The sequence below is a fragment of the Aminobacter sp. J44 genome (assembly GCF_007829415.1).
Taxonomy (GTDB): domain Bacteria; phylum Pseudomonadota; class Alphaproteobacteria; order Rhizobiales; family Rhizobiaceae; genus Aerobium.
This window is the reverse complement of the sequence record NZ_VLJG01000005.1, coordinates 56431-114101: the sequence shown is the minus strand read 5'-3', so window position 1 is coordinate 114101 and position 57671 is coordinate 56431. Positions and strand designations below refer to the sequence as shown.

Here is a 57671-nt window from a genome sequence, read left to right as displayed (position 1 = left end):
CGGCCGAGGCACTGGCCGCTGCGGCCGAGCTCAAGGCCGAGGGTGACCTTCAGGGCGCGATGCAGATCTATGCGGCAGTGCTGCAGCAGGATCCGGAAAATCTCGACGCGATTGCTGCGCTTGCCGAGACGCTGATCGACGCGCGCAACGTCGACGGTGCCCGCGAAGTGCTTGCGCGCGTTCCCGAAGGCAAGGACAATGCCCCGCAGTTTGCCGCGGTGAAGGCCAAGATCGCGCTTGCCGAACAGGTCGCCGCACTTGGCGACCCGGTCGAACTGCAGCGCAGGCTCGAACAGGATCCTAACGACCATCAGGCGCGCTTCGACCTTGCGCTGATTCAGAACGCGCTTGGCGACCGCATGCAGGCCGCCGAAAGCCTGCTCGCGATCATGAAAGCCGACCGCAGCTGGAAGGACGATGGCGCCAGGCTGCAGCTGCTGCAGTTCTTCGAGGCTTGGGGCATGACCGACCCGGCAACGGTGGCCGCGCGGAGAAAGCTTTCGTCGCTCCTGTTCGCGTAAGGGGCGGCACATTCGGTAGCTGGAGATGGGTGTGCAGGCAGGAAACGCTCGCTATCGCACGGCGGAGGATCTTCCGGAAACGGTGGCTGTCTTCCCGCTGGCGACTGCGCTGCTCCTGCCGGGCGGCCGCATGCCGCTCAACATCTTCGAGCCGCGCTATCTCGAAATGGTCGACCACGCGCTCAAGCACGACCGGCTAATCGGCATGATCCAGCCGCGCCTCGATGGCGCGCTGCGTGCAGACGGCGAGCCGGAGCTTTGCGACGTCGGCTGCCTTGGCCGTATTACCTCTTTCGCCGAGACCGGCGACGGGCGCTATCTCATCTCGCTGCAAGGTGTGTGCCGGTTCCGTGTTGCGTCGGAACTGACGGCGAAGACGCCGTTCCGCCAGTGCCGGATTTCCACCTTCATCACCGACCTCGATCCCGAGGCCGGCGCGTCGGAAGTGGACCGTCCGGCGTTGCTTCGCGCCTTCCGCGCTTACCTGAAGGCAAACGAACTCGATGCAGACTGGGACAGCGTCAGCCGCGCCGAGAATGCGACGCTGGTTAACGCGCTGTCGATGATGGCGCCCTACGGCCCCGCCGAGAAGCAGGCGCTGCTGGAAGCTCCGGATCTGAAAACGCGGGCGGAGACGCTGATCGCCATTACTGAAATCGCCCTTGCCCGCAGCGATGACGACGAATTCGGGTCGAGCCTGCAATGACGGCGAAGGAAGGGGCACGCGAGGTTCCGCAGGCCCGTTCCGGCGGGCGCGGCAGCGTCGACCCTAAGCTTCTTGAAATGCTCGCCTGCCCGCTCACCAAGGGCAGGCTGATCTGGAAGCCGGAGACCGGCGAGCTCATTTCGCCGGTGGCGAAGCTTGCCTATCCCGTCCGCGACGGCGTGCCGATCATGTTGCCGTCGGAGGCGCGGACGCTCAACGAAGACGAGCTTGGCAAGTGAACACGAGCGCCCAATCCGAACGGCAGGCCGAAGATGGCCGCGTCCGGAAGGGCAAGGCCAACCGGGAAGCAATCGTCGCGTCCGCCGCCGGCCTGTTCTGGCAGAACGGCTTTGCCTCGACTTCGCTGGCTGATGTCGCCGCGCATGCGCGCATCCCGTCCGGCAACCTGTTCTATTATTTCCGCAGCAAGGCTGACCTTGCCCATGCCGTGGCCGACGTCTTCGTCGTCGAGACGAAAGCCATGCTGGAAGAAATCGAGGCAGAGGAGAGCGAACCGCGCAGGCGGCTTGCCGCGCTGGTCGCGCGGCTTGCCCGCAGCCAGCGCAGCCGCGTCGCGCATGGCTGTCCAATTGCGCTCTGCGTTCGCGACTTTCGCGCCACCGCCCCGCAGGCGTCGGAACGCGCCGCCGAAAGCTTTGTCCTCCTCATCAGCTTCATGGCACGTGAGCTGGGCCGTGCCGGCCTGCGCCCGTCGCTGGCGCTTGCCCAGGCCCGCGCCGCACTTGCCGAATGGCAGGGCGGCATGATGCTCGCGCATGCGATGAGGGATGCGACGGTGCTCGCTGAAAGCTTTCGCAGGCTCGAGAGGCTGCTGGCGGGTTAAGGAAACTCAGCGCGTGAGGTCGGCGACCTTGCAGTTGAGGACCGATACCAGGTCTGCCGGCTTGATGCGGATCTGCAGGCCGCGCTGCCCGCCATTCAGAAAAATCTCTTCGTAGAGCATCGCCAGTTCGTCGAGGGCGGTAGGCACGCGCTTGCGCTGGCCGAGCGGGCTGATGCCGCCGACCTTGTAGCCGGTAAGCCGCTCGGCGTCGGCCGGCTTCATCATGTGCGCCGACTTGCCGCCGAGGGCCGCAGCCAGCTTCTTCATGTTTACTTCCTCGTCGGAAGGCACGATGGCGCAGACCGGCTTGCCGTCGAGTTCCAGCATCAGCGTCTTGAACACTTCTCCCGGCGGCACACCGATCGCTTCGGCCGCCTGCAGCCCCACGCGCTCGGCGTTGGGGTCATAGTCATAGGTGGCCAGCATGAAGGGGATGTTGGCCTTGCTGAGAACAAGCGTGGCGGGCGTGGTCTTTGACATGACGGTGTTTTAGCCGAAGGACGGCGGCAGGCAAGATCACGGGCAGGGCGGTCCGCGCGGGCCTCAGTGAAAATTCCGGCCTTTCGGCATGGCTGCGACGGACGGGTGGCGGCTGCGCCGGTCTTCGACCACCGGGCGCTTGGTTTCGTCGACCGGCGAGCGGAAGTCGACCTGCTGCCCGGCCTCGGAAAGCTTTTCCAAGCGCCAGCTGATGTCCTCGATCCGGTCGGCGACGACGTGGATCACACCCGAGGCCGACTGCAGCTTGCCGGTCACCCGCACCAGCCTTGCCCCGAGCACGATGGGGCGGAAGGTCTCGAACACTTTTGGCCAGACGATGATGTTGGCGGTGCCGGTCTCGTCCTCGATCGTCATGAAGATCACGCCCTTGGCCGAGCCGGGGCGCTGGCGGATCAGCACCACGCCGGCGACCGTGATGCGGCGGCCGTTGCGCACCTTGTCGAGTTCGCCGTTCGGCACGATGTCCTCGCGGGCAAGCTCTGCGCGCAGGAAGGCGAGCGGATGCGCCTTGAGGGAGAAGGACTGAGCCCGGTAGTCGCGGATCACATGCTCGCTGAGCGGCATGACGGGCAGCTTCGTCTTAGGCTCTCGGTCGGGCAGGCGGACCTCCGGCCGATCAAACAGCGGCAGGCCTTCCGCCGCCTGCTTGCGGTCGAGCGCGCGGGCGGCCCAAAGGGCAGCACGCCGGTCGAGCCCCATCGAGCGAAACGCGTCGGCCTCGGCCAGCCTTTCGATGACGGAAGGAGAAAGGTTGGTGCGCAGCCAGAGATCCCGCACCGAGGTATAGCCGCTGCCGCGCTGTTCGATCAGCCGCAGCATGTCGGCCTCGGCGAGGCCCTTCACCTGCCGCAAGCCGAGCCGCACCGCATGGCTGCTGCGTATGACATCCTTCATCTCCCGGTGTTTTGGGGCGATGCGCGCGGGATCGAACGGGCTTTCCTCCAGCGTCGCGTCCCACTGCGATAGATTCACGTCCACGGTCCGGACCTCGATGCCGTGCTCGCGCGCGTCGCGCACCAGCTGGCCGGGACCGTAAAAGCCCATCGGCTGCGAGTTGAGGATCGCGGCGCAGAAGACGTCCGGATAGAACGCCTTGAACCAGGCCGAGGCATAGACGAGCAGCGCGAAGGAGGCGGCGTGGCTTTCGGGAAAGCCATATTCGCCAAAGCCTTCGATCTGCTTGAAGCAGCGCAGCGCAAACTCCTCCGGATAGCCCTTTTTGACCATCGCCCGCACCATGCGTTCCTTGTACATGGCGACGCGCCCCGTGCGCCGGAAGGTGGCCATTGAGCGGCGCAGCTGGTCGGCCTCGCTCGCGCTGAAGCCGCCGATCTCGATCGCGATCTGCATCACCTGTTCCTGGAACAGCGGCACGCCCTTCGTACGCCCCAAAATCCGCCTCAGCTCTTCGCGGGGATACTCCTCGGGCTCTTTCCCCTCGCGCCGGCGCAGATAGGGATGCACCATGTCGCCCTGGATCGGGCCGGGCCGCACGATCGCCACCTCGATGACGAGGTCGTAGAATTCTTTCGGCTTCAGCCGCGGCAGCATCGACATCTGCGCCCGGCTTTCGACCTGGAATACGCCGATCGAGTCGGCGCGGCAGAGCATGTCGTAGACCGCCTTCTGCTGGTCGCGGTGAAGGTCAGTGAGTTCCAGCCGCCGCGGCCAGTGGTGGCCGTAGTGCTGCTCGAGCAGGTCGAAGCAGCGGCGCAGGCACGACAGCATGCCGAGCGCCAGAATGTCGACCTTGAGGAGACCGACGGCGTCGAGATCGTCCTTGTCCCATTCGACCATCCGCCGCTCCTCCATCGCAGTCCGGATGATCGGCACGAATTCGTCGAGCCGGTCCTGGGTGATGATGAAGCCGCCGACATGCTGGGTCAGGTGCCGCGGGAACTCGAGCAGCTCGTTGGCGTGGCGCACGATATGCGCCGTCACCTTATCGGCTGTGTCGAGCCCGCCGGCGCGCGCCTCGTCCTCGCCGACATCGTTCGACCAGCCCCAGATCGAGCCGGACAGCGCCGCCTGCGCGTCCTGCGACAGGCCGAAGGCTTTGGCGACCTCGCGCAGCGCCGAGCGCCCGCGATAGGAGGTGACGGCCGCCGCCAGCGCCGTGTGGCTGCCGCTGTATTTCTCGTAGATGTAGGCCATCACCTCGTCACGCCGCTCATGCTCGAAGTCGACGTCGATGTCGGGCGGCTCGTGCCGCTCGACCGACATGAAGCGCTCGAACAAAAGCTGGTGGATGGCGGGATCGACCTCGGTGATGTGCAGGCAAAAGCAGACGGTGGAGTTCGCCGCCGAGCCGCGTCCCTGGCAGAGGATACCGCGCTCCTCGCGCGCGTAGCGGACGATGTCATGGACGGTGAGAAAATAGGGCGCGTAGCCGAGCTGCGCGATCAGCTCGAGCTCGGTGACGATGCTTTGACGGACCTTCTCCGGCAGCCCGCCCGGATAGCGCTTCCGCGCGCCCTCCCAGGTCAGGCGCTCGAGCTCCGCCTGCGGGTCCTTCGTCGTCTCGTCGGGATAGAAGTGCGTGAGCTCGCCGAGCGAGAATTTCAGCGTCTGCGCAAAGCGGATGGTTTCGGCGATCGCCTGCGGATGGCGGCGAAACAGCCGCGCCATTTCCGCCACCGGCTTCATGTGCCGCTCGGCATTGACCGACAGCTCGTAGCCCACCTCGGCGATAGGCCGGTTGAGGCGGATCGCGGTGACGACGTCGAGTAGCGAGCGCCGCTCCGCATCGTGATAGAGCACGTCATTGACCGCCATCAGCGGCAGCTGGCTCGCGCGCGAAAGTGCCGCCGCCTGTTCCAGCCGCCAGCGGTCGTCGCCATGGTAGAGCGGCGCGTGCCCGAGCCAGACCGCATCGCCGAACCGCTGCCGCGCGCTTCGCAGGAAGGCAAGCAGCGCGTCTTCCGGCTGCGACAGGTCCGGCAGCACTGCGAGCGACATGCCGTCGGCCCATTCAAAGAAATCATCCTGCCTTAGGTCCGGCGCGCCCTTTTCGCCGCGCTCGTTGGCCACGGTCAGCATGCGGCAGAGCCGGCCCCAGCCAGCGCGGTCGCGCGGATAGGCGAGGACGTCCGGCCCGCTATTGGAAAAGACCAGCCGGCAGCCGGGGTGGAAGTCGAGTCCTTCCACCTTTGCCTTGCTCCATGCCCGCACCACGCCCGCCACCGTGTTGCGGTCTGCCAGCCCCATCGCCTTGTATTTGTAGAGCCTGGCCGTGATGACGAGCTCTTCCGGGCGCGAGGCCGCGCGCAGGAACGAAAAATTCGACTGCACGGCGAACTCGGCATAGGCGGGCGGGCCGGCGGTGCTCATGCGAACAGCCCGTGCAGGTACCAGCGCGGCAAATCCGGCGTTGTGCCGTAAAGACCCTGCCGGAACAGCCAGTAGCGGCGGGGGGGCCCCTGTACAGAGGTGGAGTGTCCTCGACGCGGAAATAGTCGCGCGTTGGCGCGTCCTTCCGGTCGCGCCACCATTCGGGCGCGATCCGCTCCGGTCCTTCCGCCCGCGCGACGCGATAGAGAACCCGGCGCCAGCGGAAACTGGCCGGCGGGCCTTCCGGGATCTCGGCCGCCGCGACCTCGACCAGCTCGGGTCGCGCCAGAAGCCGGATCGGCCGCTCGATGAGGGGCACCGGCGCCTCGCGCAGCCTGACCGCTGCATTGCCCGCCCGGAACGGCATGAAGGAAACCGCCCGCTCCGGCAGATGGCTTGCCACCAGCCGTGGCTGGACGAGGGCTCCCTGGCCGAGCCGGGCGCGGACGCGATCGGCAAATTGGGCGAGATCTTCCTCCACATTCTCGTTGCGGCCGGTAAGGGCGGTCTGCTCGTCCTCTAACGGAGCGGTGGCGAGGGCGGAAAGGCGGATCATCTCGAAGCCGAAATCGGCCTCGATCTGCGACACGGCCAGCTTTTCGCGGAACAGCCGCTGGATCGCAGGCGGATCGCGCAGCGGCCGCGACAGGCCAAGCTTCAGCCGGAACACGAAGCCGTCGACGCGAAACAGGGCCAGTTCGAGCGCGCGCACGCCTTCGCCGCGCCGCTCGAGATCCCCTTTCAGCGTCTCAGCGAGCGAAAGCACCAGCCGCTCGATGTCGTCGGTGGCCGAGACCGGCTCGATCAGGTGCCGCTCGACGCCGAGCGTCGGCACCGGCAGGCGTGGCGAGATCGCCTCCTCAACGTTGCCCAGCGCCTGGTCGAGGCGCAGGAGAAGCTGCGCGCCAAACCGGCGGGCAAGTGGAGCGCGCGGCGCCGCCATCACCATGCCGACGGTGCGCAGGCCGACACTTTCGAGCCGCGCGCAGGTCTCCGCATCGAGCCGAAGTGCAGCCAAGGGGAGAGCGATCAGCGCCTCGCGCTCGCCGCCAGCGGGAATGCGGGCGCCGTCGAGAAATCGCGCACCCGCCCAGGCCATGCCGGGCGTTGAGGCAAGCGCCGCCAGCGCGCGAAAGCCTTGTCCTGCAAGCCGCGCGACCACGTCCTTCAGCATTGCCTCCTCGCCGCCAAACAGGTGCGCGCAGCCGGTGATGTCGAGGAACAGCCCGTCCTCGCCGCAGATTGCCACCAGCGGCGTGTAGCGGTCGCACCAGTCGGCGAGGGCGGCGAGCAGCCGCCGATCCGCCTCGGGCTCGGCTTCGACGATCTCGATCTGCGGGTGCATGGCGCGCGCATCGGCAATGCCGAGGCCGCGCTTGAGGCCAAGCGCCTCGGCGCGCTCGTCGAGGCAGGCAATGACGCGCCGGTTGCCCTCGTGGCGGCTGACGACGAGCGGCGCCCGCTCAGGCACTTCGCCGGTGCGCCAGCCCCGGSCGAGCCGTGTCCGCAGGATGCGTTCGACCGGAAGATAGGGGAACCACAGCGCCAGCATCCTGCCCCCGGCCGGCGGCTGCCCCGGCCTGTCGTTCGCGAAAAGAGTGCTCATCCCGATTCCATTCGAGCGTAAGAGTTGCAGGGATCGATGTGCGGCTTCTGGAAACCGTGACGGTGAAGGCAGGCGGCCCGAGCGAACCCGCCAGCGCGCCGGAAACGGTCCGGCGCTCGCCGGCAGGGGCGGGGGCAACGATCAGCCGCACCGGTGCGGCGGTGGGTTCCGGCTCGCCTGACTGGCGCAGGAGATAGAGCGGCCGCCCGGCCGTTCGCGTTCGGTGGTGCAGCCGGCGCGTGGCGGTGAGGTCAAGACGCGTCGAGACACCGCGCACCTCGAGCAGCACCGCCGACAAAGCAGAAAGGCCTGCGGCTTCTTCCGCGATCCACAGCGCGTCCTCGGTCTTGCGGGCGCTGGCAAGAAGAAGGTCGGAGGGCTGCAGAGCAAAGCGATGCAGCAGGCCCGGCGCATAGGGTTGCCCGGCCTCGTGCAGTGCCTCGCCGGTGGCGATCCAGAGGATCGGACAGGGCTGTTCGTCTCCCTTGCGGCCAAGGGCGGCAAGCGCCAGTGCAAAGTCCGCCACCGCTCCGGCATCGCGGCTCTGGCGGCCATGGATTTCCGTCAGTGCCGCGCGCGGCAGCCCGCCGCCCAGAACCTCGTCGAGCCGGGCAGCACCCGTTGGCAGATACTCGCCGCCAGCATCCGCGCGCGCCTTGTCCGCAGGCATGTCCAGCCGTGCGGGCAGGGAGCCTTCGATGCGTGCGATTTCCTGGCGCAGAGCAAAAAAAGCCTCACGCGCCATGGCGACCTTCGCCATGATGCCGTTACCTTCAACGATTTTGTTCCTGTTATGTTCTTATAGATTCCCGAGGGCGAAGGAGGAGTCAAGGGAACTGAGAGAAGATTTTATTCCTATCCGAGGGATTGATGGGAGGGAAGCTGGCCGAAGGCGCCGGGTCTGGAAGAGCCCCTCGTTCGGGACGAGGGGGCCGCAGGTTCGTCAGCTGCGGGCTGCTTCGCGGACGGAGAGACGATTACACCCCTGCGGGCGTCGCTTTCGGCAGGTAGAGCTCGATCAGTTCTTCCATGTGTGCGTCGCGGGACTTGGCGGTTTCGCCGCCCATGACGACGGCGACAATGCGGCGGCCGCCGCGGCCAACCGAGGTGACGAGGTTGAAGCCCGAAGCGCGGATGTAGCCGGTCTTGAGGCCGTCGGCGCCGACGACCTTGCCTAGCAGGTTGTTGTGGCCGCGGATGACCTTGCCCGCGAAGGTGAACTCGCGGTTGCTGAAATAGTGGTAGTGGTGCGGGAAGTGGCGGCGCAGCGCCATGCCGAGGATCGCCATGTCATGCGCGGTGGTGCGCTGGCCCTCGTCGGGCAGGCCAGAGGCGTTGCGGAAGGTCGTCGACTGCATGCCGAGCGCGCGGGCCTTCGCCGTCATCATCGCCGCAAAGCGCTCCTCGCTGCCGCCGAGAAATTCGCCGACGGCCGCCGCGACGTCGTTGGCCGACCGCACCGCCAGCGCCAGGATCGCCGAGCGCACGTCGATGCTCTGGCCCGGCTTGAAGCCGATCTTCGATGGTGGGCGCTTTGCCGCATAAGCCGAAACGGGGATCTGCGTGTCGAGGCTGACGCGGCCGGCATCGAGTGCCTCGAACAGCAGGTAGAGCGTCATCATCTTGGTGAGCGAGGCCGGATAGCGCGCATCGCGCGAGTTCTTCTCGAACAGCACTCGGCCAGTATTCGCGTCAACGACGATCGCCGCGTATTTTTCCGACTGCAGCGGCCGCACGGATGTCTGCATCACCGACTGCGTGGTGCAGGCCGAGACGAGGATCACCAGGAACAGGGAAAGGATGCGAAGGAAGATGCTCCTTGCGGCGTGTGCTGCGGCGTCCAAAGTCCCACCCGTTGCTGCGATTCATCCAAGCCGGTGCGCATCATGCCCTGCATGGTCGCGGGCGGCAATGCAGAGCGGGCTCAAATGACCGCCTGCCGGCGAGCGAGGCAATAGCGGGCGTGCGCCGCAAAGTCGATGCCGCGAATGCAACGGTGGGGATTTTTCGGAGAGATCCGGCGGGGCGGACAGACGCACACTGTGGTGCGCAAGCGGCTACCTGGCGGCAGCGCGGTCCGGCGCCGACACGATGAGTCGGCGCCGGGCCAGAAGCTTGATTAAGCAGTCGGCTGCTTGGTCTTGCGCAGATAGGGCAGGATCGTCTCGAACGAGCCGAAGCGCTTGATGGCATCCTCGTTCGACACGGCAGCCGTGATGATGACGTCGTCGCCCTGCTTCCAGTTGGCCGGGGTGGCGACCTGGTGCTTTGCGGTCAGCTGGATCGAGTCGATCGCGCGCAGGATCTCGTCGAAGTTGCGGCCGGTGGTCATCGGGTAAGTGAGGATCAGCTTGATCTTCTTGTCCGGGCCGATGACGTAGACCGAACGAACGGTCGCGTTGTCGGCAGGNGGCTGCCGGCAGCATGTCGTACAGCTTGGCGACCTTGAGGTCCTTGTCGCCGATCAGCGGGTAGTCGACGGTGAAGCCGGTCGCGGTCTTGATGTCTTCCTTCCAGCGGGCGTGGTCGGAAACCGGATCGACCGAGATGCCGATCAGCTTGACGTTGCGCTTCTTGAACTCTTCCTCGAGGCCAGCCATCGTGCCGAGCTCGGTGGTGCAGACCGGCGTAAAGTTCTTCGGGTGCGAGACGAAGACGCCCCAGCTGTCGCCGAGCCACTCGTGGAAGTTGATCGTACCCTTGGTGGTTTCAGCCGTGAAATCCGGTGCCGTGTCGTTGATGCGAAGGCCCATGGCGGTTCTCCCTGAAAAGTGGCGCAGTGCGGTTACTGGCGCCGTCTAAAATATGTTGGCGCGATCATAGGGCAAGATGCACCAATGGCGAGCCAAGCCATGGCGATCTTACCCGATCGGAACAAATTTCCTCTAGCCGGAAAGTCTGTAGAGGAATATTTTTTCAAGGAATGGTGGTGTGCCCCAACGTCAGGCGTCGTGACGGTTGCGCTTGGGCTTCTTGCCGGCCCAGTCGGGCTTCTTGCCATGCGGCTTGCGCGCCTGGCCGTCGCCCGCCTCATGCGGCTTGCGCTCTTTCCAGTCACGGCGCGGACCGCGATCATCGCCATACGCCTTCTTCTGCTTCCAGTCGGGCTTCGGGCCGCGATCGCCATAGGGCTTGCGCTCGCCAGGCCCGGACTTTCCGCCGGAACGGCTGAGGTCCGGCGTGCCATGCATGCGCGTCATGGTGATGCCGTTCTGCAGTTCAGCCTTGCCCACGGCCTTCTCGAAGGCATCGGCGCGGTCCGCCGCGATCTGCACATAGGTCTCTTCCGGCTGCATCTTGATCGCGCCGATCTCGGCCTTGGTGATCTTGCCGACGCGGCAGAGCATCGGGATCAGCCAGCGCGGCTCGGCATTCTGGCGGCGGCCCGCCGACAGCGTGAACCAGACGCTTTCGCCAAATTCCTCGCGCGGGGCAGACGGCTCGCGCTTTTCGCCACGGCTAGCAGGTGCGCCGAAGGCGGAGAGTTCGATCAGCTCTTCGGGAGCCGAGCGGCCGGCGCGCCACTGGCGCACGAAGGCCGCGGCGACGCGTTCGGCGCCGTAGGTCTCGATCAGCGTTGCAACCGCCTCGGTCTCGTCTTCGCCCACCTCGTCCTGCAGGACCTGATCAGCCATCATCCGCTCGTCGTCGCGGCGCGAGACTTCCTCCGCTGAAGGCGGACGCGCCCACTCGGCGACGATCCTGGCATTTTGCAGCAGACGGTCGGCCTTACGCCGCAGGCTCGTCGGCACGATCAGGGCGCTGACGCCCTTGCGGCCGGCGCGGCCGGTGCGGCCCGAACGGTGCAGCAGCGTTTCCGGATTGGTCGGCAGGTCAGCGTGGACGACAAGGTCGAGATGCGGCAGGTCGATGCCGCGCGCGGCAACATCGGTGGCAATGCATACCTTGGCGCGGCCGTCGCGCATCGCCTGGAGCGCATGCATGCGCTCGTTCTGGCTGAGTTCGCCCGACAGCGCCACGACCTGGAAGCCGCGATTGTTGAAGCGCGCCATCAAATGGTTCACGGCAGCTCTCGTCGAGCAGAACACCAGCGCATTGCGCGCATCATAGTAGCGCAGCACGTTGATGATCGCGTTTTCGCGGTCGCTCGGCGCAACCGTCAGCGCGCGATATTCGATGTCGCCGTGCTGCTTGCGCTCGGAGGCAGTCGACACGCGCAGCGCATCGCGCTGGTAGTTCTTTGCGAGCTTCTCGATTGCCGGCGGCACGGTCGCCGAGAACAGCAGGGTGCGACGGTCTTCCGGAGCCGACTCCAGGATGAACTCAAGGTCCTCGCGAAAGCCGAGGTCGAGCATCTCGTCGGCCTCGTCGAGGACAATGGCGCGCAGCTGCGACATGTCGAGGCCGCCCCGGGTGATGTGGTCGCGCAGGCGTCCCGGCGTGCCGACGACGATATGGGCGCCGCGTTCCAGCGCGCGCCGCTCGGTGCGCATGTCCATGCCGCCGACGCAGGAGGCGATCACGGCACCGGTCTCGGCATAGAGCCATTCGAGCTCGCGGCGCACCTGCAGCGCGAGTTCGCGGGTGGGCGCGACAGCGAGCGCGTAAGGCAGGTCGGCGGGACCGAACCGCCCGTTCTCGCCCAGCACGGTCGGCGCGATCGCCAGGCCGAAGGCGACGGTCTTGCCCGAGCCCGTCTGGGCCGACACCAGCGCGTCGCGGTCTGCCAGCTCCGGCGCGATCACGGCCTTCTGGACGGGGGTGAGGTCGGCATAGCCGCGCGCAGCCAATGCGGCAGCAAGGGCCGGAACGATGCCTTCAATTTGAGTCATTGCGAATGTCTTTCGGATTTGTGCGCGGGCGGCATTCGGGTGCGGCCGATGCGATGCCCGTGAAAATCAAGCACGAGCCGTGCGGCCTTTTAGGTCGCACGGCGGCAAAAGTATATAGGTCCGGCGGCTAAAACGCCGAAACCGCTTGGTCAGTTGCGTATCTGGTAGTCCTTGACCGCGGCGAACCTGATCGCTTTCCACCGCTCCGCCTCGTAATTGAGGCCGAATTCGTGCGGCGCCAGGAACACCGGATCGTCGTCGAGGTCGCGGGCGATGTCGCCGCGATGCGCCTCGATGAAGCGGTCGAGCTCGACCCTCGACTCGGCGGAAATCCAGCGGCAGACCGAGAAGCGCGCCATCTCGAAGTCGACCGGCAGGCCGTATTCGATCTTGAGCCGCTCCTTTAGCACGTCGAGCTGCAGCGCGCCGACGACGCCGACAATCGCCGGCGAGCCGTCCTCCGGGTTGAACAGCTGCACGACGCCTTCCTCCGCCATCTGCTGCAGCGCTTCCTTCAGCTTCTTCGCCTTCATCGGATCGCCCAGGCGCACGCGGCGCAGGATCTCCGGCGCGAAGTTCGGCACGCCGCGGAACAGCAGGTCCTCGCCCTCGGTCAGCGTGTCGCCGATGCGCAGCGTGCCGTGGTTCGGAATGCCGACCACGTCACCCGGATAGGCCTCGTCGGCCGTAGTGCGCGAGCGGGCGAAGAAGAACTGCGGCGCCGTCAGCGGCAGCGCCTTGCCGGTGCGCACCAGCTTGGCCTTCATGCCGCGCTGGAGCATGCCCGAACAGACGCGCACGAAGGCGATGCGGTCGCGGTGGTTGGGATCCATGTTCGCCTGGATCTTGAAGACGAAGGCCGTCATCTTGTCTTCGGTCGCCTCGACCCGGCGGCTGTCGGAATCCTGCGCGGCCGGCGGCGGCGCCCATTCGCCGAGCGCCTCGATCAGGTCGCGTACGCCGAAATTGCGCAGCGCCGAGCCGAAGAAGACCGGCGTGAGATGTCCCTCGCGGAACGCCTGCAGGTCGAACGGACGGCAGGCCTCGCGCGCGAGCTCCAGCTCCTCGATGAAGTCGGCGCGCTCGTGATCGGGAAGCAGGCCTGCGACCTTGTTGGAGTCCGGGCCGTTGACCTTGGTGCGCTCCTCCTCGGCATCGCCGCGGCGCACCGCGTTTTCGGCGAGGTGATAGGTGCCGGCAAAGGTCTTGCCCTGGCCGACCGGCCAGGTGATCGGCGCCGTATCGAGCGCGAGTTTCTGTTCGATCTCGTCGAGGATGTCGAAGGTGTTGCGCGCCTCGCGGTCCATCTTGTTGACGAAGGTGATGATCGGAATGTCGCGCAGGCGGCAGACCTCGAACAGCTTCAGCGTCCGCGGCTCGATACCCTTGGCGGCGTCGATTACCATGACGGCGGAGTCGACCGCAGACAGCGTGCGGTAGGTGTCGTCGGCGAAGTCTTCGTGGCCGGGCGTGTCGAGCAGGTTGAAGACGTTGCCGCCATACTCGAAGGTCATCACCGAGGTCACGACCGAGATGCCGCGCTCGCGCTCGATCTTCATCCAGTCGGAACGGGTCTGGATTTTGTCCTTCTTCGCCTTCACTTCGCCGGCAAGCTGGATCGCACCGCCGAACAGGAGCAGCTTTTCGGTGAGAGTGGTCTTACCCGCGTCCGGGTGGGCGATGATCGCGAACGTACGGCGGCGCGACACCGCGTCGGTAATGCTTTCGGCCATGCGATGAAATCCTTGAAGTGGGCGGCTTATACAAAGGGAAGCCGTGCATGTCGAATAAAGTTTGCCTCGCGGCATCAGGATGAGTTCGGCCCGGGGACGAATTGACGAGAAACCAAACGGACGCCATAGCAGCGGGCATGAACACGTTCTCGCCCTCGACTCACCGCCCTGCCGTCGGCATCGTTCGCCTTCCGGACTCCGAAGGCCTCGAGCTGCCGTCCTACGAAACCGCAGGCGCCGCCGGCATGGACCTGCGCGCCGCCGTGCCCGCCGACCGGCCGTTGCTGCTGCTCCCCGGCCGGCGCGCCCTCGTGCCGACCGGCCTCGTCTTCGAAATTCCGGAAGGTTTTGAGGGTCAGGTTCGCCCCCGCTCGGGCCTCGCCTTCAAGCACGGCATCACCTGCCTCAACACGCCCGGTACGATCGACTCCGACTACCGCGGCGAGGTGAAGGTGCTGCTTATCAATCACGGCGACGAGGAGTTCCTGATCGAGCGCGGCATGCGCATCGCCCAGCTCGTCATCGCGCCGGTGACGCAGGCAGTACTCGAGGAACGCAGCCTTGCCGGCACGACCGAGCGCGGCGCCGGCGGCTTCGGCTCCACGGGCACGGCCTGACATGCGCCCGTCCCTCGTCATCTTCGACTGCGACGGCGTCATCGTCGACACCGAGCGCGCCGCCAACAATGTTCTCTGCCGCTGGCTGACCGAGGCTGGCTACCCGGTCACCTATGAGGACTGCCGCAAGCGTTTCGCCGGGCGCAGTATGACCAGCGTGCAGGCCGAGATCGAGGCCGAGGGGCATTCGCTCGGCTTCCACCTCATGGACCGCTGGTACTCCTCGCTGGATGAGATCTTTGGCGCTGGCGTCGAGCCGGTGCCGCATATCGAATTTGTGGTCGAAGAGCTGCGCGGCGCGGGCATCCCGTGGTGCGTCGCCTCGTCCGCCAAGCTCGACAAGATGCACCTGACGCTCGGCACCACCGGCCTGATCGAGCATTTCCGCGATGTGCTGTTCAGTGCCACCATGGTCCCGCGCGGAAAGCCTTTTCCGGACCTCTTCCTGCATGCCGCCCGCGAGATGGGCCATGCGCCGGAAAACTGCGTCGTGATCGAGGACAGCGTCTGGGGCACGCAGGCAGGCATCGCCGCCGGCATGCGCGTCTTCTCCTACCATGGCGATCCGCATTCGGATCGCGAGGGCCTCGCGGCGGCAGGAGGCATCCTGTTCGATGACATGCGCGAGCTGCCGCGCCTTCTCGGCCTTTCCTGAGCCGACAGACTCTTCCCGAAATTGATGAACCAAACTACCGGGCTGGCGTTTCCCGTCAGTCCGGTAGCTGCAACTGCTCGCGCCACCATCCTCCCGTGGTTCGGTCGCGAAGTAGCGGATCAGGCTCGCGGCCGGGCGAGGCGGCGCTGGCGCCATGATGGCTGCCGCGCCGCCCCTGCTGTGAGTCAGGGCAGATTTTTCCCATAAGAACTGGTGCTGAACCAAGAAGCTTCGGAGGTTTTCGTCGCCGACCGCCAAGACACGTCTCCAATCAACTCAAATAACGATTGGATTCTTGATTTGAGCCTCTAAAACTAGCGCATCGGCCGGTTGGCATTTCGCAAAGGAAATGTGGCGGCCAGCACTCGATTTGGGAGGAACTGCATGAAACATCTGACCAGGAACCTGCTTGCTGCCGGCGCCATGGCGCTTTCCGTTGGCCTCACCGCCGGAGCGGCCAAGGCTCAGGAATTCATCAACGTGCTGACTGGCGGAACCTCGGGCGTCTACTACCCGCTCGGCGTTGCGCTTTCCGAAATCTACGGCCAGGGCATCGAAGGCGCGCGCACGCAGGTGCAGGCGACCAAGGCTTCGGTCGAGAACCTCAACCTCCTGCAGGCCGGCCGCGGCGAGATCGCCTTCTCGCTTGGCGACTCCCTGCGCGATGGCTGGGAAGGCAACAAGGAGGCAGGCTTCCCGGGCAAGCTCGACAAGCTGCGCGGCATCGCCGCCATCTATCCGAACTACGTGCAGATCGTCGCCTCCAAGGAATCCGGCATCACCACGCTGGAAGAGCTGAAGGGCAAGAGCCTGTCGGTCGGCGCGCCGGCTTCCGGTACCGAGCTCAATGCGCGCGCGATCTTCGCTGCGGCCGGCCTCACCTATCAGGATCTCGGCAAGATCGAGTACCTGCCGTTCGCCGAATCCGTCGAGCTGATCAAGAACCGCCAGCTGGATTCAACCCTGCAGTCGGCGGGCCTCGGCGTTGCCTCGCTGCGCGATCTCGCGACTTCGGTTCCGATCAATGTCGTGGCGGTCCCCGCCGAGGTTGTCGAGAAGATCGGCGCGCCATTCATGGCAGTGACGATCCCCGCCGGCACCTATGAGGGTCAGGCCGAGGATGTTCCGACCGCCGCCGTCGGCAATTTCCTCGTCAGCCATGAGGGCGTGTCGGAAGAGACCGCCTACCAGATGACCAAGCTGCTGTTCGAGAACCTCGACAAGCTCGCCGCTGCGCACGCGGCCGCCAAGGCGATCGACGTGAAGAAGGCGGTAGATGGCATGCCGGTTCCGCTGCACCCGGGGGCCGAACGCTATTACCGCGAAGTCGGTGTGCTCAAGTAAGTCGCGCTGACGGAACATGACGCCCCTTCGGCCGCAGCGTTGCGGCGCGGCCGAGGGGGTTTTCGACTCAAGATCCTGGCGGGGAGGCAAGGGTAAAGCATGAGCGCGACGAAGACCGGAACCGGCGAACATCAACTCGAAATTCCGCATTCGGCGGAAGAGCGGATCGAGGGACTTCCTGCCGGCTTCGGCGACGGAATCCTGGGCAAGGCAGCATTCTGGATCGCCTTCGCCTTCTCGCTGTTTCAGCTCTGGTCGGCCGCCTACGGCACGCTGCCAAGCCAGGTCGTACGCGCGATGCATGTCGGCTTCCTGCTGCTGCTGGGCTTTGCGCTGTTCGGCAACCTCGTCGCGAAGACCAGGTGGGGCACTGCCTGGTTTTGGCTGCTCGGTATCCTCGGCTTCCTGACCGGCATCTACCAGTGGGTGAACTATAGCGCGATCATCATGCGCTCCGGCTTCCTGACGGTGCCTGACCTCATCGTCGGCACGGTGACGCTGGTTCTCGTCTTCGAGGGCGCGCGGCGGCTGATGGGCCTGCCGCTGACGATCATCGCCGGTCTGTTCCTCGCCTACTGCTTCTTCGGCCAGCACCTGCCGCCGCCCTTCATCCACCGCGGCTATCCGGTCGAGATGATCATCGAACACTTCTCGTTCGGTACCGAGGGCATTTTCGGCACGCCGATCTATGTCTCGGCCGCCTACATCTTCATCTTCGTCGTCTTCGCCGCGTTCCTTGAGCGCGCGGGCATGCTCGCCCTCTTCAACGACTTCGCGCTCGGCCTCGTCGGCAACTGGCGCGGCGGCCCGGCGCAGGTCTGCGTGCTCTCCTCGGCGCTGATGGGCACGATTTCGGGCTCCGGCGTCGCCAATGTCGTGGCGTCGGGTCAATTCACCATCCCGCTAATGAAGAAATTCGGCTTCCGCTCCGCCTTCGCCGGCGGCGTCGAGGCAACCTCGTCGATGGGTGGGCAGATCATGCCGCCGGTGATGGGGGCGGTTGCCTTCATCATGGCCGAGACGCTGAACGTGCCTTACGTCGAAGTGGTGAAGGCAGCGCTCATCCCCGCCATCCTCTATTTCGGCGCCTGCTTCTGGATGGTGCATCTCGAAGCCAGCAAGTCGGGCCTCGGCGGTATGGACAAGGCGAGCCTGCCCGACCCGTGGGCAGCGGTGCGCCAGCACTGGCCGCTCGTGCTGCCGCTTGCCGTGCTCGTCTACCTGCTGTTCGCGGGTTACACGCCGATCTTCGCCGGCACGATGGGCCTCGCCCTCATCGTGGTCCTCATCCTTGGCACGCCGATCGCCGCCCTGATCAGCCCGTTCGCCTTCCGCATGGTGTTCTGGATCGTGGTCGGTCTTTCTGCGGCTGCCTTCGTCAGGTTCGGCGTCAACATCCTCATGCTGGTGATCGGCGTTCTGATCGTCGCCACCGCGCTGTTCAAGGGCGGGCGCGAGACCCTGGCGATCTGCCGCGACTCGCTCGCAGAAGGCGCGAAGAACGCGCTGCCCGTCGGCATTGCCTGCGCCATCGTTGGTGTCGTCATTGGCACGCTGACGCTGACCGGCATCGCCTCCACCTTCATCGGTACCATCATCCGCATCGGCGAGAACAATCTGTTCCTGTCGCTGGTGCTGACGATGATCACCTGCCTCATCCTCGGCATGGGCATTCCGACGATCCCGAACTACATCATCACCTCGTCGCTGGCGGGCCCCGCGCTTCTCGAACTCGGCGTGCCGCTGCTCGTCAGCCACATGTTCGTGTTCTACTTCGGCATCATGGCGGACCTGACGCCGCCGGTGGCGCTCGCTTGCTTTGCCGCCGCGCCAATGGCCAAGACATCAGGCCTCAAGATATCGATCCAGGCGACGAAACTCGCGACGGCCGGCTTCCTCGTACCCTTCATGGCGGTCTACACGCCCGCGCTGATGCTGCAGGACGGCGGGCCGATGGCCGAGAACTGGGGCTACTGGGTCGAGGTGGTCTACATCCTCTTCAAGGCCTGCGCCGGCATCGCGCTTTGGGGCATGGCTGTGGTCGGCTTCCTGATCGGCTCGGCGACCTGGTGGGAACGGATTGGTGCCTGTGCCGCCGGCATCCTCATGATCCTCTACCTGCCTGTCACCGACGAAGCCGGCTTCGCGCTCGGCCTGATCGTCGTCGTTGCGCACTGGCTGCGCGTGCGACGCAGCCGGCAGGAAGCTGCGGCAGCCTGATGGGCATTTGCATCCTTGCCGGGGCCAAGACGGTCACGCTGGCCGTCTCCGCCTTCACGCTGGCCTGGACGCATTCGGTCGAGAAGGTCACCTGGCAGGAAGACTGGCAGGTGACGGACACGGGCCTTCGGATCGTCGAGGCGCGTGTAAAAGGTTCAGGTGCCGGCATGGAGCCGCCCGAAGGCGCGGTGCTCAGGGATGGCTGGTGGATCTACGAGCCGCAGGTGAAACCTGTCGAACGGCTTTCTCTCGCCTCATCGGGAGCAACGGTGTCAGGCTGGGAAATCTGCGGCGGTGGCGACTGCCTGACGGTGGGAACCGAACAGGGCGCGGCGATCGTCGTCGAGCCCTGCGGAGAAAGCAATCAGTGACAGTTCAGGCTGCGCATGCGCGCGCAGGCTGGGCCCGGTCCGCGCATGTAGTGCTGCTCCGGACGGTAGGTCGGCGCCACGAATTCGCGTACTGCAATGATCGCCTTGATGATTTGAGCCCAGATACGCATGACTCGTATTCCCGCACTCGGTTTGCCTATTTTCCGTTAGTTCCAACTTTAGCAATCACCGATGAATAAGCCGTGAACGCGATGTTAATAGGTAAGGGAATAAGGGCCGCGCCGCGTCGGAATTGCGGATGATTCGTGGCGGACGCCAAGGTACCGCTTCATCCGCCCAAGCTGTTGCTTTCCTGTAACATTCTTCGCCATCAACGGACCTCCACGCGGCAGCGAATTGGCGCTTGCCGACACGGCCCTGCCACATCGCTTAACCGAAGTGCGCGCGCTCCCAATCCGCCAAAGAAAAACCCCGCCGGATTGCTCCGGCGGGGTTCTTGTCCGTCAGGGACGGAAAGCGATTAATCGCGGCCCTGCTTCTTCAGCGCGGCGCCGAGAATGTCGCCGAGCGAAGCGCCGGAGTCGGTCGAGCCGTACTGAGCGACAGCTTCCTTCTCTTCGGCGATCTCGAGAGCCTTGATCGAGACCTGCAGCTTGCGGGTCTTCTTGTCGAAGGCGATGACGCGAGCGTCGACCTTCTGACCGACCGAGAAGCGCTCCGGACGCTGCTCGTCGCGGTCACGCGACAGGTCAGCGCGGCGGATGAAGGACTCGATGTCGTGGTCGACCAGACGAACGTCCAGACCGCCGTCCTTGACGTCGATCACTTCGCAGGTCACGACAGCGCCCTTGCGCAGTTCACCCGAAGCAGCAGCCTCGCCGAGCGAGTCACGGCCGAGCTGCTTGATGCCGAGCGAGATGCGCTCCTTCTCGATGTCGACGTCGAGAACCTGAGCCTGGACGACGTCACCGCGGTTGTACTCCTCGATCACCTGCTCGCCCGGACGGTTCCAGTCGAGATCCGACAGATGCACCATGCCGTCGACGTCGCCCTCGAGGCCAATGAACAGGCCGAACTCGGTCTTGTTCTTGACTTCGCCTTCGACGACCGAACCAGCCGGGTGGTTGCGAGCGAAAGCTTCCCACGGATTCTCGAGGGTCTGCTTGAGGCCCAGCGAGATGCGGCGCTTCTGAGGATCGACCTCGAGCACGACAACCTCGACTTCCTGAGTCGTCGAGAGGATCTTGCCCGGATGGACGTTCTTCTTCGTCCAGGACATCTCGGAAACGTGGATGAGGCCTTCGATGCCCGGCTCCAGCTCGACGAACGCACCGTAGTCGGTGATGTTCGTGACGGTGCCCTTGATCTTCTTGCCCAGCGGGAACTTGGTGCCGATATCCTGCCACGGATCCGACTCGAGCTGCTTCATGCCGAGCGAGATACGGTGGGTTTCCTGGTTGATGCGGATGATCTGCACCTTGACCGTCTGACCGATGTTGAGGATCTCGGTCGGATGGTTGACACGGCGCCATGCCATGTCGGTGACGTGCAGCAGACCGTCGATGCCACCGAGGTCAACGAACGCACCGTAGTCGGTGATGTTCTTGACGACGCCCTCGACAACCTGACCCTCTTCGAGGTTCTGGACGATCTCCGAGCGCTGCTCTGCACGGCTCTCTTCGAGAACGGTGCGGCGCGACACGACGATGTTGCCACGACGGCGATCCATCTTGAGGATCTCGAAGGGCTGCGGGTTGTGCATGAGCGGGGTGACGTCGCGGATCGGACGGATGTCGACCTGCGAACGCGGCAGGAACGCAACGGCGCCGTCGAGGTCGACGGTGAAGCCGCCCTTGACCTGGTTGAAGATAACGCCTTCGACGCGCTCGCCGGCGTTGAACTTCGCCTCGAGACGGACCCAGCTCTCTTCGCGGCGAGCCTTCTCGCGCGACAGCATGGCCTCGCCGAGGGCGTTCTCGATGCGCTCGACGTAAACCTCGACTTCGTCACCGGCCTTGAGTTCCTTGGCCTGAGCGCCGAACTCCTTGAGCGGGACGCGGCCCTCGACCTTCAGGCCGACGTCGATGATCGCCATGTCCTTTTCGATGGCGGTGATGAGGCCCTTGACGACAGAACCTTCGGCAGAATGCTCGGCCGAGAACGACTCGTCGAGAAGGCTGGCGAAATCGTCACGGGTAGGGTTGGATTGGGACATAAAAGCTCCTGAAATGCCCTGACCCATAGGGTCCTCCGGGCGGGCGCCGTGTGCTAGTGTTGCGTCAGGTCCGCCAGCATCGTGACCCGCCTCCTGACGGGTCATTGCCGCTCTCGCGGCGTTCCGGCGCAATGTGATGCGGGCGGGCCGGTTCCAGAAACAGGTTGTGCGGCATCACGTGTCTTCCCGAGGGAAGAACGTGCACCGCGCCCCGCTTCAGTCTTTGCCTCGGGCGGCCATGGCCTGTTCGACCAGACTTTTCGCCGCCTGAAACGCGCTTTCTATATCCATTTCGGACGTATCGAGCAAGTGTGCGTCTGCGGCCGGGCGCAGAGGCGAATCCTCGCGGCCCATGTCGCGCGCGTCGCGCTTCTCGATGTCGGCAAGGATCTGCGCGAATTCGGCGGTGCCGCCGCGCGATTCGATCTCGGCGAGGCGGCGCTTTGCACGCACGGCGGCGGTGGCGGTGACATAGAGCTTCACGTCGGCGTCGGGGCAGACCACCGTGCCGATGTCGCGGCCGTCGAGCACGGCGCCTGGCGCCGTCTTCGCAAACTCGCGCTGCTTTTCAACCAGCGCGCGCCGCACCGCGGGAATGACGGCAACCTGCGACGCAGCCTCGCCGACGGCATGCTGCGAAAGCACGTCACGGTCGAGATTGCCGAGGTCGAGCGAGCGCGCGGTTGCCTCGGCGGCCGTAGCGTCGGTGAGGTTCAGCCCCTCCTGCAGCATCTTGTGCGCGACAGCGCGGTAGGTAAGCCCCGTGTCAAGCATGTTCAGGTGAAAATGGTCGGCGAGGCGGCGCGCCATCGTGCCCTTGCCGGCCCCGGCCGGGCCATCGATGGCGATGATGAAATGTGACGACATGAACTCTCAGACCGAACGCATCAGGCCGCCATCGACGCGGATGTTCTGGCCGGTGATGTAGGAAGACTTTTCCGAGGCGAGGAACAGCACCGCCTCCGCGATTTCCTCGGCAGTGCCATAGCGCTGCATCGGCACCGATGCGCGGCGCTCGTCCTTCTCCGGCAGGCTGTCGATCCAGCCCGGCAGCACGTTGTTGATGCGCACGTTCTGCGCCGCATACTGGTTGGCGAACAGCTTGGTGTAGGCGGTCAGCCCCGAGCGGGCGACGGCAGAGGTCGGGAACATATCGCTCGGCTCGTCCACCCAGGCGGTGGAGATGTTGACGATCGAGCCCGACTTCTGCGCAATCATCTGCGGCGCGACGATGCGCACGGCGCGGGCGACGTTCATGAAGTAGACGTCAAAACCCTTGTGCCAGTCCTCGTCGGAGATTTCGAGCAGCGGACCCTTCGGTCCGTGGCCGGCGCTGTTGACCAGCACGTCGATGCGGCCGAAGCGCTCGAGGGTGAGGTCGGCAAAGCGCTTCAAATCGTCGTTCGACAGGTTGGAGCCGGTGAAGCCGAGGCCGCCGAGCTCGTTGCCCAGCGCCTCGCCCTTGCCGGACGAGGACATGACGGCCACGGTATAGCCGTTTTCGGCGAGCTTTCGGGCCGACGCGGCACCCATGCCGCTGCCGCCGCCGACGATCATTGCAACCTTGCTATCAGCCATGTCCTCTCCCTCAGCCGTTCCGTCAGTCGATCTTCGCGCCAAGGCCAGTCATCAGGCCCATGAACTCCGGAAAGCTGGTCGCGATCATCGAGCGATCGTCGACAGTAACCGGCTTCTCGGCCGCAAGGCCGAGGACAAGGAAGCTCATGGCGATGCGGTGATCAAGGTGCGTGGCAACAGTGCCGCCGCCGAGACCCTTGCCGTCCGGGCGGCCACGCACGGTGAGCGAGGCTTCGCCCTCCGTGCAGTCGACGCCGTTGACTTCAAGGCCACGGGCAACGGCCGCGAGGCGGTCGCTTTCCTTGACGCGCAGCTCTTCGAGACCGTCCATCACCGTCTCGCCCTCGGCAAGCGAGGCGGCGATGGCAAGGATCGGGTATTCATCGATCATGAACGGCGCGCGTGCCGGCGGCACGGAGACGCCCTTGAGCTCCGAATGGCGCACGCGCAGGTCGGCGACTTCCTCGCCGCCCGCATCGCGGCGGTTGAGGATCTCGATCGAGGCGCCCATTTCGAGCAGCGTGTCGATGAGGCCGGTACGCGTCGGGTTCATCAGCACGTTTTCGATGACGATGTCGGAGCCCGGTACGATCAGCGCCGCAACCAGCGGGAAGGCGGCCGAGGACGGATCGCCCGGCACGGCGATAACCTGGCCGGTGAGCTTGCCCTCGCCCTCGATGCGGATGTGGCGCACGCCGTCCTTGTCGGTCTCGACCTCGAGATTGGCGCCAAAGCCCTTCAGCATCTTCTCCGTGTGGTCGCGGGTCATGATCGGCTCGATGACCGTCGTGATGCCCGGCGTGTTGAGGCCGGCAAGCAGCACAGCCGACTTCACCTGAGCGGAGGCCATCGGCACGCGGTAGGTGATCGGGTTGGCGCGCTTCGGGCCACGGATGGTGAGCGGCATGCGGTCGCCGGGCGCGGCGTCCACGACCTGCACGCCCATTTCGCGCAGCGGGTTGAGCACGCGGCCCATCGGCCGGCTCTGCAGCGAGGCATCGCCGATGAAGGTGGTGGTCATATCGTAGGTGCCGACGAGGCCCATGGTGAGGCGCGAGCCGGTACCGGCATTGCCGAAGTCGAGCGGGCCCTGCGGCTCAAGCAGCGCGCCGTTGCCGGTGCCGTGGATGATCCACTCGTCGCCCTGCTTCTCGATCTTTGCGCCCATGGCTTTCATAGCCTCGCCGGTGCGCATTACGTCCTCGCCCTCGAGCAGCCCGGTGATGCGGGTGACGCCGGAAGCAAGCCCGCCGAACATGAAGGAGCGGTGCGAGATGGACTTGTCGCCAGGCACACGGACGGTGCCGGAAAGAGCTTCGGACTTTGAGGCGGTGGCGGGCTTCGGGGTGAGGTGTGCAGTCATAGAGATGTCCCAGCCGGCAAGCCGGCGAAAGGTGAAATCGGAAAGGCTGTAAGCCGCGCCGGTGTCGTATCACGACGCAATGCCGCGGTCATCCCCCGTGGCCGGATCCGTCCGCCAGATCAAAGGGCTGCACGATCAGCCCGCCCTCGTGCTCGCCGAGGAAGGATTTCACGCCGTAGGTCGAGCGCAGCAGCTCGTCCGTCAGCACATCGCGCGGCGCACCGTCAGCCACGATGCGGCCGTCCTGCAGCAGGATTAGCCGCGTGCAAAAGCGGGCGGCAAGGCCGAGGTCGTGCAGGCAGGCGACGACGCTGGAGCCTTCGTCGGCAAGGCCCGCAAAGATCTTCATAAGGGCAATTTGGTGGGCGGGGTCGAGCCCGGCCGCCGGTTCGTCGGCGAGCATCAGCGGCGCTTCCTGTGCGAGCGCCCGGGCGATCAGCACTCGCGCCTGTTCGCCGCCGGAAAGTTCGGTTGCGGGGCGCTGCGCGAAATCTTCCACTTCCATGCGCCGCATCGCCGAGCGGATCGTCGCAAGGTCAGCGTCCCCGGGAGCGGCAAAGCCCGGCAGGTGCGGCGCTCGGCCCAGCGCCACGACGCGCTCAACCGTCACCGGCCAGGCAATCTCCCGCTCCTGCGGCAGATAGGAGACGAGCCTGGCCTGGACGCGCGGCGCTGGCTTCACCTCATTGCCGATGATGACGGTGCCTTTCGAGGGCGTCAGGCCAAGGATCGCGCGCAGCAGCGTCGTCTTGCCGGCGCCGTTCGGGCCGATCAGGCCGACAAACTCGCCCTCGCTGACGGTGAAGGAGACGCCGTGCAGCACCTCGCGGCGGCCGAGATCGGCATGGAGATCGGAGACGGCAAGCAGCGTCACAGCATCGTCCTCCGCGAGCGCCAGATCAGCCACAGGAAGAACGGCGCGCCGACCATGGCGGTGAGGACACCGAGTTTCAGGTCGCGCTCGGGCGCGATCAGCCGCACGAGAATGTCGGCGGCAAGCAGCATCGCCGCGCCACCCAGAGCGCTGGCCGGCAGCAGGCGCGACGGCATGCTGCCGACGAGCGGGCGCAAGATGTGCGGCACGACCAGCCCGACGAAGCCGATTGCCCCCGCAACGGCCGTCGCCGCGCCGACCGAGGCGGCAGTGCCTCCGACGGCAAGAAGCTGCGTGCGGCGCAGGTCGAAACCAAGGCTGGCGGCGGCGCTCGCGCCGAGCGTTAACGCATCGAGCGCGCGGGCGGTCAGCGCCAGCATCACCCAGCCTGCCACCATGAACGGAGCAGCGAGCGACACATGGATCATGGAGCGGTCGGTGAGCGAGCCCAGCATCCAGAAGACGATTTCCATCGCCGCGAACGGATTGGGAGAAAGGTTCAGCGCGAGCGACGTCATGGCCCCGGCGAAGGCCGACAACGCGATGCCCGCAAGAATGATCGAGAGCGTTCCGCCCGAGCCGCCGGCCATCGCCCGCACCACCAGCACGGCAACGCCCGCGCCTGCGAGTGCCGCTAGCGGCAAGGCGAGCGGAAAGACGAGCGAGACGCCGGTATAGATCGTCAGCACCGCGCCAAGAGACGCGGTGGCACTGATGCCGAGCAGACCGGGTTCAGCCAGCGGATTGCGCAGGTAGCCCTGCAGCACGGCGCCGGAGAGGCCGAGCGTCGCGCCGACCATCAGGCCGAGGATCGCGCGCGGCAGGCGGATCTCGCGCATGATCAGCGTGATCTCATAGGCATCGCCGGAAAAGAGCGCGCGCATGGAATCGGCAAAGCCGATTGCCGCCGGTCCCGTGGCCAGCGAGATCAGGAACAGGAGCGCGACCGCGAACCCGAGCGCGGCGAGCACCAGCCGGTATCTCGATGTGTCGGTCAACGCGCGGCTCCGGTCGCCTCGGCGGCGGTGCGTAGGATGCGTACAGCCTCGAGCGAAAACGGCGCGCCGCACACCCAGTACTTGTCGGGTACCGAGACCTCCTTGCCGCCCGCCACGTAGGCACGGAAAGCGGGATGAATGAAATTATCCTGCGCCATCGCCGGACGCTGGTAGTTTTCGCTGCCGGTGACGATCAGGTTCGGCTTCGCGGCAAGTAACGTTTCGAGCGGAACCCGCGCCCCGCCCTGGATTCCTTCGCGCGCGGCAATGTTGGTGAGGCCAGCAACGTTCATGACCTCGTCGGTAAACGTTCCCGCGCCCGTGGCATAGCTGTTCGATGACCAGCCAAGGGCGGTGACACCGCTGCTGCTGGTCGCGAGTTCCTGCAACCCGCTGTCGAGTTCGGCGACGACTTCCGCCGCGCGCCCTTCGCGGCCAAGCAACTTGCCGACGCGTGCGATCTGCTCGCGCACGTCGGCAAAGGTGTTGACCGGGTCGAACAGCTCGACGCGGATGCCGAGGTTCTGGAGAAGGTTCACCGTCGCGGTCGCGGTATAGGTGCCGGCCAGCACCAGGTCAGGCTTCATCAGGAAGATTTCTTCGGCGAGGCCGTGATTAACGGGAAAGGCTTTCGCCTCATCCACCATCGCCGAGGTTTGCGTATCGGTGGCAAGGTGCGTCACCGAACGCAGCTGTCCATCCGCCGCGACCAGCATCGCCATCTGGTCAGTGCAGACGTTCATCGAGACGACGCGGGCAGGTGCTGCCGATGCAGCTCCTGCCGCGCATACCAGTGCAAGCAGGATCGCAGGCAGCACGGCGAGCGCGGGCCCGGAGGGCCACGCCAGCCAGATACCAATGCGATCCCTTACACGCATCAGAACTTCGCCTTCATGCCAACGAACGCGGAGGCGCCCGGCGTATTGTAGCCCAACACGGTCTGGTACTTCTCGTTCAGCAGGTTCTCGCCACGAAGGTAGAACTGCATGTTGTCGTTCAGCTGATAGGCGACCCTGGCGTTGAGCAGGACGTAGTCGTCGAGCGCCACATCTGTCGATGGCCAGGTCGAGAAGTCGGTGTCCAGCGTGTCGACGGCATATTTCAGGTCGGCGCTCACCGTCCACTTTTCAGCCGGACGCACCGTCGCAGTCAGCACGGTCGCATGGCGCGGGACGCGAATGGCGCGGATCCCTGCATCGTCCGCCGCGCTGGTGTAGGTGTAGGAGGCGCCAAGATCAAACCAGTCGGTCACCGCGTATTTCAGCGAGGCTTCGATGCCGCGCGAATGGGTGTTGCCGGGGATCTGCACGTAGGTCGTGCCAAATCCGATGCGGTCCTCGACCTTCACCGAGAAGTAGGTGATGTCGGCCGTCAGGCGGCCATCGAGAAAAGTCTGCTCGACGCCGACATCGTAGCTGAAGCTGGTTTCCGGCTGCAGATCCGTGTTGCCGTAGGTGGGCGCGTATAGCTCATAGAGGCTGGGCGCCCGAAAGCCAGTGCCGACCGAGGCGTGGAGGCGCGTTCCGGAATTCGGGAAGAGATAGGACGCCGTGCCACGATAGGTGGTGTGGCCGCCAAATTCAGAGTGCTCATCATGGCGAAGCCCGGCAGTCAGCACGAAATCATCAACCGGCTCGAAAATCCCTTGCGCCCAGACACCCGTGAGATGGTGGCTGTCGCTGATTGCGGTCCAGGTGGTCGCGACATCGGCCTTCTGACGCTCGTGGTCGGCGCCGTATTGCAGGGTGATGCGATCGGTCAGTTCGAACGAACCGAGATAGTCGAACTTCAGCCGGTCGCCGACGAAGGTGTCGTTGGCCGGCGAAATCTCGCGATCCATGCGCGATGCCTGCACCGAGAAGGTGTTCTTGGCACGGCCGTCGAGAAGATCGAGGTTGAACCCTGCGCGTCCGCCCAGGAACGTGGTGAAGTTCTCGTCGCCTGAGCTGTCAAAGCCGTTGAGGTCATACTCGGCCCTGGTGTCGATGTAGAGCGCCGAGCCAAAGACGGAAAAGGCTTCGCTGAAGCGGTGCTCAACGTTCAGGTCGGCGGTGACGTTCTGGTATCCGTCCTTTTCCGTGCCGCCGGCAGCGGCGGAGAAGCCATCGGCCCGGAAGCCTGAAATATTGCCGACGATGCGGGAGGCATCATCAGACGCGCTGATGCCATAGCGGCCGCGCACCGTGCCGTAGGAGCCGCCTTCGATCTCAACGGTGTGATGAACGCCCGGACCTTCGTCGGCAAAGCTCGACAGATCGACGAGACCGGCAATGGCGTTGGAGCCATGGAGCGTGCTCTGGGAGCCCTTCAGAACCTCGATGTTCGAGATGCCGGCAGACAGCAGGTGCTCGAAATGGGTCTGAACCTGCGTGTTCGAGACGTCCGAGACGTCGATGCCGTTGTAGAGCGTCTTGATGTAGCGCACGGGCAGGCCGCGCATGTAGACGCCCGTGGTCTGGCCAATCGGGCCTGCCGGGCTCACAGACATGCCGGGCACGAACGACAGATAATCCGCTACGGCCTGAACCGTCTTCTTATCGATGTCCTCGCTAGTCAGCAGCTCGACCTTGGAGCCAACCTTCTGCGCCTCGGTGGGCGTGCGATTGGCGGTAGTAACCGTGATCGTATCGAGAACGGTCACGTCGTCGGAAGAAGCATCATCCTGGGCGAAAGAGGGTCCGGACAGGATAAGCGTAAGTGCGCTCGCAGCGAGCAGCGGCGATTTCATTGCAGTCCCCACATCTGTCCGATCGGCAATGCCGACCGGCGGTTACACTGAGGCTGCAAACCGAATTCGCGGCGCCCATGCGCCAAAGGTCATCTCGCCGCTTCCGGCATGCAGCACATTCTTCGAATGTCACCGCGACGGACGACCGCGCCCCGATGCACCCCGCATCGAGACATGGGTGACTGGAACGGCAGGTCTCCTGGCTTCCGTGTCTTCGCCTCTCTTCCGCCTTCCCGGCCTGACCGCCAGTGGCATGTGGAAGTTGGCTCAACGGTTACAGTTGCGGGGGCAGCCACGGATTTGACCGATAGTCAGTCGCACCGTGTTCCCATTTTCACCCGCCTCGCGGCGGGACCAGTTCCAAGCGGATGGATAGCCGGAGTCCGGCGCTGCGTCAACGAGACGGGGTCAGCGGACCCCGTACCTGTTGACGAGCACGTCGAGAATGGCGCGGATCGCCTGCGCCTCGCCGCCGATCGGGCAGTGCGGGCGCTCGACCGGCGACCAGCCGAACACGTCGAAATGCGCCCATCTCCTGGCGTTTTCGACAAAGCGGCGCAGGAACAGTGCCGCCGTCACCGCGCCGGCCATGCCGTCGGTGGTGACGTTGTTGATGTCCGCGACCTTGGAGTTGAGCTTGCTGTCGTAGTTCGACCACAGCGGCAGGCGCCAGAGCGGATCGGCGGTCTTCTCGGCGGCGTGGGCGAGGTTTTCCGCAAGCGTATCGTCGTCGGTGAAGAAGGGCGGCAGGTCCGGGCCAAGCGCCACACGCGCCGCACCGGTCAGCGTTGCCATGTCGATCAGCACCTCGGGCGACTCTTCGTCTGCCAGCGCCAGCGCGTCAGCGAGAATCAGCCGGCCCTCGGCATCGGTGTTGCCGATCTCGACGGTCAGGCCCTTGCGGCTCGGCAAGATGTCGCCGGGGCGGAAGGCGTTGGCGGAGATGGAATTCTCGACCGCCGGTATCAGAACGCGCAGGCGGATGTTTGCCTTGGCCGCCATCAGCATCGAGGCAAGGCCGAGGACGTTGGCCGCGCCGCCCATGTCCTTCTTCATCAGCAGCATGCTCGACGGCGGCTTGATGTCGAGGCCGCCGGTGTCGAAGCAAACGCCCTTGCCGACGAGCGTGACCTTCGGTGCGTCTTCCGCACCCCACGAGAAGTCGATCAGGCGCGGGGCCTGCGCCGAGGCGCGGCCAACGGCGTGGATCATCGGAAAATTCTGCTCGATGAGCGCGTCGCCTGAAATGACGGAGACTTTTGCCCCATGCGCGTCTGCCAGCGAGCGCGCGGCCGCCTCGAGTTCCTTGGGGCCGAAATCGTTGGTCGGCGTGTTGATGAGGTCGCGGACGAGGAAGACCGCCTCGGCCTGCTGGCGCACCCTTGCTGCATCCGCGCCTTCCGGCACCACGAACTCGACGTCGCGGCCCTCATGCTTGCGGTAGCGTGTGTAGACGTAGCTGCCGAGAAGAAGGCCGAGCGCGGCAAGGTCGGGATCTTCCGGCGTGCTGGCAAAGTGCCATTCGCCGGCGGGCAGCTTCTTCGCGAGCGAGCCGGTGGCAAGCGGCGAGAAGCCGCCGCGCTTGTCGGCCACGCCAAACAGCGCGCCCGCGATCGCCCCATCGCTGCCCGGCAGGAGCAGAAGCTGGCCGGCCGCGCCGCTAAAATGGTTCGCTCCCGCCCATGCACGCGCGCCGGCGTCCAGCTCCAGCCTGGAGAAGCTTTCCTTGGTGACGAGATGAACCGGGCGGGAGCCGGGCGTTGCCTTGTCTTTCAGTGTCAGCGGCATGGCCGGAAAGATCCTTTTTAACGATCCGTTAGCGTTAACAGATTATTGCTGACCCTCGATCGTGACCGGAAAAGGGTCACTGTCGGGCAGGGGAGATTCAGTGCCGATGTTCACCAACCTCGCCGCGAAGGCAACGGGGAAACGCAGCTCCGCAGTGCTGAGTGCACTCATCATCGCCGTTTCCCTTTCGGGATGTGCATCCACCGACAAGATGACCACCGGCTCCATTTCTCGCGGTTCCTCGCCCGAGGTGGTGGAATCGATGTCAGCCCAACAGCTGGCCTCGGCAGTCGAGTCGCTCGGCAATGCGTACGCGAAGAACCCAAAGGACAGCACCGCCGCGATGCGCTACGCCTCGGTGCTGCAGATGAGCGGCCGCACCGACCAGTCGCTCGCGGTGATGCGCAAGCTTGCCATCGACTATCCGTCCGACCGCAAGGTGCTCGCCGCCTATGGCAAGGCGCTCGCCGCAGCGGGCGAGCTGGAGCCCGCGCTCGATGCGGTGCGCCGCGCCCAGACGCCGGAATATCCCGACTGGAAGCTGATGTCGGCGGAAGSCGCAATCCTCGACCAGCTCGGCGACCAGAAAGAGGCGCGCAGGCTCTACATGCGCGCTCTGGAGCTGAAGCCCGGTGAAGCCTCGATCCTGTCCAACCTCGGCATGTCCTACGTGCTGGAAGGGGATCTCAAGAGCGCCGAGAATTATCTGCGCCAGGCCGTGCAGGCGCCGGGCGCCGACAGCCGCGTGCGTCAGAACCTCGCCCTCGTCGTTGGCCTGCAGGGCCGGTTCAAGGAAGCGGAGGAGATCGCATCGCGCGAACTCTCGCCGCAGCAGGCGCAGGCAAACGTCGCCTATCTGCGCCAGATGCTCGCCCAGCAGAACGCCTGGAACGAACTGCGCGAGGAAGAGCGCAAGCGGAACTAGGCCTCAGCGGCCTAGAATCCGCTCACGCGCGGCAGCCAGGTCGACACCCCCGGCACGAAGGTAATCAGCAGCAGGACCAGCAGATGCGCCAGGAGAAATGGCGGCATCTCGCGCACGATCTCGCTCACCTTCAGCTTCACCGTGGATGAGACGACGAAGAGCAGCGCCCCGACCGGTGGCGTGATCAGGCCGATCGTTAGGTTCAGGATCACCACCATCGCGAAGTGGATTGGATCGATGCCGAGCGAATGCGCGATGGGCGCGAGGATCGGCACCAGCACCATCACGCCCGGCAGCGGGTCCATGAACAAGCCGAAGATCAGCAGGAAGACGTTGATCGCGAGCAGGAAGACAACCGGCGAGAGGTTCCATGAGACGATCGTCTCGGCAAGGCGCTGCGGCACGCCCTCGATGATCAGCACCCAGGCAAAGGCGCGGGCGGCCGCCAGGATCAGCAGGACGGCAACCGAGATCAGGGCCGCGCGCAGGATGATGGCCGGAATGTCCTTCACCTTCAGCGAGCGGTAGACGAACATGCCGCACGCCAGAGCGTAGAAGATTGCCACCACCGAAGCTTCGGTTGGCGTGAAGATGCCGGCGCGGATGCCGCCAATGATCAGGACGATCAGGAACAGGGCCGGCAGCGCATAAATGCTGGTCCGGACGATCTCGGCGGTGGGCGGCTTCGGGTCGCCACCGCGGTAGCCGCGGGCACGCGAGACGTAGAAGTTGGCCGCGGAGAGCGCGAGCGCGATGATGACGCCCGGGACGATGCCGGCGATGAACAGCGCACCCACCGACACCTGCTCAACCTGCAGCGCATAGACGATCATGATGATCGACGGCGGGATGATCGGCCCCATGACTGCCGATGAGGCCGTCAGGGCTCCGGCGTAGGAGCGGTCATAGCCGCTCTTTTCCATCATGCGGATCATCATAGCGCCGGGACCGGCCGCGTCCGCCAGCGCTGAGCCCGAAATTCCGGAGAACAGTGTCGAGGCAATCACGTTCGCGTAGCCGAGGCCGCCGCGCTTGTGCCCGACGAACTGCGAGGCGAAGCGCAGCAGCACGTATGTCATCGCGCCGCCCGTCATCAGCTCGGCCGCGAGGATGAAGAACGGGACGGCCATCAGCGGAAATGAGTCGAGGCCGGAGAACATCTCCTTCACGATGACGAGATAGGGATAGTTGCTTCCGAGCGCGACGGCGACGAAGGCCGAGATCGCCAGCACGAAGGCGATGGGAAAGCCCAGCGCGAGCAGCACGACGAAGGAACCGAAAAGTATCCAGGCCACGTGATCCTACTCCGTTGGCATCATGCGCTCAGGCTGCCAGCAATATCGCCGGCCTCGGTGGTTTCCTCGAAGCGGTTGTCGCGGACATAGCTGCGCACGACGAGGAGGAGATGGATGATGAGAAGGGCGAAACCTACCGGCATCGCCGCGTAGACATAGGCAAACGGGATGCGGGTCGCCGGTGTCATCTGGAAGCGCATGCGCATCGCATAGCCGTAGCCGACCCAGATCATCACCGCGAAGAAGGCGATCAGGCAGATGACGATGAAGCCGCGCAGCAGGCGCTGCTTCTGCGTCGGCATGATCTCCATCAGGTTGGTGATCGCGACGTGCCCGCCATAGCGAAGGGTCAGGCCCGCACCAAGGAACGTCAGCCAGATCATCATGTAGCGGGCGACTTCCTCGGCCCAGTAGATCGAGTAATTCGTCGTGTAGCGCAGCGTCACATTGGCGAAGACGATGCAAGACATGGCGCCCAGCAGCAGGATCAGCGCCCACTTGTTGGCCTCGACGAAGGCGTTCTCAAGCTTTTGCAAGGAAAGTGCCCTCCTCAGTCGGCAAGGCCGGCATGACGCCGGCCCGCCAGTTCAGGTGTTTTGGACGGCGCGGTCACTTGGCCGCGATGATGCCGTCGATCAGTTCCTTGCCGTAGGTCTTGTAGTATTCCTCATAGGCGGGAGCGAGCGCCTTCTGGAACTCGGCCTTCTGCTCGGCCGTAAGCTCGCCGACTGTCATGCCTTCCTTCTTCAGCTGCTCGACGCCGGACTTCTCGACGTCATCGACGAAGGCGCGCATGGCAACGACCGCCTCGGCAGCGCCCTTCTTGAACACTTCCTTGTCCTCATCGGACAGGCTGTTCCAGAGATCCGGCGAGACCAGCAGCATCGCCGGCGAATAGACGTGGCCGGAGACGGTGAGGTGCTTCTGCACTTCCGACAGCTTCGCCGAGGTAATCACCGACAGCGGGTTCTCCTGGCCGTCGATGGTGCCCTGCTGCAGCGCGCCGATCACCTCCGGCCAGGCCATCGGCGTCGGAGCAGCACCAAGCGTGTTGAAAGCGGTGATGTGGATCGGGTTTTCCATCGTCCGCAGCTTCAGGCCGGCGACGTCATCCGGCTTCTCGATCGCATTGCGGTTGTTGGTGATATGGCGGAAGCCCTGCTCGCCCCAGGCAAGTGCGATCAGGTTCGCGCTCTCGAACTTGCCGAGGATCTCCTGGCCAATCGGGCCATCGAGCACGCCGCGGGCATGGGCAAGGTCGCGGAACAGGAACGGAATGTCGAAGACGCCGGCTTCGGGGACGAAGTTGGAGAGCGTGCCGGAGGAAACGATGGTCGCTTCGACCGTGCCGATCTGCAGGCCCTCTAGAACCTCGCGCTCGCCGCCAAGGCCAGAGGAGGGGAAGTGACGGAACACGAAGCGCTTGTCGGTGCCGCTCTCGACGACTTCCTGCCAATTGTTGGCGGCAACGCCGTAGTGCGACGTCGTCGCCAGCGCGTAGCCGATCTTGATTTCCTGCTCGGCCTTCGCGCCGAAGCTGAGGCCAAGCGTCATCGCCGTCACGACGAGCGCGGTACGGCCAAGGTTCTTTGCAAAATTGCGCATGCGGTCTTCCTCCCAAAAGACAACCGTGACGGCTGGTGCGCACGGTCATGCCAACGATGTCAGCTGATCCGGGACAGCCTCCTCGCTGGCCGGACTGGCGGGCGGCGGAAATCGCCGTTCAGCCCGTTTATAGTCGGGAGAGAACAGTTGCGCCAGCTTCTAAGACGCATGGATCAATGCATCAGAATAGTGGCGCAACGTCGCAGTATGCATCCAGAAGATGCGGAAGACTTCTCCGGAGATCAGCTCCGCTCCTCGAAGGCGATCACGCCGCAGCCGGTTATCGCCGGGAAGGTGTAGTAGCTGTAGACCTCGTCGATATTGTCGGACAGCGCGCCGCGCATCGCGAACCAGATCGCAAGTTCGGCTGCCTCGGTACCGCCAAGACGCATCAGCTCCTCCTGCGGCAGGTCGACCAGCTCCTGGACCTCGTCCTTCAGCTTGGACAGGAAGTAGCGGTCGAGCTTTTCGTTGGCGATGCCGAAGCGCGCGCCGCTGATCTGGTGCGACATGCCGCCGGTCGCGACGACGAGGATGCGGTCGTCGCCCGGGAAGCTCTCGATCGCCGCGCGGATCGACTTGCCGAAATTGTGCAGCCGCTGTGAAGTCGGGATCGGGTGACGCACCATGTTGATCGCGATCGGCACGATGGGCGTGTCCCACGGCGTGTCCTTGAGATACGGCATCCACGAATAGATGCCGTGGTCGATGGCGAGGTCCTGGCAGACCGTGAGGTCGTACCCGCCATCGCGCACCAGCTTGTTGGTCAGGTGCCAGCCAAGGTCGGTATCGCCGACGAGGCTCGGGAACGGACGCAGGCCCCAGCCTTCATCCGCCTGCCGGAACTCGGGCGCGATGCCGATCGCCAGCGTCGGATAGGCGTCGAAGTCGAAGTGGTTGAGGTGGTCGTTGTAGACGATCACCATGCGGTCGGGCTGCATCTTCGCCAGCCACTCTTTCATCGGCCGGGTGCCGTCGAACCAGGGCTGCCAGCGCGGGCTGAAGCCGTTCGCCATGCCCTTGTCGTATTCGATCCCCATTGAGGGCGTGTGCGAAATCGCGAATCCGCCGATAATCTTCGCCATCAGTCTTCTCCCCCCGGAAGCGCGCTGACCCTGCGCGGGCAAAGCTGCATCAGTTCCTCAACCTCCATGTCGGCATTGTGCGCGCCGATGTGCCAGAGGTTCTGGCCGACGGTCGCCGCGACCTTCAGCATCGCCTGCAGATGGCCGCCCGCCTTGAGGAGCCCGGTCCAGTCGCGTGCCTTGACCAGCGCGATCTCCTCATCGCTGAGGCCGGCGCCGCGCATGTAGCCTTCCTCGTCGGCGAGAAACTTTTCGCGATTTTCCGGGCGGCGCAGGCTGAGGCCGAAGCGCGTCAGCTTGTAGCCTTTAGTCGCCATCTCGCCGGTGTAGATATACGTGCCTGGCGGATCGAGGTTGAACGGGATCGAATTGCTCATCGTTCTCATGCCTCCAGCATCTGGCTCGCCGCGAAACGGCGAACCGCATCCGTGAAGATTTCCGGCTGCTCAAGGTTAAGCATGTGGCCGGCCGTTTCCAGCCGCAGCAGCGAAGCGCCCGGAACGGAATCTGCAATGCGCTGCGCGATCTCGCGATAGCCGGCAACGTCGCGGTCGCCGCTGATGACCAGCGCCGGCGCGCGGATATGTTCAAGCTGCGGGATAATCGGCTCTGCGGGCGCCTGCATGTCCGTCTCGCGCCAGTGCCAGCCGCTGTAATCAGCGACGATCTCTGCAACTTCTGCCTTCGCCTGCGGATAGTCGCCGAGCGAGGCAAACATCTCATGCCCGAGCCAGAATTGCTTTGCCGCCTCGACGCCATGGGCGCGGGCACGGGCGAGTGCCGCTTCCGGCGGGCGCATTTCCTTCCAGGCATGGCCGGGAAGGCCGGGCGATGCCAGCACCAGCCCGTGTACGTTCTCGGGGCAGAGCGTCGCGTAGCGCAGGGCGATGTTCGCGCCGAGTGACAGGCCAACCAGCAGCGGCCGGTCGATCCCGAGATGCTCGAGAAGCCGCGCGAGGTCAGCGCAATGATCGTATTCGGCGCTGGGCGCGCTGGAACGGCCGAAACCGCGCAGGTCGTAGCGGACAACCTTGAAATCGGCTGCCAGGGCCTCGAATTGCGGCCGCCACATGCGCATATCGAGCGAGAAGCCGTGAATGAGGACAAGCGCGGGGCCTTCGCCCGCGACCTCAAAGGGGACCTCGCCATTGTCGACCGGACATTTGCCGGCGCGCGTGCTCATGTCGGCTTCCCAAAACTAGTGGGCAGCGGCTTGATCGCCTTGTTGACGAAGACGGCGTCAATCTCGCGCGCGGCGAACTGCCAGCACCCGTCGGCGTCGCGCCGATAGCTGTCGCGGACGTCACCGATGACGAAGGGTTCGGTTCCCTCGATCGGCGGCTCGCCGCTTCCCGCAAAGGTCAGCCAGCTGCTGTGGCCGGTTGCCTCGTCCGGGCCGGTAAATTCCAGCACCAGCCCGCTGTAGAAATGGCGCGACAGCCTGCCGCTCGCGGCACGGGCGCGGAAGAACTCCTCCAGTTCCTGCCGCCCGTTCAGGCGCCGCTCGCCGTTGCGGTAGAACACGTCGTAGGTAAACAGCGACACGAACAGGTCGAGCTTGCCGTGGTCGAGCGCGTGCGCAAACGCGTCGTTCAGTTCGCGAATGGCCAGCCGGTCTTCGATCCTCCCCATCATGACCAGCTAGACCTTCACGACCGGATTATCGAGCCGGCCAAGGCCGGTGATCTCGACGCTGACCGGCCCGCCAAGCTCGGTGATGTTGGCAAGATGCAGGCTGCGCTTGCCTCCAGCGCTCGGACGGAAAGCCGTGCCCATTGAGATGACGTCGCCGGCCCACAGCGTGTGGTAGCGGGTGATGAAGGCGATGATCTCCGGGACCGAGTAGGTGTAGTAGGCGGTCGAGTCCTCAGCGATGATCTCGTCCTTGTGCCAGGCACGAACGTCGAGCGTGTGCGGGTCCGGCACCTCATCCTTCGTCACCAGATACGGCCCCATAGGCCCGAAGGTGTCGGTGCCCTTGTAGCGGGCGGTGTAGGAAAGGTGCTGCTCGCGCTTCTCGACGACGTCCGGGTTCTCCTTCGACGGGTAGAGCGCGTAGTAATGAACCATGTCCTGCGCGCGCATGCCGTTGCCAGTCATGTCGTTGAGGATGGTGTAGCCGAACACGCAGTCCATCGCGTCCTCGACGGCGACGTCCTTGCAGTCCTTCGCGATCACGACTGCAAGCTCCGGCTCCGGATGCACGCTGCCGTAATAATCCTTCACCACGATCGGCTCGTTGTGGCCGACAAGGCAGGAAGCAGGCTTAAGAAAAAACAGCGGATGGTCTGGCGCGCTGATCTTGCGGGCATCGCTCGCCGAATTGTTCATCGCAACGCCGCAGATCTTGTACGGCTTTCGCACCGGCGGATGCCAACGCACGTCTGAGGCCGGGACGCCGGCGATCGCATCCCGCTTGTCCAGAACATGGCGGAATGCTGCATCCGCGGCCTGCCGCCCGCGCGCGCCATCCTCAATCAGCGCGATCATGGTCGAATAGGAAACGTCCTCGCCGGCCGCCTTCAGCGCGTCGTTGAGGTCGTACAGGAGGCCGTCGATCTCGAATCCGATCCGGTCCTTCCCGTTGTGGGCAAAGCTTGCAAGCCGCATGTTTCCTCCGGTAATTAATACGTTAATTAAAACCGGTGGAGTTCGCGCTGTCAATATCGATGACGCGCGCGAAGGTTAGTCTTCGAGGCGTGGACGGCCCCGGGTGCTGTCGCCGACGATGCGCAGGATGTCCGCGTCGAGCTCGACGCCCGTATAGTCGGTGGCGGGCAGCTGCGAGAGCGAGGTGACGACGTCCCTGCAGAGCTGCTGCAGGAGATCCATCTTGTCGCGGCCGACGGTTTCGGTGATTTCCTGATAGATGCTTTCCGAATAGGGCGCGACCGCGTCGATCAGCTTGACGCCGTCCTCGCTGATCGAGATCAGCGAACGGCGCAGGTCGTCGGGCACCTGGCGGCGCTCGACCAGCCCGCGCTCTTCCATGTCCCGCAGGATACGCGAAAGCGATGGCGCCAGTAGCGACGTTGCCTTGGCGAGTTCCATCACCTCGATCTCCTTGACCGAGGAGAGCGCCCGCAGCACACGCCACTGCTGTTCGGTGATGTTAAACAGCTTCAGCGCCGGCCTGAACCGCGTCATGACGGCCTCGCGCGCCAGAAGCAGAGACATCGGCAACGAGCGGGAAAAACTCCTGAGTTTCACATTCACGCCAGCCTTCGCGCTCGTCACGGTCCCACCTATTTCACGTATTAGTTAGCTAGCAATAATGGCAGACCGGGCGGAAACTCAATTGAGTTTAGTCAATGCGGAGGCAAACTCCGCCGTGAAAAGTGCGGAATTTGATCCCATCTCGGCCGGAAATGCGTCGCTCTGCGGCAATTTGGCCATTTCGGTGGCATTTTTCGGCTTGTAAACCGTCTGCCCGTTGACAAGATAGCGCTCCCTGACGCTTGAGAGGCCTCAGGGTGGTTGTTCGACGGAGTGGTCTGTGAGCGGATGTTGTGAATGTGAGGGCGTGGACTTCGCCTGCGACCCGCTTAAATCGGCGCCTGCGTATCGGGCTCAAGCATGATCGGTATCGTTCTTGTCACCCACGGCGGTCTTGCCGAGGAGTTCCGTCTCGCTGTCGAGCACGTGGTCGGCCCGCAGCAGAATTTCGAAACCGTCTGCATCGGCGCTGACGACGATATGGAAAAGCGCCGCAATGACATTGTCGATGCGGTATCGCGCGCCGACACCGGTGCCGGCGTCATCATTCTCACCGACATGTTCGGCGGCACGCCGTCGAACCTTGCGATATCCGTGATGAGCCCCGGCAAGGTCGAGGTCATCGCCGGCGTCAACCTGCCGATGCTGATCAAGCTCTCCAGCGTGCGCCTCGGCGACGACATGGCGGCGGCCCTGCAGGAGGCGCAGGTCGCCGGACGCAAATACATCAACGTGGCGAGCCAGGTTCTGAGCGGAAAATGACTGAGGGCGTGCTCCGCAAGGAGATGATGATCATCAACAGGCGGGGCCTTCACGCCCGCGCTTCGGCCAAGTTCGTCCAGCTCGTCGGCGAGTATGACGCCAACGTGACCGTCGAGAAGGACGGTGTCAGCGTCGGCGGCACCTCCATCATGGGCCTGATGATGCTGGCCGCCAGCCCCGGCTGCGGCATCACCGTCAGCGCGCAGGGCCCGCAGGCGGCCGAGGTGATGGAAGCTCTCGAAAAGCTCATCGGCGACCGCTTCGGCGAAGAGTGCTAGCCGCCTCGATATAAAGACTTCTTTATGTGATGTTGCCCCGTTCCCGGCTTTCTGCTAGGCACCGCTCCGATACACACGTCAAAATCCAGACATCCGGCCTCGCCGGTCGGAACATTACGGAGCACACGCATGAGCGGGCAGGACTACATCGTAGCCGACATTTCGCTGGCCGACTGGGGCCGCAAGGAACTGGACATCGCCGAGACCGAGATGCCGGGCCTGATGGCCTGCCGCGCCGAGTTCGGCTCGTCGAAGCCGCTCAAGGGTGCGCGCATCAGCGGCTCGCTGCACATGACGATCCAGACGGCGGTTCTGATCGAGACTCTGAAGGAACTTGGCGCCGATGTCCGCTGGGCATCGTGCAACATCTTCTCGACGCAGGACCACGCCGCTGCCGCGATCGCCGCGACCGGCACGCCGGTCTTCGCCGTCAAGGGCGAGACCCTTGAGGAGTACTGGTCCTACACCGACCGCATCTTCCAGTGGGCCGACGGCGGCGTGTCGAACATGATCCTCGACGACGGCGGCGACGCCACCATGTACATCCTGACCGGCGCGCGCGCCGAAGCAGGCGAGGACGTTCTGTCCAATCCGGGCAACGAGGAAGAGACTATCTTCTTCGAGCAGATCAGGAAGCGCATGAAGGAGACCCCGGGCTTCTTCACCAAACAGCGCGAAGCGATCCGCGGCGTCACCGAGGAGACCACCACCGGCGTGAACCGCCTCTACCAGCTGCAGAAGAAGGGCCTGCTGCCCTTCCCGGCAATCAACGTCAACGACTCCGTCACCAAGTCGAAGTTCGACAACAAGTACGGCTGCAAGGAATCGCTCGTCGACGGTATCCGCCGCGCGACCGACACCATGATGGCCGGCAAGGTCGCGATCGTCTGCGGCTATGGCGATGTGGGCAAGGGCTCGGCAGCGTCGCTGCGCGGCGCCGGCGCCCGCGTCAAGGTCACCGAGGTCGACCCGATCTGCGCCCTGCAGGCTGCAATGGACGGTTTCGAGGTCGTGACCCTCGAGGAAGCTGCGCCGACTGCTGACATCATCATCACCGCGACCGGCAACAAGGACGTCGTCACCCTCGAGCACATGCGCCTGTTCAAGGACATGGCGATCGTCGGCAACATCGGCCACTTCGACAACGAGATTCAGGTCGACGCCCTGCGCAACCTGAAGTGGACCAACATCAAGCCGCAGGTCGACCTGATCGAGTTCCCGGACAACAAGCGCATCATCCTTCTGTCCGAAGGCCGCCTGCTGAACCTCGGCAACGCCACCGGCCACCCGAGCTTCGTGATGTCGGCCTCCTTCACCAACCAGGTGCTGGCGCAGATCGAGCTGTTCACCCGCGGCAGCGAGTACAAGAACGAGGTCTACGTGCTGCCGAAGCACCTCGATGAGAAGGTCGCCCGCCTGCACCTTGATCGCGTCGGCGCGAAGCTGACCAAGCTGAGCGAGGAACAGGCTTCCTATATCGGCGTCACGCCGGAAGGCCCGTACAAGCCCGAGCACTACCGGTACTAATTTCTTAACCATTTCTCACAATATATTGAGGCTGGGCGATTGACTTTTCGCCCGGCCATTTTTTTGCGCGGCGCGCGCCTTCACGACGATTCGGCAGCGCTGTACAGTGACGTGATTCGCGGTGTTCCCAGCGGGGAAGCAGTATGGGGACACGCGTCCCTTCGGGGCGTTTTTCGCGTCCGTGCGGCGGAGAGGACAGTTAAGATGCCTGGGGTTTTCCCACTGGGTACGGAGCAATCCGGAGCCGGCGACAACGAGGATTCCAAAAGGAAAAGGCGGCGCGGCCTGAGCGCCGGAGCCCTGCTTGCAAGCGTGGCGTGGCCGGCCGTGGCACTCGCGGAACAGGTCGAGGCGGCGATCGTCCGCCCGTTCTCGATGACGACCATCGAGGTGATCCAGCTTTCCCTCTTCCTCGGCATCACCGGCGCCGCGATGCTGTCGGCCATGCTGCTGATCCGGGAGCGCGCCCGCACCGCCGCCGAGAATGTTGATCTGCGTACGCGCGTGGCCGAGCTCGATAATGCGTTGCAGCGCGCCGACGCCCTTCTCAATCTGCGCGACCAGCGCATCCTCGTCTGGTTCGGCGATTCCCGTAAGGCGGAGCTGGTCGGCACGCTCGCCGAGGCGCCGGAAGACCGCGCGACCTTCCTTGCCTTTGGCCGCTGGCTGGCGCCGCGAAGCGCAGCCCAGCTCGAGCGCGCCGTGGCGGACCTGCGCGAACAGCGCCAGAATTTCGACCTCGTCGTCGAGACGACGAAAGGCAACCTCATCGAAGTGCAGGGCCGTGCTGCCGCGAACAACGTCGCCATCAAGTTCCTGTCGCTTTCGGAAGCCCAGCGCGAGCACGCCGAGCTGCGGCTCGAGCACCAGCAGCTGCGCCGCGACCACGACAACCTTCTGGGTCTCCTCCACTCGATCCCGACGCCGGTGTGGCTGCGCGGGCCGGAAGGCCGGCTGGTCTGGGTCAACCAGGCCTATGCCGACGCCGTCGAGGCCGCCGATCCGCTGGCCGCTGCCAGCGAGGGGGTGGAGCTGTTCGGCACCGGCGCGCGCGAGCAGATCGCCCGCGACCACCTGTCGAGCCCGGTCTTCTCCGGTAGCCTCTCGACTGTGATTGGCGGCGATCGCCGCGTCTTCAGCGTCACCGACTTCTCCGGCCGCGAGGGCTCGGCAGGCTTTGCCCTCGACATTTCCGAGGCCGAAGCCGCACGCACCGAGCACCAGCGCACGCTGCGCGGCCATGCAGAGACGCTGGACCGCCTCAACACGGCGGTGGCGATCTTCGACGCCAACCAGGACCTGCGCTTCTACAACCAGGCGTTCCAGAAGCTCTGGGAGCTCGACATCTCCTTCCTCAATAGCAAGCCGGACAACACTGTGCTGCTCGACCGTCTGCGCTCGGAAGGCAAGCTGGCCGAGCAGCCGGAATGGCGCCGCTGGAAGGAAAATCTCCTGTCGGCCTACCGCTCGGTCGAGCCGCTTGAGGACATCTGGCACCTGCCTGACGGGCAGACGTTGCGCGTGGTCGGCAACCCGCAGGCTGACGGCGGCGTAACCTGGGTGTTCGAGAATCTCACTGAGAAGATCAGCCTCGAAAGCCGTTACAACACGGTCGTGCGGGTTCAGGGCGTCACGCTCGACAACCTCGCCGAGGGCGTTGCGGTGTTCGGCTCTGATGGGCGCGTTCGCCTGTCTAATCCTGCCTTCTGCAACCTCTGGGGCTTGCCGGAGGGGCTGGTCACGACCGGCACGCACATCTCGGCTATCAAGGCCGCCTGCCAGAGCCTCACCCGCTCGAACCCGTGGAGCGAGCTTGCAGCCGCCGCCACCGGCTTCGACGAGGAGCGTCGCGATGGACGCGGCCAGGTCGAGCTCAACAACGGCAACATCCTCAGCTACGCCATCGTGCATCTGCCCAACGGCCAGCTGATGACGACGTTCTTCGACGTCACCGACAGCGTCAATGTCGAGCGCATGCTGAAAGAGCGCAACGAGGCGCTGGAGCGCACGGACCGCCTCAAGAACGACTTCATCCAGCACGTCTCCTACGAGCTGCGCTCGCCGCTCACCAACATCATCGGTTTTGCCGAGCTGCTCGCGCAGGAGACCGCCGGACCGCTCAACCAGCGCCAGCGCGATTATGTCGAGCATATCGCCTCGTCGTCGTCGGAACTCGAGACGATTGTCGACGACATCATCGACCTCGCCACCGTGGATGCCGGCATGATGGAGCTCAACGTCAGCGAAGTGCCGATCGAGCGCATCGTCCATTCGGCCGCCGAGGTGGTGGAAGAGCGTATGCGCGAGCATGGTATTGCCCTTGAAATCGACTTGCGCCGTGCGCCCGCCACATTCCACGCCGATGAGAACCGCGTGCGCCAGATTCTCATCAACCTCCTCAGCAACGCGGCCAACTTCGCGCCCGACAATTCGGTGGTGAAGCTCATCTGCGAGCGCGACGCGAACGGCCTTGCCTTCTCCGTCCATGACGATGGCCCGGGCATCCCGCCGGACGTGCTCGACGGCATCTTCCGCCGCTTCGAGCCGCGCGCCAATGGCGGCCGCCGCCGCGGTGCGGGACTTGGTCTCTCGATCGTCAAGAGCTTCGTCGGGCTGCACAACGGCACCGTCGAGTTCCAGACCGATCAGGGTCGCGGAACCACCGTCATCTGCCGTTTCCCCATGGCGCCGGAAGGCTTCCGCGCCGCCGCCGAGTAGACAAGCTTGTCAGACCTGAGCCTCCATCTGGCGGACGAAACCGCCACGAACCGCCTCGGCGAGGACATCGCCATGATGCTCGCGCCGGGTGACGTGCTGGCGCTGCATGGCGACCTCGGCATGGGCAAGTCCACGCTGGCCCGCGCGATCATCCGCGCGCTTTCGAACGATCCAGAGCTTGAGGTGCCGAGCCCGACCTTCACGCTGGTGCAGGCCTATGCGACGCGCGTGCCCGTCCAGCACTTCGACCTCTACCGGCTAGGCTCGCCCGATGAGCTCGACGAGCTCGGCTTCTCCGAAGCGATCCGCGAGGGCGCGGCGATCATCGAATGGCCGGAGCGCGCCGAAGACGCGCTGCCGCGTGACGCGGTTCACGTCCGGCTCGATGAAGAAGGCGAAGGTCGCCGCATCACCATTTCCGCTCCCGATGCATTCATCGCTAAGCTGAGCCGGTCGCTTGCCATCCGCAGCTTCCTAGACAAGGCCGGCTACGCTTCCGCCCGCCGTGCCTTTCTCGTCGGCGACGCCTCGGCGCGCGCCTATGAGAGCATCATCGAGGACGGGCGCGACACCATCATCCTGATGAATGCGCCGAAGCGCCCGGACGGCCCGCCGATCCGCGACGGCCTGCCCTACAGCCGCATCGCCCACCTTGCCGAAACGGTGACGCCGTTTGTCGCCATTGCCAAGGCACTGCGCGACGAGGGCTTCGCCGCGCCGCAGATTCCGGCGGCCGACCTCGACCAGGGCCTGCTGCTCGTCGAGCATCTCGGCACGCAGGGCGTGCTGGACGCTGAGGGCAAGCCCGTGCCCGAGCGCTACATTGCCGCCGCCGAGCTGCTGGCCGAGATGCACAAGCGCAGCTGGCCGCAGAAGATCGAAGTGGCGGATGGCCTCGTTCACGAAATCCCGCCCTATGACCGCCGCGCTATGGGCATCGAGACCGAGCTGGTCACCGACTGGTACCTGCCGCATGTGGCGGGACGCCAGACCAGCGAGGCCGAAAGGCAGGAATTTGCGGAGGCCTGGAGCGCAGCCTTCGACATCGTCGCCAATGCGGAAAAGAGCCTCGTGCTGCGCGACTACCATTCGCCGAACCTCATCTGGCGTGCGGATCGGAACGGCCACGACCGCATCGGCCTGATCGATTTTCAGGACGCGGTGATCGGCCCGTCGGCCTATGACGTTGCTTCGCTGGCGCAGGATGCACGCGTCACCATCTCGCCGGAGCTCGAAGCGGAGATCGTCGAGGCCTACTGCGAGGCACGCGGCGACTTCGACCGCGCAGGCTTCGAGGCAGCCTACGCCATCATGGCGGCGCAGCGGAACTCGAAGATCCTCGGCATCTTCGTGCGGCTGAACCTGCGCGACGGCAAGCCGGGCTACATGAAGCACCTGCCGCGCATCCGCGATTATGTCAGTCGCTCGATCAGCCATCCTGCGCTCGCTTCCGTGCGCGCCTTCTACGAGAAGGCAGGCATCCTGTGAGCGCAAAGCCGACGACGGCCATGGTCCTTGCGGCGGGTCTTGGCAAGCGCATGCGCCCGCTGACCGAAACCACGCCCAAACCGCTGATCCCGGTAGCCGGCAAGACGCTGCTCGACTGGGGCCTCGACACGCTCGGCGCAGCCGGTGTCGAGACGGCGATCGTCAACGTCCACTATCTCGGCGAACAGATCATCGAGCACGTGAAGGACCGCGCCTGCCCGCGCATCGTCATTTCCGACGAGCGGGCGGAGTTGCTGGACTCGGCCGGCGGCATCGTCAGGGCGCTGCCGCAGATCGGCACGGAGCCGTTCTTCGTGCTCAATGCCGACACCTTCTGGATCGATGGGGATAGTCCCGACCTCGACCGCCTTGCGCTTGCATGGGACGGCGAGGCCATGGATATTCTTCTCATGCTCGCCGATCCGCGTCATGCCACCGGCCATTCCGGCTCGATCGACTTCCTGCTCGGCCAGGACGGGCGGCTTGCGCGCGCGAACGGCGCGAGCGAGGGCTTCATCTACGCCGGTGCCGCGATCATCCATCCGCGCATCTTCGACGGCGCTTCCGCCACGCCGCACTCGCTCAACCTCTATTTCAACCGCGCCATCGAACAGGGCCGGCTATTCGGCGCCATCATGCGCGGACACTGGATCACCGTCGGCACGCCCGACGCCATCGCCCCTGCCGAAGCAGCCGTAGCGCGCGCGAAGACGCAATGACCGCTCGGGTTCTCTCGATCCCTCCAGGCGCACCCTTCCTTCAGACACTCGCCGCCTCTCTTCTCGACGGGACCCTTATCCCCGGCTTTTCCGCTGACGGCAGTGACCCGCTCCGCCTGGTCGAGGCGACGATCTATGTGCCGACCCGCCGCGCGGCGCGCGCTCTGCGCGATGAGTTCGTCGAACAGCTAGGGGGTGTCGCGGCGATCCTGCCGACCATCCGTCCGCTCGGCGAGTTCGACGAGGACGCCGACATCTTCGAGGGCAGCGAGGAGGACGAGCTGTCGCTCAACCCGCCGATCGGCAAGCTCGACCGCATCCTCTTGCTCGCACCGCTGGTGCAGGCATGGAAGAAGCGGCTGCCGGCGCATGTCGCCGCGATGTTCGGCGAGGACGTCGTGGTGCCAGCCTCGCTTGCCGACGCGATCTGGCTCGCGCGCGATCTCGCCGGGCTGATGGACGAGGTCGAGACCGGCGGGGCCGACTGGAAGCGGCTCGCCAACCTTGTTCCCGAAGATCTCGCCAACTGGTGGCAGGTCACGCTTGAGTTCCTCGACATCGTCTCGCGCGCCTGGCCGGCGCTGCTTGCCGAGCGTGCGCGCTCCAATCCGGCCGCGCACCGCAACGCGATGATCCGTGCCGAGGCCGAGCGCCTGTTGCGCAATCCGCCGCGCGGACCGGTGATCGCCGCAGGCTCGACCGGCTCTATCCCCGCCACCGCGCAGTTGCTGAAGTCGATCGCGCTCCTGCCCAATGGCGCGGTGGTGCTGCCCGGTCTTGATCTCAACATGGACGAGGAGGCGTGGAAGGAAGTCGGCATGCCTGGCATGGCGCCCGCAACCTTCGGCCATCCGCAGTCGACGCTGAAGAAGCTGCTGGCAACGCTTGGCATCGAGCGGCGTGACGTGATCGAGATCGGTGAGGTACCCGCAGACCTTGCCGCGCGCATCGGCGTCATCAACGAGGCGCTGCGACCGGCGGAAACCACCGATCTCTGGGTCGAACGTGCCGGCAGCACCGATCCGGCGGCGTTTGCCGACGTCACGCTGGTCGAAGCCGCCAACGAGCGTGAAGAGGCGCTGTCGGTGGCGGTGGCGCTGCGGCTCGCGCTGGAGAAGGGCACCGCGGCGTTCGTCACCGGCGACCGCGAGCTTGCCCGGCGCGTGGCGATGGAGCTGCGCCGCTTCGGTATTGAGGCGGATGACTCGGGCGGCACGCCGCTCACTGCGACACCGCCGGCGACATTGCTCAGCCTGATGCTGGAAGCCGTGTTCCGGCCCGGGGACGCGGTGACGATCCTGGCGCTTGCCAAGCACCCGCTGCTGCATGCCGGCTTTGCACGCTCCGTAGCCCGGCAGGCTGCGGAAACGCTCGATCTTGTCGCCTTGCGCGGGGGCGTCGGCAGGCCGGATATTAGCCGGCTATCTGAAGAGTTCGAACGCCGCTACCAGCAGCGCTACGACGACCCGCRCAAGCCGGTCTGGTGGCTGCGCCTGAACGAGGAGCGGCTTGAGCAGGCGCGCTTGCTGGCAGCAGCACTTGAAAAGGCAATCGCCCCGCTCTGCACCCTGCGCGATACCACCGCGCCGCTCAGCGAGCTCGTGCGTCTGACGGTCGAATGTCTGGAAGCGCTTGGCCGTGACGACAAGGGCTCAGTCACCGAACTCTATCGCGGCGATGCGGGCGACCGGCTCGCCTCGTTCCTGCGCTCGCTGGCTGGCGTCGAGGCCGAACTCGAGATCGAGGCAACCGAATGGCCGGACGTGCTCAACGCCCTGATTTCCGGCGAAAGTGTCAAGGCTTCCGTCACCGGTGACAGCCGCGTCTCGATCTGGGGTGCGCTGGAAGCACGCCTTCAGAGCGTCGACACGCTCGTCCTTGGCGGGCTCAACGAGGGGTCGTGGCCGCGCAAGGCCGAGCCTGATCGCTTCATGTCGCGCTTCATGAAGTCGGACCTCGAACTCGATCCGCCGGAAAAGCGCATCGGCCAGGCCGCGCACGACTTCGTCCTCGCCATGGGCACGCGCAAGGTGATCCTCACCCGCGCCGCGCGCTCCGGCGATGCTCCCGCAATTGCCTCGCGCTGGCTACAGCGGCTGGAAACTTTTGCCGGCAAAGAAATCTTCGAACAGATGCGCCAGCGCGGCAACGCGCTGGCGCATTGGGCTCGCGAGCTCGACGTTGCGCCCCCAGTGAAGTTCGCCACCCGGCCGAACCCGACGCCTCCGCTCGACATGCGCCCGACGCGCTTTTCGGTCACCGAAATCGAGACGCTGCGCCGCGACGCCTATGCGATCTATGCACGGCGTATTCTCGGGCTGGAGGCGCTGGAGCCGCTGCTGCGAGATCCCGGCGCGGCAGAACGCGGCAACCTGTTCCACGACATCGTCCACGAGTTCACCGTTTCGGGCATCGACCCGGACGCGCCGCTCGCCGAGGAACAGCTGCTGAAGATCGGCCGCAAGGTATTCGACGAGGCGGAGCTGCCACTCGACGTCGATGCCGTGTGGTGGCCGCGCTTTGCCCGCATGGCGACGCACTTCATCGAGTGGGAGCGCAACCGCCCGCCGATCAAGCGCCGCATCTCTGAGACGCGCGCCAGCGAAACGCCGATCGGCAGTACGGGCGCGACGCTGCGCGGCCGCGCCGACCGGATCGATCTTCTCGCCGGTGGCATGGCCGACATCATCGACTTCAAGACCGGATCGTCGCCGTCGAAGGCGCAGGCGCACACGCTCCTGTCGCCACAGCTGGCGCTCGAAGGCGCGTTGCTGCGCCGCGGGGCGTTCACGGAAGTTGGCACGGCCGAGCCGTCGCAGCTTGCTTATGTTCGCATGAAGCCGAATGGCGAGGTGATCGAGGAATCGATCCTCGAATACAAGCCGACCGGTCAGGAGAAGTCGATAAAGTCGGGCGTCGAGCTGTCCGAGGAAGCCTGGGCGCGGCTGGAAGAGCTCATCGCCCACTTTGCAAAGGAAACGACCGGTTACCTGTCGCGCGCGCTCCCCTTCCGCGAGGGCGATGTCGGCGGCGACTATGACCATCTCGCCCGCGTGCTCGAATGGTCTGCGGGCGGCGACAACGATGCCGGCGGGGGCGACGGCGAATGAGCGCACCGATCATCGTTCCGGACGATACGCGCAAGGCTCAGGGGCTCGCTTCCGAGCCAAAGCTATCGGCGTGGGTGTCCGCCAATGCCGGCTCGGGTAAGACGCATGTGCTGGCAAGCCGGGTGATGCGGCTCCTGCTCGAAGGTGCCGACCCGTCGCGCATCCTTTGCCTTACCTATACCCGTGCCGCCGCCGCCAACATGGCGACGCGCGTGTTCAAGAACCTGTCCGGCTGGGCGACGCTGCCCGACGCGGAGCTTGCCAAAGCGATCGAGGAGCTCGATGGCAAGACGCCGACGCCATCGCGGCTGAAGCGCGCCCGGCGGCTGTTTGCCCGCGCGCTCGAAACGCCGGGCGGCCTGAAGATCCAGACCATCCATGCCTTCTGCGAGGCGGTGCTGCATCAGTTCCCGCTCGAAGCCAACATCGCCGGCCATTTTGAGCTGCTGGACAGCCAGATGGAGGAAGCGCTGGTCGCCGAGGCGCGGCGCGAGATGATCGCGCGCGCCACCGAAGGCAACGAACCGGGTCTGGCGGACGCCTTCGCGACGGTCCTGCAGCGCGGCGGCGAGGCGGGGCTGGAAACGCTGCTCGCCAACATCGTCGGCAAGCGCGATGCGCTGCGCCGCTTCATCGAGCAGATCGGCACCGGCGACGGCCACTTCCACGCCCTGTTCGAGGAGTTCGGCTTCGGCCCGAGCGATACCCGCGCCGCGCTGGCGGCGAGCCTCTGGCCCGACCACTATTTTACGCCGGTCCTCTGCGGCAACATCGGTTCCAAAGCATCCACAGCCGGCAAAACAAACGCACTTTCGTTCGCGGAAAACTTCGGCAAGGCGTGCGGGACGACCGACGCGCTCGACCGGCTGGAATATCTCAAGAAGGCGTTCTTCTCGGGCTCCGGCTCTTCCTTCAAGCCGCGCGCGGCAAAGACCATCATGGCGAAGGGCGTCGGCGAGCATTTCCCGGAGTTCCCGGACGAGTTCGAGCGCTACTGCCAGGAAATCACGCGTGTGCTCGACCGCGTCGAGCTGCTCGGCATGCTGGAGGACACGCGAGCCGCCCTTGTGCTGGCCGACTGGCTGATCCACCGCTACGAGCGCCTGAAGAGCGCGCGCGGCTTCCTCGACTTCAACGACCTGATCGTGCGCACAGCCACGCTGCTGTCGCGCACGGACGCCGGCGCATGGGTGCAGTACAAGCTCGACAAGGGTATCGACCACATCCTGCTTGATGAGGCGCAGGACACCAGCCCCGACCAGTGGGCCGTGGTGCGGGCGCTCGCTGCCGAATTCTTTGCCGGCGAAGGATCCCGCGAAGGGGTGGTGCGTACCGTGTTCGCGGTGGGCGACGAGAAGCAGTCGATCTACTCGTTCCAGGGCGCGGAGCCGGAGGCGTTCGACCGCAGCGGCCGCGAGTTCCGCGAGCGCGTCGCCAACGCGCTGCAGCGCTTCGAGCACGTGCGCCTCACCCGCTCGTTCCGCTCGACCGAGGACGTGCTGGCTGCTGTCGACCTCGTCTTCTCTGAGCCTGAGCACCGCGACGGTCTCACGCAGGATCCCGAGCCGATCCAGCACCTTGCCATCCGCGCCAACCAGCCCGGCCATGTCGAACTGTGGCCGTCGCTCGGCCCCGTCGATGTCGAGGAGCCGGAGGACTGGACGCAGGCCGTCGATCACGCCTCGGCGCCAGCGGTGCGGCTCGCCGAACAGATCGCGCGCACCATTGACCACTGGCTGCGCACCGGCAACCGGATCGAGGGACGCGGGCGCAAGGTGCGGCCCGGGGACATCATGGTGCTGGTGAGGAAGCGCGACCGCTTCATCCATGCGCTGTCGCGGGAGCTGAAGAACCGGCAGATCCCGGTCGCGGGCGCCGACCGCATCCTGCTGACCGGCCATATCGCCGTGCAGGACCTGCTCGCCGCCGCGCGGGTTGCGCTGCAGCCCGACGACGACCTTTCGCTCGCGGCACTGCTAAAAAGTCCTGCCTTCGGTCTCGACGAGAACGAGCTGTTCGAACTCGCCGCAAAGCGCCAGGGGGTGGAGTCGCTGCTGATCGCGCTGCGGCGCGCGGAACGGCACAAGGACGTCTGGGACACGCTGGCGCGCTGGCGCAACGAAGCCGGCTACCGCAAGCCGTTCGAGTTCTTCTCCAACCTGCTCGCGCGCGATGGCCTGCGGCGCAAGCTGATCGCCCGTCTCGGTGCCGAAGCCGGCGATGTGGTGGACGAGTTCCTGAACTTCTGCCTTGCGGCCGAACGCACCGGCGTCACCCAGCTTGAGGCGCTGGTCGCGCTGCTCGACCGTGGCGGCCCGGAAGTGAAGCGCGAGATGGACCAGACGCGCGGCGAGGTCCGCATCATGACCGCGCACGCCTCGAAGGGTCTGGAAGCGCCGATCGTGTTCCTCGTCGACAGCGGCGGCGAACCCTTCGTCGACAGCCACATGCCGCGGTTGATGCCGTTCAGCGCCCCGACGCGTGGCTGGCACGGCGACGGCTTCCTCTGGCGCGCCGGCTCCGGCCGCGCCAATTCGTTCTCGGCAAAGCTTGCCGACGAAGCCAAGCGCAAGGCCGAGCAGGAATACCGGCGCTTGCTCTATGTCGGCATGACCCGCGCCGAGGACCGGCTGATCGTCTGCGGCTATCATGGCAAGCGCGGCCAGAAGGACGGCAGCTGGCACCAGATGGTGCAGAAGACGCTGTGCAAGTCACCGCACACAAAGGAGATCCAGCATCCGGCAACGAACGAGACGGTGCTGCGCTATCAGGTAACACCACCGCTGCAGCAGCACGAGCCGGATAAGCCGGAGGAGGCCGCCGTCGCGGAGCTGCCGCCGCTGCCAGCTGAACTTTTGTCGACGCCGCCCGCCCCACCGCCGCTGCCACGGCCACTGTCGCCCTCGGGTGCCGGTGCGATGATCGAGCCGGAACCGGTCGAGATGGTGAAGCTGCGCTCGCCGGTTCTCGATGCAGTCAACGAGCCATCCTTTGCCATTGAGCGCGGCACCGCTGCCCACCGGCTGCTGCAGATACTGCCCTCGATCGAGCGCGAGCGCCGCGCGTCCGCCGCCGAACGCTACCTCGCGCGCATCGGCCAGTCCTGGCCGGAGGGCGAGCGCGAAAAGCTCTGGGCGTCTGTCGACGCGATCCTCGAGACGCCGGAATTCGCCTCGCTGTTCTCGCCCGGCTCACGGGCGGAAGTCTCGGTCACGGGCCGGGTGAAGCTCGGCGAGACCGAGCGCGCCATCTCGGGCAAGATCGACCGGCTGATCGTCGATGGCGAGAGCGTACTCATCATCGACTACAAGACCAACCGGCCGCCGCCGTCGGTTGCGACAGAACTCCCGCAAGGGCACGTGGCGCAAATGGCGCTCTATCGCGAACTGCTCAAGCCGATCTATCCCGGCAAGCAAATTCGTGCTGCTTTGATCTACACAGAGACACCAATACTTATCCCCGTGCCGGACGAGATGATGGACGGTGCGCTTGCTCGACTCACGTCAGCGTGAGACAAGAGGCGTTGAAACACGCTGACGCGTGCCCCACATTCCAGCCTCACGAATTGTCTCAGGGAGATTCCCCATGGCCACCGTCACCATCGACAAGAACAACTTCCAGTCCGACGTGCTGCAGGCTTCCGAGCCGGTCGTCGTCGACTTCTGGGCCGAGTGGTGCGGTCCGTGCAAGATGATCGCTCCGGCGCTCGAGGAGATCGCAACGGAACTCTCCGGCAAGGTCAAGGTTGCCAAGATCAACATCGACGAGAACCCGGAACTGGCTGCCCAGTACGGCGTCCGCTCGATCCCGACCCTGATGCTCTTCAAGGACGGCGAAGTGGCTGACATGAAGGTGGGTGCGGCTCCGAAGACCGCCCTGTCGGCCTGGATCGGCAGCGCCGTCGCCTGATCGGCAGCATACGGAACAGGAAAAAGGCGGGTCAAAAGCCCGCCTTTTTCTTTGCCGCAAGGTGAAGTCCCGGCCTGACGATGCTCGTCTCAGGATGCCGAGTGCATCGGGTCCATGCCGCGAGGTCGAAGCTGCCATGTGCCGCAGCATGCCGAAATGGCGCCGCCTCGCCGGGGTGAATCGCGGTCTCAATCTCTACGACGGAAGCCGCAACGTCAGGCTTTAATGATGGTGGCCGCAGCCGCAGTTCGGACCATGATCATGATGGTGATGATGGTCATGGCCGTGATCATGGTCGTGGTGATGATGCCCGTGGTCGTGCGCATGAACGTGGCCATGGCCGCGGTGGGTGTTGGCAAGCGGGTGGAATGGCGCGGCTATCTCGCGCACCTGTGCGCCCAGTTCGCGCAGCTCGTCGGCCATGCCGCTTTCGCGCAGGATCAGGATCCGCTCGGCGGTGATGTCGACGGCAAGATGATGATTGCCGATGTGCCAGCCGAGTTCGATCAGGTGCGCGGCGTCGCGGCCGGTGACCTCGATGAGTTCCTCGTCCGCATCCGCGATCTCGACGGTACTGTTGTCTTCCATCACCAGCCGGTCGCCAGCACGCAGTTCGACGGGCTGGAGCAGGTCGACCAGAACCTTGTCGCCATTGGTCAGCGCCAGCACCTTGCGGCGCAGGTGCCGCTCGTCATGCGCCAGGGCGATCGTGCCGCTGGCTGGCGCGGCATTGGCCGGAACCTCGGCTGAACGCAGCACCTTTTCAGCACGCGGAAGCTTGGTGAAGTCCGTCTTGATGTCGAGTTTCATGTGCCTTGCGCGCCTCTCTGGTCGTCCGCCCGCCGGATGCGGGCACAGACTTGGAGATATGCCTTCGCGGCGCGCAAGTCGATAGCGAGCGTGTTTGCCTGACGTCAGGCAGGCAGGACGGCCGTTGCCTCGATCTCGACCTTCGCCTCGTCCTCGATGAGGGCAACTACCTGCACCATGGTCATCGCCGGGAAATGCTTGCCCATCACCGTGCGATAGGCCTCGCCGATGCCTTTCAGGTTGGCGAGGTAGTCCTTCTTGTCGGTGATGTACCAGGTCAGCCGCACGATGTGCTCCGGCTTGCCGCCGGCCTCCGCCAGCACGTCGACGATGTTCTGCAGCGCCTGGCGGATCTGCCCTGCAAGCTCCTTTTCCTCGAACACCTGCTGCCCGTTCCAGCCGATCTGCCCGCCGATCCAGACGGTCCGGCCTTCGGCAAGGACCCCGTTGGCGTAGCCCGAGGCCTTCTTCCAGCTGGCCGGATGCAGGATCTGATGCGGGCATTCAGTCATGGTTTCTCCTCCGATAAGCAGGTCTACGCCTGCTTCTCTAAATGTGGTCAGACGCCGAGATAGCGGTCCTGAAGTTCTCGCGTGAGCTGATCGGGCGTGCCGCGCCACACGGTCGTGCCTTTTTCCAGCACGAAGCAGCGGTCGGCGCAGGGCAAGAGCTCGGACAGGGTCTTGTCGACGATCAGGATCGACTGTCCTTCCGCCTTGAGGGTGCGGATCACCGCCCAGATATCGTTGCGGATGACGGGCGCCAGGCCCTCAGTCGCCTCGTCGAGAATGAGCAGGCTCGGATTGGTCATCAGCGCGCGGCCGATCGCCAGCATCTGCTGCTCGCCACCCGAAAGTGTCTTCGCCATCTGGTCACGGCGCTCGGCAAGGCGCGGGAACAGGCGATTGATCTCGTCGAGCGTCCAGCGGCCCGGCCGCGCGGCGGCGACGAGGTTCTCCGCGACCGTGAGGTTGGGGAAGCAGCGCCGCCCCTCCGGCACCAGTCCGAGGCCGAGACGTGCGATCTTGAACGGCGCCATGGTGCGGATTTCGCGCCCCTGGAAGCTCACGCTTCCCGCCCGCGCCGGCGTCAGCGCCATGATCGAGCGGATGGTGGTGGTCTTGCCCATGCCGTTGCGGCCCATGAGGGCGACGACCTCACCCTCGGCTACGTCCAGCGCGACGCCGAACAGCGCCTGGCTCGCGCCATAGAAGGTTTCGAGGCCTTTGATCTCAAGCAGCATGGCGTGCCTCGGTCTGGAAATGTCGGCGGGATTTTCTACCCCCACCCCTTACCCCTCCCCACAAGGGGGAGGGGGATTCTGGGAAGTCTCGGCCGTCCTGAATGTCTTGGTTGCGGGCCACGGTCACCTTGGCCTGCCGTTCAACCAGATAAGCCAGGCGAATTCCTTTGCCCGGGAGAAACGCCGCATCAAGGTCTCCCCTCCCCCTTGTAGGGAGGGGTATGGGGTGGGGGTAAACCGCGCCCGGCATAAAGGTCGTCCTGCGGCTCATTCCATATCCCCCAGATAGGCGCGGCGGACTTCCGGATTGTTGCGGATGTCGTCGACGCTGCCGGAGGCAATGATGCGGCCGTAGACCAGCACCGAGATGCGGTCGGCAAGAGCGAACACGGCGTCCATGTCGTGCTCGACCAGCAGGATCGGCGCTTCGTGCCGCAGGCCGTCGAGGAAGCCGGTCAATTGGCGCGAGCCTTCCGGCCCCATGCCCGCCATCGGCTCGTCAAGCAGGAATGCCTTGGAATCCAGCGCCAGCGCGATCGCGATCTCGAGCTGGCGGCGTTCGCCATGCGACAGTTCCGCGGCCGGGACATGCGCGCGGTCCTTGAGGCCGACGCGCTCGAGCGCCGCCATCGCCGGCTCGGTCAGGCTCTTGTCGCGCATCACCGGCTTGAAGAAGCGGAAGCTCGAGCCCTGCTTCGACTGGACGGCCAGCATCACGTTGCGCAGCGCCGAAAATTCGGTGGCGAGCGACGAAACCTGGAACGAGCGGCCAAGGCCCATGCGGGCGCGCTCGGCAACGCCAAGCTGGTTGACCGTCTGACCGAGGAAGCGGACTTCGCCGGCATCCGGCTTCAGCGTGCCAGCGATCTGGTGGATCAGCGTCGATTTGCCCGCGCCGTTCGGGCCGATCAACGCGTGGATTTCGCCGGGCCGAAGGTCGAGCGACACGCCGTCGGTTGCCTTCAGCGCCCCGAAGGTCTTGCGCAGGTCGCGGATGTCGAGAACGGGCTCAGCCATGGCGCTGCCTCCCTGCAACAAGGCCGATCAGGCCGCCGCGCGCAAACAGGACGACGCCGAGGAGGAGCAGTCCGAGGAAGAACTGCCAGCGCTCGGTGAGGCCCCCAAGCAGGAACTCGAACATCACGAACAGCATCGCGCCGGCCAGCGGCCCGGCAAGGCGCCCGACGCCGCCGAGGATGATGAGGACGATCAGCTCGCCCGACATGTGCCAGGACAGCATCGACGGGCTGACGAAGCGGTTGAGGTCGGCATAGAGCGCGCCGGCAAGCGCCGTGATCATGCCCGAGACGATGAAGGCGACTAGGCGGATGCGGAACGGAGCAATGCCGACCGAGGCAACGCGCACTTCGTTCTGCCGTGCGGCCTGGAGTGCAGCCCCGAAGCGCGAGTTCTTGATCAGCGCGAAGAGGATGAGCGCCACCACCAGCACCCCGAAGCAGATCAGGAAGTAGTTGATCGGCACCATGGTGTTCACGCCCGGAAACTGGTTGCGCACCAGGATCGACAGTCCGTCCTCGCCGCCATAGGCCGGCCAGGAGATGGCGAAGTAGAAGGTCATCTGCGCGAAGGCTAGCGTGATCATGATGAAGTAGACGCCCGAGGTGCGCAGCGAGATCGCGCCGATCGCAGCCGCGAGCACTCCCGCCACCAGCATCGCGACGATCCAGATCGCCAGCATCTGGTTGGAGGCGGGGAGGGCAAACAGGCCGAAGTTGAGCGGCTGCATCGACATGGCGTGGCTCGCCATGATGCCGGCGATGTAGCCGCCGACGCCGAAGAAGGCGGCGTGGCCGAACGAGACCAGCCCGCCGAGGCCAAGCGCGACATTGAGGCCGACCGCGGCAAGGCCGAGGATCGCCATGCGCGTCGCCAGCGTCACGTAAAACGGGTTGCCGAAATTGATCGCCGCGTAAGGAATCGCGAGCAGCAGGGCGAGAAGGGCAAGGGAAATCCAGTTTTCGCGCGAAAGGCTCATCGCATCACCCTTTCGCTGCCGGGAACAGGCCCTGCGGACGAACCGCGAGCACCACCGCCATGACGATGTAGATCAGCATCGAGGCTAGCGCACCGCCGACGATGCCGGCCTGAGAAGCATTCATGAACAGTCCGAAGAGCTGCGGCAGCAGGAAGCGGCCCATCGTGTCGACGACGCCGACGAGCAATGCGCCAACCAGCGCGCCCTTGATCGAGCCGATGCCGCCGATGACGATCACG

Annotated in this window: 50 protein-coding genes, 3 pseudogenes and 1 riboswitch (2 of these 54 only partly in view); of the genes and pseudogenes, 19 read left to right on the top strand and 34 right to left on the bottom strand. The window is 65.2% G+C overall.

Annotated features, from left to right (window positions below; translation table 11 throughout):
• The 4 genes in view from trxA (L610_RS03155) to L610_RS03140 are tightly spaced (at most 31 nt apart) and all read left to right on the top strand, a layout consistent with a single transcriptional unit that may run on beyond the window.
• A protein-coding gene (gene trxA / locus L610_RS03155; RefSeq protein WP_144702399.1) for a thioredoxin crosses the window boundary here: on the top strand, positions 1-521 show its 3' portion. 436 nt of this gene lie to the left of the window's left edge; 521 of the gene's 957 nt are visible here — the last part of the coding sequence; its start codon lies off the left edge, out of view; it ends in the stop codon at positions 519-521.
• Between the two features lie 31 nt (positions 522-552).
• Entirely contained in the window at positions 553-1227 is a 675-nt protein-coding gene (locus L610_RS03150; protein ID WP_024847093.1) for an LON peptidase substrate-binding domain-containing protein, read from the top strand.
• Positions 1224-1466 (top strand): Trm112 family protein, encoded by a 243-nt coding sequence (locus tag L610_RS03145; RefSeq protein ID WP_024847092.1) that lies wholly within the window; start codon positions 1224-1226, stop codon positions 1464-1466. The genes L610_RS03150 and L610_RS03145 overlap by 4 nt, the downstream gene beginning before the upstream one ends.
• Positions 1463-2071, top strand: coding sequence for a TetR/AcrR family transcriptional regulator (locus L610_RS03140; protein ID WP_024847091.1), 609 nt, complete (start codon positions 1463-1465; stop codon positions 2069-2071). Before L610_RS03145 ends, L610_RS03140 begins: the two co-directional genes overlap by 4 nt.
• A gap of 6 nt (positions 2072-2077) precedes the next feature.
• Here the strand turns inward: L610_RS03140 and ybaK are convergent, their stop codons facing one another.
• The 8 genes and pseudogenes from ybaK to L610_RS03105 all read right to left on the bottom strand — a co-directional run bounded on the left by ybaK (position 2078) and on the right by L610_RS03105 (position 14034).
• A complete protein-coding gene (ybaK, locus tag L610_RS03135; RefSeq protein ID WP_024847090.1) occupies positions 2078-2551 on the bottom strand; it encodes a Cys-tRNA(Pro) deacylase in 474 nt (157 codons plus the stop codon).
• 63 nt (positions 2552-2614) lie between these two features.
• The gene (locus L610_RS03130; RefSeq protein ID WP_024847089.1) at positions 2615-5902 is read right to left on the bottom strand and encodes an error-prone DNA polymerase; all 3288 of its coding nucleotides are present in this window, start codon (positions 5900-5902) and stop codon (positions 2615-2617) included.
• Positions 5899-7454 (bottom strand): annotated as a pseudogene (locus L610_RS03125) (DNA polymerase Y family protein). The gene L610_RS03130 and the pseudogene L610_RS03125 overlap by 4 nt, the downstream one beginning before the upstream one ends.
• The gene (locus L610_RS20410; RefSeq protein ID WP_246658904.1) at positions 7366-8268 is read right to left on the bottom strand and encodes an ImuA family protein; all 903 of its coding nucleotides are present in this window, start codon (positions 8266-8268) and stop codon (positions 7366-7368) included. Before L610_RS20410 ends, L610_RS03125 begins: the two are co-directional and overlap by 89 nt.
• Positions 8269-8503: 235 nt before the next feature.
• Positions 8504-9256 (bottom strand): annotated as a pseudogene (locus L610_RS03120) (D-alanyl-D-alanine carboxypeptidase family protein); the annotation flags it as partial.
• A 371-nt stretch (positions 9257-9627) separates the two neighbouring features.
• Positions 9628-10261 (bottom strand): annotated as a pseudogene (locus L610_RS03115) (peroxiredoxin).
• 189 nt (positions 10262-10450) lie between these two features.
• A complete protein-coding gene (locus L610_RS03110) occupies positions 10451-12301 on the bottom strand; it encodes a DEAD/DEAH box helicase (RefSeq protein WP_144702397.1) in 1851 nt (616 codons plus the stop codon).
• Between the two features lie 149 nt (positions 12302-12450).
• Complete coding sequence (locus tag L610_RS03105) at positions 12451-14034, bottom strand: peptide chain release factor 3 (RefSeq protein ID WP_144702395.1); 1584 nt, start codon at positions 14032-14034, stop codon at positions 12451-12453.
• Positions 14035-14171: 137 nt separating this feature from the next.
• Here L610_RS03105 and dut point away from each other — a divergent pair, with 137 nt between their 5' ends.
• The 5 genes from dut to L610_RS03080 all read left to right on the top strand — a co-directional run bounded on the left by dut (position 14172) and on the right by L610_RS03080 (position 19241).
• Positions 14172-14651: a dUTP diphosphatase gene (dut, locus tag L610_RS03100; protein ID WP_144702393.1), complete on the top strand. Its 480-nt coding sequence runs from the start codon at positions 14172-14174 to the stop codon at positions 14649-14651.
• A gap of 1 nt (position 14652) precedes the next feature.
• Positions 14653-15306 (top strand): HAD family phosphatase, encoded by a 654-nt coding sequence (locus tag L610_RS03095; protein WP_144702391.1) that lies wholly within the window; start codon positions 14653-14655, stop codon positions 15304-15306.
• A gap of 384 nt (positions 15307-15690) precedes the next feature.
• The gene (locus L610_RS03090; protein ID WP_144702388.1) at positions 15691-16650 is read left to right on the top strand and encodes a TAXI family TRAP transporter solute-binding subunit; all 960 of its coding nucleotides are present in this window, start codon (positions 15691-15693) and stop codon (positions 16648-16650) included.
• Between the two features lie 99 nt (positions 16651-16749).
• Positions 16750-18870 carry a TRAP transporter permease gene (locus L610_RS03085; protein ID WP_024847079.1) on the top strand — a complete coding sequence of 707 codons (2121 nt, stop codon included), beginning with the start codon at positions 16750-16752 and terminating at the stop codon, positions 18868-18870.
• Positions 18870-19241 carry a DUF1850 domain-containing protein gene (locus L610_RS03080; RefSeq protein ID WP_144702385.1) on the top strand — a complete coding sequence of 124 codons (372 nt, stop codon included), beginning with the start codon at positions 18870-18872 and terminating at the stop codon, positions 19239-19241. Before L610_RS03085 ends, L610_RS03080 begins: the two co-directional genes overlap by 1 nt.
• On the opposite strand, the gene L610_RS20120 is transcribed toward L610_RS03080, so the two are convergent.
• The 11 genes from L610_RS20120 to L610_RS20405 form a co-directional block, all read right to left on the bottom strand.
• The gene (locus L610_RS20120) at positions 19235-19372 is read right to left on the bottom strand and encodes a hypothetical protein (protein ID WP_186441296.1); all 138 of its coding nucleotides are present in this window, start codon (positions 19370-19372) and stop codon (positions 19235-19237) included. The genes L610_RS03080 and L610_RS20120 overlap by 7 nt on opposite strands.
• A gap of 350 nt (positions 19373-19722) precedes the next feature.
• Positions 19723-21417: a 30S ribosomal protein S1 gene (gene rpsA, locus L610_RS03075; protein ID WP_024847077.1), complete on the bottom strand. Its 1695-nt coding sequence runs from the start codon at positions 21415-21417 to the stop codon at positions 19723-19725.
• A gap of 216 nt (positions 21418-21633) precedes the next feature.
• The gene (cmk, locus tag L610_RS03070; protein WP_144702382.1) at positions 21634-22284 is read right to left on the bottom strand and encodes a (d)CMP kinase; all 651 of its coding nucleotides are present in this window, start codon (positions 22282-22284) and stop codon (positions 21634-21636) included.
• 6 nt (positions 22285-22290) lie between these two features.
• A complete protein-coding gene (locus tag L610_RS03065) occupies positions 22291-22995 on the bottom strand; it encodes an SDR family oxidoreductase (protein WP_144702379.1) in 705 nt (234 codons plus the stop codon).
• Between the two features lie 22 nt (positions 22996-23017).
• Entirely contained in the window at positions 23018-24358 is a 1341-nt protein-coding gene (gene aroA, locus L610_RS03060) for a 3-phosphoshikimate 1-carboxyvinyltransferase (protein ID WP_144702376.1), read from the bottom strand.
• 88 nt (positions 24359-24446) lie between these two features.
• Positions 24447-25232 (bottom strand): ABC transporter ATP-binding protein, encoded by a 786-nt coding sequence (locus L610_RS03055; protein ID WP_144702373.1) that lies wholly within the window; start codon positions 25230-25232, stop codon positions 24447-24449.
• Positions 25229-26230 carry an iron ABC transporter permease gene (locus L610_RS03050; RefSeq protein ID WP_144702370.1) on the bottom strand — a complete coding sequence of 334 codons (1002 nt, stop codon included), beginning with the start codon at positions 26228-26230 and terminating at the stop codon, positions 25229-25231. Before L610_RS03050 ends, L610_RS03055 begins: the two co-directional genes overlap by 4 nt.
• Complete coding sequence (locus L610_RS03045; protein ID WP_144702367.1) at positions 26227-27108, bottom strand: ABC transporter substrate-binding protein; 882 nt, start codon at positions 27106-27108, stop codon at positions 26227-26229. Before L610_RS03045 ends, L610_RS03050 begins: the two co-directional genes overlap by 4 nt.
• The gene (locus tag L610_RS03040) at positions 27108-28958 is read right to left on the bottom strand and encodes a TonB-dependent siderophore receptor (RefSeq protein ID WP_144702364.1); all 1851 of its coding nucleotides are present in this window, start codon (positions 28956-28958) and stop codon (positions 27108-27110) included. Before L610_RS03040 ends, L610_RS03045 begins: the two co-directional genes overlap by 1 nt.
• Before the next feature lie 171 nt (positions 28959-29129).
• Positions 29130-29332: riboswitch (cobalamin riboswitch) on the bottom strand.
• A gap of 34 nt (positions 29333-29366) precedes the next feature.
• The gene (locus tag L610_RS03035; RefSeq protein WP_144702361.1) at positions 29367-30746 is read right to left on the bottom strand and encodes a M17 family metallopeptidase; all 1380 of its coding nucleotides are present in this window, start codon (positions 30744-30746) and stop codon (positions 29367-29369) included.
• 42 nt (positions 30747-30788) lie between these two features.
• Positions 30789-30974 carry a hypothetical protein gene (locus L610_RS20405; RefSeq protein ID WP_246658908.1) on the bottom strand — a complete coding sequence of 62 codons (186 nt, stop codon included), beginning with the start codon at positions 30972-30974 and terminating at the stop codon, positions 30789-30791.
• A gap of 34 nt (positions 30975-31008) precedes the next feature.
• On the opposite strand from L610_RS20405, the gene L610_RS03030 reads away from it, so the two are divergent.
• Entirely contained in the window at positions 31009-31671 is a 663-nt protein-coding gene (locus L610_RS03030; RefSeq protein ID WP_371712939.1) for a tetratricopeptide repeat protein, read from the top strand.
• A gap of 11 nt (positions 31672-31682) precedes the next feature.
• Here L610_RS03030 and L610_RS03025 read toward each other — a convergent pair whose 3' ends face one another.
• From L610_RS03025 to hpaR, 9 genes are all read right to left on the bottom strand, one after another.
• Positions 31683-32966, bottom strand: coding sequence for a TRAP transporter large permease (locus tag L610_RS03025; RefSeq protein ID WP_024847067.1), 1284 nt, complete (start codon positions 32964-32966; stop codon positions 31683-31685).
• A gap of 20 nt (positions 32967-32986) precedes the next feature.
• A complete protein-coding gene (locus tag L610_RS03020) occupies positions 32987-33502 on the bottom strand; it encodes a TRAP transporter small permease (RefSeq protein ID WP_024847066.1) in 516 nt (171 codons plus the stop codon).
• Positions 33503-33575: 73 nt separating this feature from the next.
• The gene (locus tag L610_RS03015; RefSeq protein ID WP_024847065.1) at positions 33576-34571 is read right to left on the bottom strand and encodes a TRAP transporter substrate-binding protein; all 996 of its coding nucleotides are present in this window, start codon (positions 34569-34571) and stop codon (positions 33576-33578) included.
• Between the two features lie 242 nt (positions 34572-34813).
• Positions 34814-35656, bottom strand: coding sequence for a class III extradiol dioxygenase family protein (locus L610_RS03010; protein WP_024847064.1), 843 nt, complete (start codon positions 35654-35656; stop codon positions 34814-34816).
• The gene (locus L610_RS03005; protein WP_024847063.1) at positions 35656-36033 is read right to left on the bottom strand and encodes a hypothetical protein; all 378 of its coding nucleotides are present in this window, start codon (positions 36031-36033) and stop codon (positions 35656-35658) included. The genes L610_RS03010 and L610_RS03005 overlap by 1 nt, the downstream gene beginning before the upstream one ends.
• A gap of 5 nt (positions 36034-36038) precedes the next feature.
• Complete coding sequence (locus L610_RS03000; RefSeq protein WP_024847062.1) at positions 36039-36839, bottom strand: alpha/beta fold hydrolase; 801 nt, start codon at positions 36837-36839, stop codon at positions 36039-36041.
• Positions 36836-37291, bottom strand: a complete 456-nt coding sequence (locus L610_RS02995; protein ID WP_024847061.1) for a nuclear transport factor 2 family protein — start codon at positions 37289-37291, stop codon at positions 36836-36838. The genes L610_RS03000 and L610_RS02995 overlap by 4 nt, the downstream gene beginning before the upstream one ends.
• A 6-nt stretch (positions 37292-37297) precedes the next feature.
• Positions 37298-38266 (bottom strand): fumarylacetoacetate hydrolase family protein, encoded by a 969-nt coding sequence (locus L610_RS02990; RefSeq protein ID WP_024847060.1) that lies wholly within the window; start codon positions 38264-38266, stop codon positions 37298-37300.
• A gap of 75 nt (positions 38267-38341) precedes the next feature.
• Positions 38342-38893, bottom strand: a complete 552-nt coding sequence (hpaR, locus tag L610_RS02985) for a homoprotocatechuate degradation operon regulator HpaR (protein ID WP_024847059.1) — start codon at positions 38891-38893, stop codon at positions 38342-38344.
• A 339-nt stretch (positions 38894-39232) separates the two neighbouring features.
• Here hpaR and L610_RS02980 point away from each other — a divergent pair, with 339 nt between their 5' ends.
• The 9 genes from L610_RS02980 (at position 39233) to trxA (L610_RS02940) (ending at position 53383) form a co-directional block, all read left to right on the top strand.
• Positions 39233-39634 (top strand): PTS sugar transporter subunit IIA, encoded by a 402-nt coding sequence (locus tag L610_RS02980; protein ID WP_024847058.1) that lies wholly within the window; start codon positions 39233-39235, stop codon positions 39632-39634.
• Positions 39631-39912 carry an HPr family phosphocarrier protein gene (locus L610_RS02975; protein ID WP_024847057.1) on the top strand — a complete coding sequence of 94 codons (282 nt, stop codon included), beginning with the start codon at positions 39631-39633 and terminating at the stop codon, positions 39910-39912. The genes L610_RS02980 and L610_RS02975 overlap by 4 nt, the downstream gene beginning before the upstream one ends.
• Before the next feature lie 129 nt (positions 39913-40041).
• Complete coding sequence (gene ahcY / locus L610_RS02970) at positions 40042-41439, top strand: adenosylhomocysteinase (protein WP_024847056.1); 1398 nt, start codon at positions 40042-40044, stop codon at positions 41437-41439.
• A gap of 204 nt (positions 41440-41643) precedes the next feature.
• Positions 41644-44157, top strand: coding sequence for a PAS domain-containing sensor histidine kinase (locus tag L610_RS02965; protein WP_144702355.1), 2514 nt, complete (start codon positions 41644-41646; stop codon positions 44155-44157).
• A gap of 6 nt (positions 44158-44163) precedes the next feature.
• Entirely contained in the window at positions 44164-45645 is a 1482-nt protein-coding gene (tsaE, locus tag L610_RS02960; RefSeq protein WP_034329346.1) for a tRNA (adenosine(37)-N6)-threonylcarbamoyltransferase complex ATPase subunit type 1 TsaE, read from the top strand.
• Positions 45642-46364, top strand: coding sequence for a nucleotidyltransferase family protein (locus L610_RS02955; protein ID WP_034329343.1), 723 nt, complete (start codon positions 45642-45644; stop codon positions 46362-46364). The genes tsaE and L610_RS02955 overlap by 4 nt, the downstream gene beginning before the upstream one ends.
• Complete coding sequence (gene addB, locus L610_RS02950) at positions 46361-49474, top strand: double-strand break repair protein AddB (RefSeq protein WP_144702352.1); 3114 nt, start codon at positions 46361-46363, stop codon at positions 49472-49474. The genes L610_RS02955 and addB overlap by 4 nt, the downstream gene beginning before the upstream one ends.
• Positions 49471-52986 carry a double-strand break repair helicase AddA gene (gene addA, locus L610_RS02945; RefSeq protein ID WP_024847052.1) on the top strand — a complete coding sequence of 1172 codons (3516 nt, stop codon included), beginning with the start codon at positions 49471-49473 and terminating at the stop codon, positions 52984-52986. The genes addB and addA overlap by 4 nt, the downstream gene beginning before the upstream one ends.
• Positions 52987-53059: 73 nt before the next feature.
• On the top strand, positions 53060-53383 hold the full coding sequence (trxA, locus tag L610_RS02940) for a thioredoxin (RefSeq protein ID WP_024847051.1): 324 nt from the start codon (positions 53060-53062) through the stop codon (positions 53381-53383).
• A gap of 222 nt (positions 53384-53605) precedes the next feature.
• Here the strand turns inward: trxA (L610_RS02940) and L610_RS02935 are convergent, their stop codons facing one another.
• The 6 genes from L610_RS02935 to L610_RS02910 all read right to left on the bottom strand — a co-directional run.
• A complete protein-coding gene (locus tag L610_RS02935) occupies positions 53606-54193 on the bottom strand; it encodes an urease accessory protein UreE (RefSeq protein ID WP_144702349.1) in 588 nt (195 codons plus the stop codon).
• 104 nt (positions 54194-54297) lie between these two features.
• Positions 54298-54705, bottom strand: a complete 408-nt coding sequence (locus tag L610_RS02930; protein ID WP_024847049.1) for a RidA family protein — start codon at positions 54703-54705, stop codon at positions 54298-54300.
• 47 nt (positions 54706-54752) lie between these two features.
• On the bottom strand, positions 54753-55436 hold the full coding sequence (locus tag L610_RS02925; RefSeq protein WP_144702346.1) for an ABC transporter ATP-binding protein: 684 nt from the start codon (positions 55434-55436) through the stop codon (positions 54753-54755).
• Positions 55437-55703: 267 nt separating this feature from the next.
• The gene (locus tag L610_RS02920) at positions 55704-56453 is read right to left on the bottom strand and encodes an ABC transporter ATP-binding protein (RefSeq protein WP_024847047.1); all 750 of its coding nucleotides are present in this window, start codon (positions 56451-56453) and stop codon (positions 55704-55706) included.
• The gene (locus L610_RS02915) at positions 56446-57432 is read right to left on the bottom strand and encodes a branched-chain amino acid ABC transporter permease (RefSeq protein WP_024847046.1); all 987 of its coding nucleotides are present in this window, start codon (positions 57430-57432) and stop codon (positions 56446-56448) included. The genes L610_RS02920 and L610_RS02915 overlap by 8 nt, the downstream gene beginning before the upstream one ends.
• Positions 57433-57436: 4 nt before the next feature.
• Positions 57437-57671: the final stretch of a branched-chain amino acid ABC transporter permease gene (locus tag L610_RS02910; RefSeq protein WP_024847045.1), read on the bottom strand. Its footprint extends 689 nt past the window's final position; only the last 235 of its 924 coding nucleotides appear in the window; its start codon lies beyond the right edge, outside the window — the gene reads right to left on this strand; it ends in the stop codon at positions 57437-57439.

Bases quoted from the DNA above. Each gene is read 5' to 3' on its own strand.
- L610_RS03145 (WP_024847092.1), top strand. From the start codon at position 1,224: ATGACGGCGAAGGAAGGGGCACGCGAGGTTCCGCAGGCCCGTTCCGGC.
- ybaK (WP_024847090.1), bottom strand. From the start codon at position 2,551: ATGTCAAAGACCACGCCCGCCACGCTTGTTCTCAGCAAGGCCAACATC.
- L610_RS03130 (WP_024847089.1), bottom strand. From the start codon at position 5,902: ATGAGCACCGCCGGCCCGCCCGCCTATGCCGAGTTCGCCGTGCAGTCG.
- L610_RS03110 (WP_144702397.1), bottom strand. From the start codon at position 12,301: ATGACTCAAATTGAAGGCATCGTTCCGGCCCTTGCTGCCGCATTGGCT.
- L610_RS03105 (WP_144702395.1), bottom strand. From the start codon at position 14,034: ATGGCCGAAAGCATTACCGACGCGGTGTCGCGCCGCCGTACGTTCGCG.
- dut (WP_144702393.1), top strand. From the start codon at position 14,172: ATGAACACGTTCTCGCCCTCGACTCACCGCCCTGCCGTCGGCATCGTT.
- L610_RS03095 (WP_144702391.1), top strand. From the start codon at position 14,653: ATGCGCCCGTCCCTCGTCATCTTCGACTGCGACGGCGTCATCGTCGAC.
- L610_RS03090 (WP_144702388.1), top strand. From the start codon at position 15,691: ATGAAACATCTGACCAGGAACCTGCTTGCTGCCGGCGCCATGGCGCTT.
- L610_RS03085 (WP_024847079.1), top strand. From the start codon at position 16,750: ATGAGCGCGACGAAGACCGGAACCGGCGAACATCAACTCGAAATTCCG.
- L610_RS03080 (WP_144702385.1), top strand. From the start codon at position 18,870: ATGGGCATTTGCATCCTTGCCGGGGCCAAGACGGTCACGCTGGCCGTC.
- L610_RS20120 (WP_186441296.1), bottom strand. From the start codon at position 19,372: ATGCGTATCTGGGCTCAAATCATCAAGGCGATCATTGCAGTACGCGAA.
- rpsA (WP_024847077.1), bottom strand. From the start codon at position 21,417: ATGTCCCAATCCAACCCTACCCGTGACGATTTCGCCAGCCTTCTCGAC.
- cmk (WP_144702382.1), bottom strand. From the start codon at position 22,284: ATGTCGTCACATTTCATCATCGCCATCGATGGCCCGGCCGGGGCCGGC.
- L610_RS03065 (WP_144702379.1), bottom strand. From the start codon at position 22,995: ATGGCTGATAGCAAGGTTGCAATGATCGTCGGCGGCGGCAGCGGCATG.
- aroA (WP_144702376.1), bottom strand. From the start codon at position 24,358: ATGACTGCACACCTCACCCCGAAGCCCGCCACCGCCTCAAAGTCCGAA.
- L610_RS03045 (WP_144702367.1), bottom strand. From the start codon at position 27,108: ATGCGTGTAAGGGATCGCATTGGTATCTGGCTGGCGTGGCCCTCCGGG.
- L610_RS03040 (WP_144702364.1), bottom strand. From the start codon at position 28,958: ATGAAATCGCCGCTGCTCGCTGCGAGCGCACTTACGCTTATCCTGTCC.
- L610_RS03035 (WP_144702361.1), bottom strand. From the start codon at position 30,746: ATGCCGCTGACACTGAAAGACAAGGCAACGCCCGGCTCCCGCCCGGTT.
- L610_RS20405 (WP_246658908.1), bottom strand. From the start codon at position 30,974: ATGGAGCCGGTGGTCATCTTGTCGGTGGATGCACATCCCGAAAGGGAA.
- L610_RS03015 (WP_024847065.1), bottom strand. From the start codon at position 34,571: ATGCGCAATTTTGCAAAGAACCTTGGCCGTACCGCGCTCGTCGTGACG.
- L610_RS03010 (WP_024847064.1), bottom strand. From the start codon at position 35,656: ATGGCGAAGATTATCGGCGGATTCGCGATTTCGCACACGCCCTCAATG.
- L610_RS03005 (WP_024847063.1), bottom strand. From the start codon at position 36,033: ATGAGCAATTCGATCCCGTTCAACCTCGATCCGCCAGGCACGTATATC.
- L610_RS03000 (WP_024847062.1), bottom strand. From the start codon at position 36,839: ATGAGCACGCGCGCCGGCAAATGTCCGGTCGACAATGGCGAGGTCCCC.
- L610_RS02995 (WP_024847061.1), bottom strand. From the start codon at position 37,291: ATGATGGGGAGGATCGAAGACCGGCTGGCCATTCGCGAACTGAACGAC.
- L610_RS02990 (WP_024847060.1), bottom strand. From the start codon at position 38,266: ATGCGGCTTGCAAGCTTTGCCCACAACGGGAAGGACCGGATCGGATTC.
- L610_RS02980 (WP_024847058.1), top strand. From the start codon at position 39,233: ATGATCGGTATCGTTCTTGTCACCCACGGCGGTCTTGCCGAGGAGTTC.
- L610_RS02975 (WP_024847057.1), top strand. From the start codon at position 39,631: ATGACTGAGGGCGTGCTCCGCAAGGAGATGATGATCATCAACAGGCGG.
- ahcY (WP_024847056.1), top strand. From the start codon at position 40,042: ATGAGCGGGCAGGACTACATCGTAGCCGACATTTCGCTGGCCGACTGG.
- L610_RS02965 (WP_144702355.1), top strand. From the start codon at position 41,644: ATGCCTGGGGTTTTCCCACTGGGTACGGAGCAATCCGGAGCCGGCGAC.
- addA (WP_024847052.1), top strand. From the start codon at position 49,471: ATGAGCGCACCGATCATCGTTCCGGACGATACGCGCAAGGCTCAGGGG.
- trxA (WP_024847051.1), top strand. From the start codon at position 53,060: ATGGCCACCGTCACCATCGACAAGAACAACTTCCAGTCCGACGTGCTG.
- L610_RS02935 (WP_144702349.1), bottom strand. From the start codon at position 54,193: ATGAAACTCGACATCAAGACGGACTTCACCAAGCTTCCGCGTGCTGAA.
- L610_RS02930 (WP_024847049.1), bottom strand. From the start codon at position 54,705: ATGACTGAATGCCCGCATCAGATCCTGCATCCGGCCAGCTGGAAGAAG.
- L610_RS02925 (WP_144702346.1), bottom strand. From the start codon at position 55,436: ATGCTGCTTGAGATCAAAGGCCTCGAAACCTTCTATGGCGCGAGCCAG.
- L610_RS02920 (WP_024847047.1), bottom strand. From the start codon at position 56,453: ATGGCTGAGCCCGTTCTCGACATCCGCGACCTGCGCAAGACCTTCGGG.
- L610_RS02915 (WP_024847046.1), bottom strand. From the start codon at position 57,432: ATGAGCCTTTCGCGCGAAAACTGGATTTCCCTTGCCCTTCTCGCCCTG.